The organism is Rhizobium sp. J15 (assembly GCF_002531825.1).
Taxonomy (GTDB): domain Bacteria; phylum Pseudomonadota; class Alphaproteobacteria; order Rhizobiales; family Rhizobiaceae; genus Rhizobium.
In genome coordinates, this window is the sequence record NZ_NWSX01000040.1 from 1 (window position 1) to 53,573 (window position 53,573).

The window sequence follows — 53,573 nt, forward strand, 5'->3', positions numbered from 1 at the left end:
ATCGAGCAGGATTCAAAAATCGCGCCCGACGCTCTAGTTCTGGTTCCCGCTATTGTGATCGGCGATGCTGGCGCGCTGATCGCGCGGCGAATTGCCCGCTGACACGATACCGCAGGCCTGCGGCACCCTCACTTGAACCCAACCCATACCCCAACCATCTAATCCTCATAAGCAGCGCCATGGCGGACGGTTGCAATCGTGATTGCTTCGCCGGCGGCGGGGCGGCCGTTCTGCCGCCTGAGGATCAGATTATGGGTTATATGGATAAGGACATCGTGCCCCAGAGTGATGGGGCGCTGATCGATGCCTATTCGCAATCGATTGCGGCGGCGGTCGATAGGGTCGGGCCGGCGGTCAGCCGGATCGAGAGGGTGGGCGGCCGGCAGGGGCATGGGTCGGGTTTTGCCATCTCGCCGGACGGGCTCATCATCACCAACAGCCATGTGGTCGACGATGCCAAGGTGGTGCGCATCACCACGCCCGACGGTTTCGTGACCGAAGGACGGGTGCTCGGCCGGGACGTCGATACGGATATCGCGCTCATCCGCGCCAATTCCGGTACCGGCGCCTGGGCGAAGCTCGGGGATTCCCAGCGCCTGCGCCGGGGGCACATCGCGATTGCGATCGGCAATCCGCTCGGCTTCGAATGGACCGTTACCGCCGGCATCGTTTCGGCGCTCGGCCGGTCGATGCGGGCGGCGAGCGGGCGGCTGATGGAGGACGTGATCCAGACGGACGCGGCGCTCAATCCCGGCAATTCGGGTGGGCCGCTGGTCTCTTCCGGCGGGGAGGTGATCGGCGTCAACACCGCCGTCATCCAGGGCGCGCAGAGCATCGCTTTCGCGGTGGCGTCGAATACGGCCAATTTCGTGGTTTCGGAAATTCTCCGCCACGGCCAGGTCAGGCGCGCCCTCATCGGCATAGCAGGCGATACGATCGTGCTGCCGCGCCGGGTCGCGCTTGCGGCGGGCATGGCGCAGACGACCTCGGTTCGCGTCCGGCGTGTCGAGCCGGACGGGCCGGCGGCCAAGGGCGGGCTGCAGGAAGGGGATTATATCCTTGCGATCGACGGCAGCCCGGTCGGCGGCGTCGATGACATCGTCAGGTTGATGGACGGCAGCAGGATCGGCAGGGAGACCGAGATCCTGGTGTTCTCGGTCGCGGGGCTGATCGAGAAGAAGAGCCTAGTGCCGATGGCGCGGTCCTAAGCGGGGCGATTTCGGCGTTATGGAGTCGACGGGACGGGCGCAACGTCCAGGAAAGTCTCAGCTTGAGGGGCTTAAGCGGGGCGCGCGTTCCGATCGTAAGATCTGCAAGAAGTAGCGTTGGAACGCGTGCTTCGAGGCTCCGCCCTTTCGGGCTGCGCACCTCAGCATGAGGGAGGTTGGAGGATGCCGCGCCCATGATAGCGGCAATCGGGGATGCCCGTGCGAACGCTCAAAAGCGGTCAAGCTTTGGGCGCGCCTGCAGGTGTTCCGCGTTCGCGAGAGCCTTATCCTGAAGTGCCTCGAAGGACGAGGCGGATTGGTGGTATCCGGTGAGGCACCGACATCGTGTGTGCACGGCCTTATGGAATGACGGCAAGCACCGGGGTGGCGGTGTCGAGCAGGGTTTCCTCGGTGGCGCCGGATGCCGTCTGGATGCGGGCTTCGCCGGTCTTTCTCGCGCGCTCGACCTTGGCCATGATCTGATCGCCATCGCGGGTGCGGCAGATGGAGAGGACGCCGATCGCGGCCGTCTCGACCTCGTCGGTATGGCCGAAGAGGATCACTGCGTCGTCCCAGATCGACAGCGGCCCGGAGGCCGCGCGCACCTGGGCGGCGATGACCTGGCCGTCGACAAGATCGCGGACGGCCGCCTTGGCGCGGTCGATGACGGTCTGCGGCAGCGGGCGTGGCTCCTTCAGCCGCTCGACCGAGCCCGCCTCGTTGATGACAGCCGCCAGCAGGATGCGGGTGGGGGTGCCGTCAGGCTCGACCGAAACGCCGGCATGATTGAGAACGTCCGAGAGCGAAACGCCCAGGAACAACGCAATCTGATTTGCTTCTTCCATCTTCATTCTCCGCGTGCCAGACAGCATGCGCGACGCGGCGGAAGGATCTATGCTGAGATGCCGCGCAAGGCTCCTGACAGATTTCTGCCGTTCGTCCAGCTTCTGGAAAAACCATTTCTTATCGATTTCGGTCATCCCGGTTCCTCAAAGATCATTTGGCGGAACCGAGTTGTTGCAGATTTCGCAACAAACGGCAAGCGGATGCGGCATTGCCGCATCACGTTGCGTGAATTGCATGATCGCGGTGCTGCGCCGACGGGCACCACGGCCGTCCGGCGGATTTGGGTTTCCCGTTGTTTCTCCTTCGTTCTGCAACCTAGATAATTGACATTCACCTCCGGAGTCAATATCGAAGAGGAAAATATTCCTTTCTATGGCTGGGTTGAAATTATGGTGAGCTTTTATTCCGGAATAAAATCCCATCTTCTGTTCGGGAAGGCTTGACGGTGCTGATATCGCATTATATGTTGCTATTATCGCATCAATCGGGGAGCGGACGTGCAAAGGCTCGGTAAGGACGACAAGACGCCATGGCGGAAGGTTCACGAGAAAATTGGCCTTTCCGCCGCGGAACTGGCGCGAGCGATGGGCCGCCATCGCTCGAAGATCAGCCGGGCGCTCGGCGATGACGATGGGCTGATTAGCGGCCGTGACCAGCTGCTCCTAATGAAAGTGGCGCGCGAGCGCGGTATCGCGCTTTCGGCCGATGAAATGATGCCGGAGCGGCGATGAGCGGGCGGGCATCGCCCAGCATTCTCCGGCAGGCGCAACTGCTCGATGGTCTCGTCGGCCATTGCCTGATGCGCGGCGGGGCGACTGCTGGCGAGGCTCTCGTCACGATCACCCGCGCCGAGGTGGGCGAGCTCCAGGCGCTGGCGCGCCGGTTATGGCGCATGGCGCCTTATGAGGACGAGATCCGGCGGCTGGTCGCCGGCTCATGATCGCGCCGCCCGATGGCGCAGATGCAGGTTTTCGAAGAAGCGACAGGCCGGACGAACGGGACGGCGAACAGACGGAAAGGAATGGTGACTCCGATGACGGCAGTGGACAGGAAAGTCAGATTGGCGCCGGCCGCGCTGAAGCGGCCGATTTCAGGCGAGAGGGTCGAACCGGCCCGGAAAGAACGCGTCATGGAGGGAGCGGGAGCGGCGGCGATGGAGCCGATGAACTGCCCCTGCTGCAAGCAGCCGGTGGCGGCGCCCACGCTCGAGATCGTCGTCGACCGTTATGGCGTGACGCCGCTTCAGGCGCGCATTCTGGGTGCTGTCTGGCGTGGCAAGGGCATGCCCGTGCAGACCGAGCGGATCTTCGATGCGATGTATGTCGACGATGCCGATGGCGGGCCGTCGCCGACGCGCATGTATGCCGCCTTCAAGGTGGCGCTCTGCCATCTCCGCACCCGGCTGGAAGGTTCCGGCATCGGCATCGAGAATGTTGGCTATCGCCAGGGATACCGGCTGGTGATGGCCGGCGAGATCACGCCCGCTCGCCGCAGCTGACGGCGGGCACGAGAGCCCAATCCGCCGCCCGAGCTTGCTTCCGCCAAAAGTTGTGACGATCACAACGACCAGATCAGGGGTCGGATATGACCGAAGTCGAACGTATCAGGCGCGAGGCCTGCCTGTCCGAGGTGGCGGCCCGCCACGGCGTGGCGCTGAAGCGGGCAGGGCGCGAATTCGTCGCCTGCTGCCCCTTCCATGCCGAGGCGACGCCCTCCTTCACCATCTTTCCCGGAAAGGATCATGTCGAGCGCTTCCACTGCTTCGGCTGCGGCGCGCATGGCGACGTGATCGATTTCGTCAGAAAGATCAAAGGCGTCGATCTCACGGAAGCGCTCGGCATGCTCGGCGGCCGGGCCGCCGCGCCCGATCCTGCGCCTGCGCGGGCGCCGATGCTCGATCCCTATGCCGGCATCGTGCCGCTGGCGCCGCCTGCAGAACCGATCGAATGCGGCAGGCCGGTGCGTCTCTACAATCCGAAGCGCGGGGGCGAGCGGTCCGAATGGGGAAGCTTCGCGCCGTCCATGGTCTTTCCCCATCGCGGACAGGATGGCGGCCTGATCGGCTATGTTCTGCGCCACGAGCTTGGCGGGGGCGGCAAGGAGACGCCGATGGTCATGTGGGTGCGGCTGGCTGACGGCAGCGAGGCATGGTGTCGTTTTCCCTTTCCGAAGCCGCGCCCGCTCTATGGCCTCGACAGGCTCTGCGAGGCGAGGGCGGTGATCGTCGTCGAGGGGGAGAAGTGCCGCGATGCGCTCTCGATGGCGACCGGGCGCACCGTTATTTCCTGGCCGGGCGGCGTCCAGGGCGTCAAGCATGCCGATTGGTCGCCGCTTGCCGGCCGCAGTGTGGTGATGTGGCCGGATGCCGACCGGCCGCATCCGGAAACGAGCGTGATATCCGGGCTGAAGGCCGCCAACGATATCGGCGTGATCCTCACCGGCCTCGGCTGCAGCTACCGCGTCCTCGACGTCGTTCGGTAAGGCGGCGCGCAGCACTCATGCCATCCCCTCCCTATCTCCATGCCGACTGGCTCTCCGGACGCGCGCCGCCGAAGGGCTGGGATGCCGCCGATGCCGTCGCCGACGGCTGGACCGAGGACGAGCTGTCCGGCTTCCTGTGGGATGCAGCGCGGCCATGGACGCCGCCGGCAGTGGAGACGGTGCGCAAGGCGCGGCCTGCGGCTGCCGGCAAAGCCATGGCCTGTGATGACTGGCAGATGGAGCTGCTGCGCGGCGAGAAGGGCAGGATCAAGCCGGGCGCCACCCGCAACTGGGCGCTGTTCCTCGAACGTCACCCCGATCTTTCCGGCGTCTTCGCCTTCGATGCTTTCAGGATGCGCGTCGTCTTGGTGCGCCGGCCGCCCTGGGAGCCGGTCAAAGGCAGCTGGCGCGAGCGGGCGCTGCAGGATCGCGATTACAGCGAGGCGGTCATGTGGCTGGAAGCCAACGACATGACGCCGAAGGTCGCCAATATCGCCCCCGTGATCCAGACGGTGGCCGAACATGCGCGCTTCGACCGGCTGACCGACTATCTCGAAGGCCTGGTCTGGGATCGCAAGCCGCGGCTCTACAACTGGCTGACCTATTATATGGGCATCGAGGATACGCCCTATGCCCGTACGGTCGGCATGCGCTGGCTGATATCCAGCGTGGCGCGCGGGCTGCAGCCGGGCTGCAAGGTCGATACGATGCCGATCCTCGAAGGGCCGCAGGGCGCGCGGAAATCCACCGCCGTGCGCATGCTCTATGGCGATGATTTCTTCACCGACGAACTCTCCGATATCGGCTCGAAGGATGCGATGATGGAGATGCAGGGCGTTTGGGGCCTGGAGGTTGCGGAAATGCACCGCTTCAACGCCTCGGAAACCAGCGCGGTGAAGAAATTCCTGCGCAAGCAGACCGATCGTTTCCGTCCGCCCTACGGCCGGTCGGTCGTCGAGGCGCCGCGCCGCGTCTGCCTCTGCGGCACGATCAATCCCGATGGCAACCCCTATCTCAAGGATATGACCGGCGGGCGAAGCTTCTGGCCGCTGACCGTCGGACGCATCGACATCGAGGCGATCGCCGCCGATCGCGACCAGCTCTGGGCGGAGGCCGTGGCGCTCTACAGGGCAAAGACGCCCTGGTGGGTGCAGGAGGAGGAGCAGCCGGCTCTCGTCGCCGAGCAGGAGAAGCGCACGGATGTCGATGTCTGGGTCGAGGTGATCGCGCCGACGCTGAAAGGCCAGAGATCGGTCTCCCAGTTCGATATTCTGAAGAGCCTCGGCATCTCGCCCAAGGACGCCGACTGGCGCCACGCCGGCCGCATCGGCCGCATCATGAAGAAACTCGGCTGGACCGCCAGCCGCGACCGCAGGGGCGGGGAGGACCGCGTGGTGTTTCGCAATCCGTCGTTTGCTGCCGAGGGGGAGGAGGTGTTCTAGAGATGGGAGGTTCCACGCCGCCCTCGTGGTTCAAGACGGCCCTTCTTTCGTCACGGCAATCGACTTACTGGATCGATTGCTCCGCTGCGCGGACCGTTTCTCACCCTCACCGCGCAGGCCGCAGGCCGGAGCCTCGAAGGGCGAGGGGCGGCCACTAACCTCCCCACCGATGGCCAGAAGTGTTCGATCCCGACAACTCTTCATCGGCAATGGTTGTGGCGATTTCATCCGAAGGGAAATTGTCATGGCCAAGGGAAATATGTCCGCCTGCCTGCCGATCACGCTGGCTTATGAGGGCGGCTTCACCAGCGATAGGCGCGATCCGGGGAATTGGACCGGCGGCGCCGTCGGCAGGGGCACGCTGAAAGGCACGAAATACGGCATCGCCGCCGCGAGCTATCCCAATCTCGATATATCACGGCTGACGATCGCCGATGTGACGCCGATCTATCAACGGAATTATTGGCGGCCGCTCGGCGCTGAAGCCTTGCCGGCAGGTCTCGATCTGGTGACATTCGATTACGGCGTCAATTCCGGCACGGCGCGGGCGGCAAAGGCGCTGCAGGCGGTGGTTGGCGCGGCGACCGATGGCGTGGTCGGCGGCGAGACGCTGAAGAAGGCGGCGATGAGCGATGTCAAGCGGGTGATCCAGTCGCTCTGCGCCCGGCGGCTCGGTTTTCTCCAGGGGCTGAAGACCTGGGCGACCTTCCGCGGCGGATGGTCGAAGCGGGTCGCCGATGTCGAGGCGAGGGGCGTTGCCATGTGGCTTGCGGCGTCGGCGCATGCCGATCCGAAGGGGGCGCTGTCGCAGGAAGCGGAGAAGGCCGATGCGGTGTCGAAGAAGCAGCGGCGCACTGCCGGCGGAACCACAGCGCTTGCGACCGGCGGCGCCGGCTCGAACATGGCGGCCGGCGGCGAGATCAATTGGCTGCTGATTGCGGGGATTGTCGTGGTCGTTGTGGCGGTTGCGGGGCTGCTGGTGTTGAAGGCGCGGCGGAACAGGGAGCGGGCTGCGGCTTATCAGGCGTTGGCGAAGGTGGCGTGAGCGGGGGCTTTGCACATGGAGATGAAGAGCTCCGAAGATTGTTCTCACTAAACCTGTTCCCGCTTGTTGCGGCGAGGTCTCGCGTGAGACGTTGGCGGGGGACGGAGAGGCGGCAGCATATCTCCTTCTCTCCAGCGGAGAGAAGGTGCCTGCAGGCGGATGAGGGGGCGAGCGACGATAGGAGCGAGTGTACTGAGCGCAAGCGAAGGGCAATCATGAAAGGCGCGCCGTGCAGCCCCCTCATCCGCCCTTCGGGCACCTTCTCCCCGAGGGGAGAAGAGGGAACAAGCTGTGGGCTCAGCTTGTTCTTCCGACCTCTTGGGTGGGAGAAGAAGCCCCTTGCCTTCTACAGCTTGAACCTCTGTTCAGGTTGAGGACGTTACGCGCTTACCGCCTCCTGCTCCGTCTCCGAAAAATCCACCGCCGCAAAGGCTGCGGCGAGCACTTCCGGACCGGCGCCGGTTTTAGTGGCATCGGTCGAGAGGATCTGGCGGTAGCGGCGGGCGCCGGGCAGGCTGGTGAAGAGGCCGACCATGTGGCGGGCGACATGCTGCAGCCGGCCGCCGCTTGCGATGTGGCGTTCGGCATAGGCCATCATCCGGTCGCAGAGCGCCTGCCAGTCCGGCTCGGTCGCCGGCGCGCCGAAGAAGCGATGGTCGACGTCGGCGAGAATCGCCGCATTCTGATAGGCGGCGCGGCCGAGCATGACGCCATCGATATGGGCGAGGTGGGCCTCGGCCTCGTCGAGCGTGCGGATGCCGCCGTTGATGCCGATGAAGACGTCGGGCCAGCGCTGTTTCATCCGATAGACGATCTCGTAATCGAGCGGCGGGATCTCGCGGTTCTCCTTCGGGCTCAGGCCCTTCAGCCAGGCCTTGCGGGCGTGGATCCAGATCGCGTCGGCGCCGGCATCGAGCACGCGGGTTATCAGTGCGGGCAGCGCCTCTTCCGGCTCCTGCTCGTCGACGCCGATCCGGCACTTCACCGTTACCGGCACGGTCGCGACCGCCTTCATCGCCGCCACGCATTCGGCCACCGTCTGAGGCGTCAGCATCAGGCAGGCGCCGAAGGTGCCCGATTGAACGCGATCAGAGGGGCAGCCGACATTGAGGTTGATCTCGTCATAGCCATAGGGCTCGGCGAGCCGCACCGCCTCGGCAAGTTTCGCCGGGTCGGAGCCGCCGAGCTGCAGCGCCAGCGGATGTTCGGCCGCATCATGGCCGAGCAGCCGCTCGCGCGGCCCATGGATGATCGCATCGGCCACCACCATCTCGGTATAGAGCAGCGCCTCCCGGCTGATCTGACGGTGGAAATACCGGCAATGCCGATCCGTCCAATCGATCATCGGGGCAACCGCGAATATCGGCTTCTGCGTCATCGAGATTTCATTGGTCCTTGTCTGGTGGCGCCGAGATCAGGCGCCGCTCATCGCTGCCCGGGCGGTCTCATATCAAGCGCGCATATAACACCTGCCGCTGCAATCGACAAACTGGGCAAGCGCAAACGAAAACGGCGCCCCTTGCGGAGCGCCGTTCTTGCCGCCGAAGCGATATTCTGACTTAAGAAGCCGAGATGTTGACGGCCTTCGGGCCCTTGCCCATGCGGTCCGGCTCGGTGTCGAAAGTGACCTGCTGGCCTTCGCGCAGCGACTGGATGCCAGAAGCCTGCAGCGCAGAAATGTGAACGAAAACGTCCTTTGCGCCGCCGTCCGGCGTGATGAAACCAAAACCCTTGTCCTGGTTGAAGAATTTTACGGTGCCCTTGGTGGCCATTGGGATAGTCCTTTTCCCTTAGTCTGTGTTTATCCGCGCCCCCGAGAGGAAGCGGACGGCTTTAGCTTTCGTCCCATTTGGGGTTGGGGGACGAAGGGTCAGTCGGAGAAGTCACGTACGGGGAAAGAACGTCTACGTAGGCGGGTCGTCCCGCGCCCCCTTCCGCGAAGAAGGGATTGCCACATCAGTCCAGTCACCGGCATGCAAATGCCCGAGTGGATGAATTCGTGCCAGCATTTCGGGCAAAAAGCAAGCGGCATTATTGTGGCATGGCGGTTATTGTGACAGGAAATGCCGAAGATTCAGATACTTGACGAAAAGTTAGCGAATGCTTGCACGCCTGTGCCATATCGGGATTGCGTGCCGAAATGGTGCGAGCGGCGGATTTTGAGCGCCGGCGCGGATTCCCTCGGAAGTAGTTGATGCGGAAAGATAGTCGCATTGAAGGCGAGTTTGCTGAAGCCCTTCGCGATCTTTCAGATTCGTTCGCCGCGCTTTAGGTCTTTGTTTTTACGCGCATCGTTATCGCAAAACCGCGCACACTTTTGCGCGACACGCTTTCGTGCGGGCTGGTGTCGAGCAGGCCTGATTCGCCCGCCGGGATTGCGCAAGCTGTGGCCCCAGTTTCGTAACCGATGTGCTGATCCCACGTTGTCCTTCATGCCCTGATCTGTGATCGCCTTTCCATGGATGAGCAACGGGAGTTTCTCCATCGAGAATACATTGGAGTTTCTCACAACCAGGAAGTCTGGACGTGAGGTTCACCGGCGTTGGCCTAAGGAGGTCACGGCGCAGATGGTGTCGGAAAGCCTTCGACCCGGTGCGAAGGTGAATGAGGTGAGGAGGGCCTGAAGCGGATCGGCGAACTCTATCGCATCGAAGCCGAGCTGCGTGGTCTCTCCCCTGAAGCTCGCCTTGCTGGAAGGCAGGCACGATCAGCGCCAATGATTGCCGACATGCGGACTTGGCCGGCCCATCATTGCGCCCGCGTCGCTGGCAAGTCGCCGCTTGGTGAACCCGGCACGGCAATATGCGTTCAAAGGATTCTATCCGGCACGGAGCGGACTTCCCCCGACATTTGATCCGTCGTTTTAACCCGCCAAAAACGACCAGCGTTTATGGATGTCTCAAGTACCGTGTGAGGTTGCCGTTGAGCGCTTTAACTCGTCAAGGTTTTTGACCTCGTGCGCACGGCGAAGAGCCGTCGTTGTCGCGGCTCCAGTCCTCGGCCTCAAACGAGAAACCTCGTCAGCATGGGAGCAGGGCAACGTTACCCCAAAAACTCGGTGCCAGCGAAGGTTCGAATTTCATTCCCAATAGGCGGAGAAAGCTTTGAAAAAATTCAACCCCATTCGAACGCGTGAGGTGATTGGAGAGACCATCGCCCGCGTACTTCGTACCGAATACGATCCCGCCAAGCCGATGGGGAATTTTGCGGCGCATGACATTAACGATGTTATCTCTGCCTGGCTGGTGCGTCATGACAAGCAAGTAACATCCGTTCTTCCGCGTGCGCTCCAATGGTTGGACAGGGCCATCGAGGGAAAAGAAGAGGAAAGGTTTGGTCCTTTTCCCTGTTCCCACCGCAGGACTTTGCACTGGGCTAAGGCCCTCGGCCAATGGATGCACGGAAAAGGAAACGACGAAGCATCGTGGAAAACCGCACAAGATGCGGAGATTGAATACATGCGAACCGGCTTTACCAAGGTAGTCGGTGTCGACAAGTTTGATTACAAGCTCCAACGTTTCGTTCCTCAGGAAATCAAGGGCCTGCCGTATAGTTCACGGAGGCTGCTCGTCGACGGAACTCTTGACGATTTCATGGCATTCAGCCTCCAGGCTGGTCAGTACGACACCGCAGTCGAGGAATATGAGCGACACTTGAAGCCGAAAAACCCATCGCTCAAAACAACGTTAAAACCGCGGGCGTTTGGCTATGCGCTTTGTCTAAAAAAGTTAGGGCGGGCGCGATTTGGCGAAAATGACCTGTTGGAGGCCGGGCAGCGAATGCTGCGGTCCAATCTCGAGGAAACATGGTTGGGAGGCGGCCAATATCAGCGTGCGGCCACATGGTTGAAGATCGTCTATTGGGACCGCGACCAGACCCTGACGCCACTGGAGACCATCCTTAAAGCCTACGACAACATGCCAAACGTACCGTTGCCTGATTTCATGCTGGCAACCCGGTCTGAACTTGAGCCAAATTCGCTGCGAATGAGGTGGGCACAGGTCGTCAAAAGACTTCGGTTCAAATGAGGTTTGCATTGGTGACGTGAGCACTGATTTCCAGCTGAGGCTGAACATCGATGATCAAGCGATGACGCGGAAGGTGGGATCAGGACAGCGGTTACGCAGTTTCGAGGTGCCGGCAAACGGCGTGCTCGCAAAGTCAGAGCGCCGCTATCCCAGGGGACGCGGCGCTCGATATCGAAGCTCTTCTGACGCGAGTCTGCGTCATCAGGAGACGCGGCTAGATCAAAGCGTCGTGCAGCAGGCTCGACGGCTCGAAGACGTCCTTCACGGCGATGGTGAAGTCGTGGCTGGTGGCGTTGCCGGCCGCATCATAGGCTTCGGCGGTGAAGGTCAGGCTGTGGGTGCTTTCATAGTCGATCGCAGCCTTCGTCTGGATCTTGTTGCCGACCAGCTTGAAGATGCCGTCGGCATCATCCGACAGCCGCCACTTCACCGTGCCGCCTTCCGGATCGCGGGCCGTCAGCAGGCCGACCGAAGTGCCGATCGCGACATTCTCGGAGATCGAGCTGCGCGAGAAGGCGAGATTGACAGGCGCCTTGTTGACCGGCGCCTCGTTGACGTCGAGAACGCTGATCGTGATGTCCTTCTCGACCGTGACCTTGCCGTCGGAGACCGCGACCTTGATCGTGTGGGACTTCGCCGTCTCATAATCCAGAGCCTTGGAGGTGACGATGCGGTTGCCGTTGATCCGGAAGTGATCGTCGGCGCCGTCGATGAGTTTGTAGGTGAGTTTGTCACCTTCTGCATCGCGTGCACTCAGCAGGCCGACCGTGGTCCAGATCGGAGTGTCCTCGGAGAGGGCGGTTTTCGAGAGCTGGATATTGGTCGGTGCGGTGTTGTTGAGTTTGAAAGTCTGCGTGGCGAAATCGTAGATGCCATCGGCAAACTTGGCGAATTCCATGTCGCGCAGCGTGTCCACACCTTCCTCGGCGCTGGTCAGGACGTGATCGCCATTGTTCAACGCCAGGGAATAATTCGCGAAATTGCCTGAGAAGACCGCGGTGTCAATGCCCGCGCCGCCATCGATGGTGTCGTTGCCTGCGCTGCCGGTCAATTTGTCGTCGCCGGCATTGCCATTCAGGATGTCGTTGCCGCCGCTGCCGTCGAAAATGTCGTTGCCGTCGGTCCCGGTAAATTCGTCGTCACCGCCGCCGGTCTTGACGTCAATGCCGAAGGCATAGCCGGCGATGAACGATCCGAGATTTCCGAGTTCGTCGGAGAGATCGAGGTGGGCGCTGTCCGTGAGTGCCATTGAGGCGCGAAAATCGCCAAACGGATCGGTCGACCAGACGATCTTATCGAAGCTTTCGAACTGCGCGCTCGATCCGGCGACAGACCATCCAGCGGTTTCAAGAACTTCGATGTTCTTGATCGTCAAGCCCCGGAGGGAGGCCGCGCGGAGCGTATCCAGCCCAGCGCCGCCGTCCATCGTTCCGGAATTCTCTGGAGCGAATGTCTCCATGGCTATGGAATCGTCGCCGTCTCCGGCATCGATGTCGATAAACTCCGCGGTCGTGCCGAAAAGTTCACCATCGTCGATCGTGTCGTTGCCCGCGCCGCCTTTGATGACATCGTTTCCGACGCCGCCGGATATATTGTCATTGCCATCGCCGCCATTCAGCGTGTCATTGCCAATACCGCCCTGGATTGCATCGTTTCCTGCGCCGCCGTTCAGCGTATCCGCGCCGTCGCCGCCATTGATGGTGTCGTTGCCGGCGCCTGTCGTGATGACATTGTTGCCGGTTGAGCCCGTCACGTTCGCGGAGCCGGAGCCCAGTTCGTCGGCAAGGTCCACCGTGCCGGAATCCGAGATGACCAGGTTGACCGGGACGAGAGCATTGATTTCGGAATCACGGATGACATCGTAAGCCTCGAACTCAGCGCCGGTCTTGGTGATCGTGGCGCCGTTCGTGTTCAGGATATTCAGCGGCGTACCCGGCTCGGTGCTGTTGACCGTGAAGGTTTCCGTCGCGAAGTCGTAGACGCCATCGGCAAAGCGCGCGAATTCGACGTCTGTCAGTCTATCCGTGCCTTCCAGCGCGCTTGTCACGACGCGGCTGCCATTGTCGACCGCGAAGGAATAATCGACGAAATTGCCGGCGAAAACAGCCGTGTCAATGCCCGCGCCGCCATTGATGGTGTCGTTGCCGGCACCGCCGGTCAATCTATCGTCGCCGCCGTTGCCATTAATGAGGTCGCTGCCGCCGCTGCCGTCGAAGATGTCGTTGACGTCGCTGCCCGCGAACTCATCGTTGCCGTCGCCGGTTTTGACGTCAACGCCGGAGAAGCCGCGGACAAGAGTCCCGAGATCTTGCAGTTCGTCGGAAAGATCGAGATGGGCGCTGTCCGTTACCACTAGCGAGGGATCGAAACTGAAGAACGGATCGGTCGATCTGACGATCCTTTCAAAGCTCTCGAACTCTGCACTCGAGCCGCTAATCTGAAATTCCGCCGTTTCAAGATTTTCCACGTTCTCGAGCGTCAGGCCGTGGAGCGACCGGGCTCGCAACGCATCGACGCCATCGCCGCCGTCGATCGTTCCTGATGTAAATGCGGCGATGCTGTCGATGGTTATGATGTCGTCGCCTTTGCCGGCGTCGATGTCCAGGATCTCCGGCAGCAAGCCGTCAGGGCCGAAGTTGAACCCGCCATCGGTGATCTGATCATCGCCGTCGCCGCCAATCAGTTTGTCATTGCCGGCATTGCCATAGATGGTGTCATTTCCATCGCCACCATTCAGCGTGTCGTTGCCGTCACCGCCATTGATGATGTCATTGCCGGCGCCCGTGGTGATCGTGTTGTCGCCGCTCGAGCCGGCGACGTTCGCCGAAACCGAACCGAGTTCATCGGCCAGATCCACCACGCCGGCATCGGAAACAACGAGGGTGACAGGCGCGGAAGGATTGGCTGCGGAGTTGCGGATGACGTCGTAGGCTTCGAACTCGGCGCCGGTCTTGGTTATTGTTGCGCCGTTGGTGTCCAGAATATTCACGGCCATATAAACTTGCCCCCAATAGATGCGTTGTACTCTGAAAAATGAGAAATCCCCGAAAGAACTGTTTATTGGCCCGACGGTCGACAACCCCTCGGGGATCTATGCCAATCTGTAAACAAGTTTTCAATGAAAAATTGTGATTTTTTCTTGATTTTTTAACGAAAAAGTAAGGCAGAAATACTGCGGAACGACTTTGAATTTGCAAACCAAAAGTCGTATTTTAGTCTTTTAATTTATGTCCCGAAATGACACATATAATTCGCGGTATAGATGTGGAAGTATTTCGGCCGGCGTGCGGCCGCGTTGCCGCATAGAGCGGCCATCCTCGCCGGGCTGAAGAAGGAGTGTGGGCGCCCGCTGCGCTCGGGCGCAGGGGAGAGCCGGCGGCGGTTGCCTACCTGTCGTCGCCGAGCAATGCGCCGAGGCTCCAGGGCGCCTCGCCCTGCTGGTTGGCGATGTCGTCGACTTTCCAGCCGCCATGTTCCCTGACCAGCGTGTAATAGAGCGTCACTTTTTCGCCGTTGCGGAACTCGACCTCGACTTCGGCGCGGTCGTCCATGAGGATCGGCTGGCCGATCTCGACGTCGCTCGCCTCGCCATCCTGGCCTGAGATGACGGGATCGAAATCGAGCGCGCCGACTTCGCCCTCCGGCGTGTTGTCGAGATCCTGCTGCAGCAGCCCGTTCAGGTGGTCGGAGAAGAAAGCGGAATAGGGCGAGGGGCCGTCGTCATCGGCGCTTGCGGCATCGAAGCTGTAGAGCGCCCGCAGCAGCGCCTTCGGGCTCTTGTAGGTCTCGGCCAGAGCGGGCAAGGCGATGAGCGCCGAGAGGGCGAGGCCGAGGATGAATCTGGACAGGCGCATGCGGGCTCCTCCTTGCGAGAGATTATTCATACCGGAGTCGCGCGGGCGGGTGGAGCGGCATTTTTCGGGCTCAAGCTAGGACGAGTTGTTGCCGATCAATGACGGGCAGGCCTCAGGCCAGCTTGATGAGGCCGGCCTCGGTCGGCCGGAAGCCGCAGGCGCGATAGAAGGACGCTAGGTGCGGCTCGAAATCGACATGCAGCCATTCGGCGCCGCGTTCGCGGGTGATCCGTGTGGCCTCCCTGACCAGCCGCGTCGCGATGCCCTGGCGGCGCATGTCCGGGTGAACGCAGGTGTCGAGAATGAAGGCATGGATGCCGCCATCCCAGGCGACGTTGACGAAGCCGACGAGCCTGCCCTCGTGATAGGCGCCGATATGGGCGAGGCTGCGGGGCAGGATGCGGGAGAAGTCGGGTGCCTGGGGTGTGTTCCAGGCGGCGGACCAGAGGGCGTTGAGGTCGGCTGGCGAGGGGAAGGGGTCGATGCGGAGTTCGGGCATGGTGGTCTTCCAGTTGGTGTCGCACGTCAGCGGACGCTTGCTACACGAGAAAACATGCCCAGGCGCATTCCCGCAAGGGCACAACTGAGGCGCTGTTGACTCGGTTCCGCCATAGAACATAATCAGAACATCTAATATTCGGCTGCGGAGAGAGCCCATGTGCGGACGCATCTTCGTCAAGACATCGCTTGACGAGCTGATCAGCAATTTTCCCTTCGCGGTGAAGGGCGGAGACATTGACGGGCTTGGTAACCGCTTTCCGCGCTGGAATGGCGCGCCGTCGCAAGATTATCCCATCATCATCAGGGATATCGTGCGCGAGCCGGATACGACGGGCCCGATCTTCGTGGCTGCGCGCTGGGGGCTGATGCCGTCCTGGGCCAAGCCAGGCGGCAGGCCTCCGCCGGTTAATGTCCGTTGCGAGACCATCAGCGGCAACGGCATGTTTCGCGCGGCCTATCGCTCGCGCCGCTGCCTGGTGCCGATCAACGGCTTCTTCGAATGGAAGGATATTCATGGCACCGGCCGGAACAAGCAGCCCTATGCCATCGCCATGCAGGACGGCTCGGCCTTCGCACTCGCCGGCATCTGGGAGACGTGGAAGGACGCGAACGGCGTGTCGATCCGCAACTTCGCTATCGTCACCTGCGAGCCCAACGAAATGATGGCCGACATCCACGACCGGATGCCCGTCATCCTGCATCGCGAGGATTACGAGCGCTGGCTGTCTCCCGAGCCGGATCCGCACGATCTGATGAAGCCTTTCCCGGCCGAACTGATGACGATGTGGAAGATCGGCCGGGATGTCGGCTCGCCGAAGAACGACAGGCCCGACATCATCGAAGAAGTCGAGGACGATCCGGAACCGACGCTGATCTAGAGCAATTCCGGCCGTGGCGGCGGCGGCCTTGCGTCCGGAATCTTCTGCCATTCACCGGCTCGGGCGGGAGCCATTCACGAAACCATGCGGCAAACACATCCTCACGAGGAGAGGACAACGCATGCAAGACGATATTGGAACGCTCCTGAGGTCGTTCCTCAAGAATGCCCTGCGCAAACAGTCACAGCGCCGCATCCGGGATTTCGGCGGCTATGATATCGGCAAGCGCCGCAATCTTCACATCATCGAACCGATGGCGCGGGATACGGCGGAATTTCTCTGCACCTATCTCTGCATCAGCCTGCGCGGCGAACCGGCGAGCAAGGAAGGCGTCGCTTCCGCCGTCGCGGCAGCCCTCAGGAATGTTTCCGACGAGCTTGCCTACAGACTGACCCGGCGCAGTGACGAGGGGTGGCGGACCCTCTGCGATCTTGTGGCGGAGTTTCTGGAAGCCTGCCTGACGATCGACCGGAAGCCCTATGATGGCTCCCTGACGGCCAAGTCCGACTATAATGGCTGGAAGAGCTGGGAGATGATCCTCAGCGATGAGGCACCTAGGGGCAAATGGCGCCACGCCTGGAAGGAAAAACCCGGCGACGATTTCATCGGTTTCCACGGCGATGCCTGCATGGGGCGGATCTTCAAGATCGAGCTAACGGGATATGAGGAGCGCTGGTACTGGCTGATATCAGCCGACGGTAGCCCCCGGCGCGGCTGGCCGGCGGCGGGGTACGAGGCGAGCGCGCGGAGTGCGGCGTGTCGGGTGGAGCGGATTTATTTTGCGCTGGTGAGGGGTGTGGAGAGGATTGGTGGTGGGTGAGTGGAATTTGGCAACTGCGTGGGTGAGGCGGCCAGGTTGGCCTGCTTTCGCCTCGCTTCGTTTGGGCGAGTATCTCAATATTTTTCAAATCTAATCTATCGGCTCACCGCCCGAGAAATCCATTGGTTTATACGAACTGAAATCCAAAAGCTTGGGCTGCGTCCGCCTAAGCGACCATTAAGTGCTGCATTTCTTATCTGATCGGTGCCCCAGCATTCCACTAAGCTTGTGCCGCTGGCAGAATAAATTTCACGCGCCGCCCTAGCATAGCCTCCATCTGCTTCACGATATCGTCTGAAGCTATAGCGATCTGTAATGGCATCTACTCTTGGCACCCATCCCCGCGCATTAGTGGCATATCTAATAGGATGCACTGATGCGTAATCAGAGTGAGCGATATTCAAATTAGGAAATCTTCGGACAAGGTTATCGGTAAGGGCAAATTCAGTTGCGTCAAATGCTCCGGCGGAATCTGTACCATACCCAGTGTCCACGACGTACTTAGGGTACGCTGATGAAGAAACAAAAAGCGTATGTGGCGCGTAATTTCCGACAGTGTCTTGGATAAACTGTGAAGCTATCGCCTCGTAGTTTGGCAACATGCCCCGAGGAATAAAATATATCGATCCGCCAACAATTATATTGTCTGGGGATGTTGCTTCTAGCGCCCAAATCATTAGTTGTCTTATCAATATCGCATCTGTTGCGCCGCCACGTATGCAGATCTTTCCAAAGCTTGATACAAGGCTACTAACTTGAGCGCAAAAATCAGCCTTTGTCCCGTCTTCTTCATATAGCGCGCAGGGTATTATCGGATATTCTGCATAGCCGGAAAGGAAGTTTATCCAGTTTCTGTAACCATCATCTTGATCAAAAAAAGAAATAATTTCTTCGTTGATCAAATCGCTCTCTGTTGAAAGATCCAATATAAAATTGTTTCTTCCATAAACCTCTATAACCTGCTCCATTCTCCTAGTCGCGGAACCGTCTGGGAGACCCTTTGTTTTTCGCGAACGCGTCAACTCAAATGCTGGTAAAATATGAGACTTAATCTCGCTCGTAAGAAATTTAAGAGCGCGCAACTCGGAATCGGTAGTTTTTAGGACTGGAACGTATTTCCGACTCATCAATCAATCTCAAGGTGACGAGTTACGTTATCAATCCTAAATTGGGTTGCCAATTCGGAAACACCAAATTCGCGTGCAATAGCGCTGACGTTGTCGCCATATTCTTGCTTCACCATGAGAAACCGATCTTCTGGCATCAATAAGCGGGCGGCAAATTCATTGGCCTCATACTCTCGCGGATTTGCCTGCTGATCGCGCCTAAATATCGCCTTGTCTTCAAAATTCCCTAGATGACGATGTAAGAAGTAGTGTCCAAGCTCATGGGCTATAGTAAATCGACGTCTATTCGGGTGATGCAGCGCATTGACGCCAAGCATCCAGTATCCGTCCTTCTTTTTGAGATAGCCAGATATTTCATTAGGCAGGCTTTCTAGAGATATCTTAAGGCCAATAGAAGTGGCGAGTCCCTCAACATCCAAGGGCTGCATCCGTAAATTCCGACCCTCTGCTAGACGAAGTGCATCGCGTGCGGCCGTTGATGTATTGTATGTTTCGGGGGGGCGCGGAGCCGTAACGGACTTTTTCAAAATTGCCATTATTGTTCTTCCTGGTCACTTGCGGCTGCCAATCGAGACTCTACCTCTTCAAGTCGTGCTGCGATATCGCCAATACTCTCCAGCCTTTCCTGGATCGCTTCGGCTTCAATTTCGCTGGCGAGAGAAACCTCTTTCCGTACTAATTCATGGAAAAGTATCGACTTCAAATAGATGTCAAAACGCTTCGCAGTAAGCTCATCCACGGCTGATTCGACTTGATTTGTGGAATGCTGTTTTATTAAAAAAAATGAAATTACGCCGAAAACGAAAAATGTTGAGACAAGTATTTGAACAGTAGTTGAGTAAAATCCATTTATGGATGACAAAAATGAGTTCGCATCTATTAAGCCTCCATTTCGGAGTAATTTGTAAACTGTCGCCGTCTCTTCGGTGCTGAGTTCGCTAAGTCGATCCTTTACTAGAATTCCATGTATGGATGCTAACGATTTGGAAATGGGATTGCCAACCAGCAGGGCGGCGCTGCTCAAGAACACCAGCGTACCAACGGCTGTTCCCAAAAAAATAGAAATCACCGTAACCCATGAGGTATTGTTCTTTTGCATACCAAAATCTCGCGTCGGGACCAGAGAAAACACGTCATCGTAATGAAGCGTAAGTTTCTAACAAAATAATGCGGCTGTATTAAATAAAGTATCTATCGCCCCGGCCGCCCAGTCTTACCCTTTGTCCTGCCCTTGCGCTTCTGCTCGCTCGGCTCCTCATAGCTCCCGGCGCCAACCCGCCCGCGCACAACCGGCCGCACGTCGTCGTCGCGGTCCGGTTGGCCCTCCAGCAGCGGCGAGAAGCGCTTCGTGCCCTTTGAGGCGTCCGGCTTTTCCGGCACCTGGCCGATCACCGGTTTTTCGGTGCGGCCGACCGTCATCTCGTCGAGGTCGTTCTTGCGGAAGAGGCTCTTGCCGGCGGGGGTGGTGGGGTCGTGGCCCATTTCGTCGAGGGTCGGCTTGGCGAAGTAGGAGGGGGCGGCATCCGCGGCTTTCCCCTCCCCAACCCTCCCCACAGGGGGGAGGGAGCCTGTCGAGGTTGCGGCACCCGTCTTCTTTCGGCCGCCTTCCATCGCCTTCGATTCTTCGCGCGCCATCGGATCGTCCATGACGGCCAGTTCGGCGGCCTTGAGGCGTTTGATTTCGTCGCGCAGGCGGGCGGCTTTTTCGAAGTCGAGGTCGGCGGCGGCGTCGCGCATGTTTTTTTCGAGCGCGTTGAGATGGGCCTGCAGGTTGTTGCCGACGAGGTTGCCGCCATCGGCGAAGCCCTTGCCCGAGACGCCCGAGATATCGGCGCGGACGTGGTCGCGTTCGTAGACGCTGTCGAGGATGTCGGAGATCTTGGCCTTGACCGATTCCGGGGTGATGCCGTTTTCGAGGTTGTAGGCCATCTGCTTTTCGCGGCGGCGCGCGGTCTCGTCCATGGCGCGCTGCATGGAGCCGGTCACCTGGTCGGCATAGAGGATGACCTTGCCGTCGACGTTACGCGCGGCGCGGCCGATCGTCTGGATCAGCGAGGTCTCGGAGCGCAGGAAGCCTTCCTTGTCGGCGTCGAGGATGGCGACGAAGCCGCATTCGGGAATGTCGAGGCCTTCGCGCAGGAGGTTGATGCCGACGAGCACGTCGAAGGCGCCGAGGCGCAGGTCGCGGATGATTTCGATACGCTCCAGCGTGTCGATGTCGGAGTGCATGTAGCGCACGCGCACGCCCTGCTCATGCAGATATTCCGTGAGGTCTTCGGCCATGCGCTTGGTCAGCACGGTGCAGAGGGTGCGGTAGCCCTTGGCGGCGGTCTCGCGGATCTCGCCGAGCACGTCGTCGACCTGGGTGCGGGCGGAGCGGACCTCGACCGGCGGGTCGATCAGGCCCGTGGGGCGGATGACCTGTTCGGCGAAAACGCCGCCGGACTGGTCCATCTCCCAGCCGCCGGGGGTGGCCGAAACGGCGATGGTGTCCGGGCGCATGGCGTCCCATTCCTCGAAGCGCAGCGGCCGGTTGTCCATGCAGGAGGGCAGGCGGAAGCCGTATTCGGCCAGCGTCGCCTTGCGGCGGAAGTCGCCGCGATACATGCCGCCGATCTGCGGCACGGTGACATGGCTTTCGTCGATGAAGACGATGGCGTTGTCGGGGATGTATTCGAACAGCGTCGGCGGCGGATCGCCGGGGTTGCGGCCGGTGAGATAGCGCGAATAGTTCTCGATGCCCTGGCAGGAGCCGGTCGCTTCCAGCATCTCGATATCGTAGCGGGTGCGCTGCTCCAGGCGCTGGGCCTCCAGCAGGCGGCCGGCCTTTTCGAGCTCGGCGAGGCGCAGCCGCAGCTCTTCCTTGATCGCCTTGATGGCGCCGTTCAGCGTCGGGCGCGGGGTGACATAGTGCGAATTGGCGTAGATCTTCACCGATTTCAGGTCGCCGGTCTTCTGGCCGGTCAGCGGGTCGAACTCGGTGATGGCGTCGATCTCGTCGCCGAACATGCTTATGCGCCAGGCCGCGTCTTCCAAGTGGGCGGGGAAGATTTCGATGGTGTCACCGCGCACGCGGAAGGAACCGCGCGTGAAATCCATGTCGCGGCGCTTATATTGCTGGGCGACGAGATCGGCCAGCAGCTGGCGCTGGTCCAGCCGGTCGCCGACCGACATCTGGAAGGTCATGGCCGTATAGGTTTCGACCGAGCCGATACCATAAATGCAGGAGACCGAGGCGACGATGATGCAGTCGTCGCGTTCGAGCAGCGAGCGCGTCGCCGAGTGGCGCATGCGGTCGATCTGCTCGTTGATCGAGCTTTCCTTCTCGATATAGGTGTCGGAGCGCGGCACATAGGCTTCCGGCTGGTAATAATCGTAGTAGGAAACGAAGTATTCCACCGCATTGTCGGGGAAGAAGTTCTTGAATTCGGAATAGAGCTGGGCGGCCAGCGTCTTGTTCGGCGCCAGGATGACGGCCGGGCGCTGCGTTTCCTCGATCACCTTGGCCATGGTGAAGGTCTTGCCCGAGCCGGTGACGCCGAGCAGCACCTGGCTGCGGTCGCCATTCTCCAGCCCCTCGACGAGATCGCGGATGGCTGTCGGCTGGTCGCCGGCGGGCTTGTATTCGGAGTCCATGCGGATGGTGATGCCGCCTTCGGATTTGTCCGGACGGGCAGGGCGGTGCGGCGTCCAGATCTTGCCGTTCTTGTGCAGCGGATTGCCGCTCTCGATCAGCTTCGACAGCGCCTCGACAGTGGCGGTGACGCCGCCGGGCGCGAGCTTGTCGGCATCCTCGAGCGAGATGTCGAGGCCGGCGACCGGGTTGAGACCGGCGGCGGCTCGGGTCTTGGGGTCGCTGGAGCCGCCGATGGACACGCCGCGCGCGGTCTTGCCGACGGTGGCCTTCTTGTTGACGCTGACGGCTTCGGAATGCTTGCGCGCCGCATTCTCCACCGCCTTGCGGTGCTTGCCGGCCTTGGAGGCGATGTCGCGCTGGCTCTCGACGCCGGATGCTTCCGCATCGGCCTCCAGCTGCTTCACCCAGTCGGCAACGGAGCCGGAAAGCGGCGCGCCTTCAAAGGACGATTGCGGGGCTTCCTCGAAACCATTCGAGGTCGGAGATTTTTTCGGAGATCTGGCCATGGCGCGAATATGGAGAGAGTCATCGGGAAAGGGAAGAGGCAAAGAGTACAAAAGGGAAACGAATGAATCGTTCGGGGTGGTGAATAGTTGATGCCGTTAGAGGCTGAGCTTGTCGTGCGGCAGGGATGTGGTCGTGTGAGGCGCAGGTGGCAGCCGGTTATGGTTGCCCTTCGCTTGCGCTCTGTGCATTCGCGGCTTTGCCGCTCACCCCCTCATCTGCCCTGACGGGCATCTTCTCCCCGGCGGGGAGAAGAGAGACCAAGACGCGCTGTCGCCATTCCCGCCGTAAGGGTCTCAAGGACGCGAGGCGTTGCCACGATTCCGCTTCTCCCCAGCGGGGAGAAGATGCCGGCAGGCAGATGAGGGGGCGAGTGGCAAGCCGCGAGTGCACGGAGCGCAAGCGAAGGGCAAGCGACGCTTGTCGACAAGGACAGAAGGCGACCCGGCACCCCCACCTCGTCCTTCGAGGCTCCAGCCTTCGGCTTCCGTGCCTGAGAATGAGGCTCTCTTGGGTGCTGCCACCGGAGCCGCAGTGGAACCGTGATCGGCTTTCCGCAGTTACTTTTGCAGTCCATTCAGCTGCAGGTGCGACTGCCATTAGCGACCATTCCGCCTTCTGGAAGAAACCGATCTCCATCAACCTCGATACCGGCGAACGGCTGGTTCTCCGCTCACCGCAGGATGCGCTGTATGCACTGGTGTCCGACTGGCCGATCAATGGCGGGGTTCATCAGCAGCGGGCGATCGATTTCTGCCGTGCCTGGCTTGCCGGGCGGATGCCGGCGGAGACGGTGCGGCAGGCCTTCATCCTCGCGGCGCTGGAGGCCGGCGTGCCGATCGCCGATGATGAGAATGGGACCGCGAGTTCGGTTTCAAACCCCCAGGTATAGAGGGACGGACATAGTCCGTATCGAGGTGTCACGCGGTGACACGCGCGGCATCGACAATGTTTATTTTCGTGTATTGCAAATATTGTTCGCGCTATGTTTGTAGGAATGCGCAGCGTTATCACGCTGCGATTCTTGGAGATCCATCTGAATGAGAATAAAACTCCTTGCTTGCGCTGCCATGCTGATGCTGGCCGGCTGTAATGCTCCCGTGTCTCAATCCGTAGCGGATTCGCAGCGGCCTCCCTCGAATGACGTCCGGCAGAACTTCATCAACATCGTCTTCAAGAGAAGTTACCGGCACGAAGCGGGAGAAGTCGTCTGGGCCCGCATTTCGAGCGTGGTGCTGATCGAGCCCGAGAAGAAGATCTATGCTTATTGCGTGCGGGTAGTGCCCAAGCGCAGCTGGGGAGACTGGGCTTATCTCGGCGTCTCCTTCACGGATGGCAAAATACTCGGTGCGACGGCGAATGACCAGCGCTGCAAAGACAAGCGGCTGCGTTACTACCCGTTTAATGAGCTGACCGGCATGAAGACCTGACGCGGGAGCGCGGGCTGAGGCCGCGTCGCCGTTCCTGCTTTGGCGAGCGGCGCGACATGCCTCCGGCCTCGTGGGAGTGGCGCCATCCGGAAGCTCGGTCCATCGATTTTCAAAGCGAAAGATCCAACCGAATGAAAAGCAAATTCCTTGCCTGCGCTGCCCTGTTGGCACTCGCTGGCTGCCAGACACCTGTGCCGCAATCCGTCGCGGATTCCCAGCGGCCGCCTTCCAACGCCGTTCGACGCGAGTATGTCGATGCTCTCAGGGGAACCATTAAAGCGGGGAACTTCCAGAAGGCCGAGATTTCGAGCGTGGTTCTGCTGAATCCGGAAAAGCAGATATATGCTTATTGCACGCGCACGACGGAACGCGCCTATCCGAACTGGTCCTATATCGGCCTCGGCTTGCAGCATAACATGATACTATACTTGAGAAAGAACGACTATCGCTGCCACGATAAGCGGCTGCGTTATTATGATTTTCCGGAACTGCGGAACATGGCGTACTGAGCAATCTGCCGGTCACCGGCGACCTGTCAGACGTTGTTAGAACCACATATCCCTCACACACCGCCCGTCGGCAGGCAGGTCGTCGAAGCTCTCCAGCCCGTCGAAATGGTCGATCGGCAGGTCGGCGACAAGGTCCGGCGGTGCGAGGCGGATGTTGACGGCCATGCGGCGGCGGCCGTCCTTTTGCAGGCGCAGACCGCGCCAGCTGAGCACGCAGGCGCAGGTCGGGCAGAACAGGATTTCGAGCGAGGACGTGTCACGGCCGGAGCGGGTGTAGGAGGCGGTTTCGCCGCTCAGCGCGATGCGCTCTCCTTCATAATCATAGGCCCAGAGCGTGCCGTAGCGCCGGCAGAGCGTGCAGTTGCATGCGGTGATCGAGCCGGGATCGCCCTTCAGCGTCCAGCCCGTCTTGCCGCAGTGACATGCGCCTATCAGCATGAGGGTTTCTCCGGCTTGCTGTTCGATGCCGGCATCCTGCCTCAATCGCGCCATGCGTGCAAATGGAGGGCCTGGCCTGGCGGCGCGGCCGCCCGGTGCTTCAGCGGCACCGGTGCCTGCTCAAACCGCCAGAACTATCCCCATGCTCATTCCTCAGAAAACGGACGCCCTGGACTGATCCGCTGTGGGCGCTTTGCAATACCATACGAGGACGGCAATCGTTCCGATGGGAAAGAGCATTCCGAGAAGCTGGTGCCATCCGCTTCGGTTGATGTCGTGAAAGCGCCGGGCCGCCATGGCGATCGACGGGAGAAACGTCGCCAGCGACCAGATCGTCCTGAAGATCTCGGTGCTATCGACGAAGTACAACGCAATGCCGATGAGCGCTACGAAGAGCGTTGAAAACCAGAATTCCGACCGGCTCGCTCTGTCGCGGAAATTCACATAGTTCTTGAAATAGCTGCCGATCGCCTGGCCGAAACCCATCGGCTCAGCCGGGCCGCCGAAGCGGTTCGGCCCCTCCGGCGGTTTCCTGAAGATGAAGATCAACGGCACGGCGAGGACGATCAAGACGATCAGCCAGTGCCACAGAGAAAAACTGCCCATGAAATACCCCCAGCCTTAAATGGTTCAATGAACGCTTTTTTGAGATTAGTCGATTGCAAGGCGATTCGTCAGCAATCGGAGCGCGATAAATTCCGCCGCGCCTTTGAGGGCGGCATGATGGCGCACAGGCGCAATCGCTCAGTGCTTGACGAGCACGCGCGCCTGCACCGGCTGCTCGATGCCCTTGAGCGTCAGCGTGCGCTCTTGCGCTCCGGCAACGAGTGCGGCGGCCTCGGCCGCCGTTTCGGCGGAGACGAGGATCTCGCCGGCGGCGGCCTGGGATTCCAGCCTCGCGGCCTGGTTGACGACGCCGCCGATGGCGGTGAAATCGCTGCGGAAGCTGGAGAATTCGCCGATCTGGACCTCGCCGGTATGGATGCCGACGCCGACGCCCAAGGGACGGCCGGTCAGGGCATCCGGCGCCATGCCACTCAGCGCCGCGGCGCAATTGCGCTGGATCTCCCGGGCGGCCATGATGGCGGCGGCGGCATGATCTTTCCTGACGATCGGGAAATTGAAGATTGCCATCAGCCCATCGCCCATCTGCTTGTTGACGATGCCGTCATGCGCCCAGATCGCCTGGGCGCAGCGATCCTGAAACTGGCTGACGATCTCGCTCAAGCGCACCGCCTCGATGCGCTCGGAAAGATCGGTGAAGCCCCTGATGTCGGCAAAGAGAATGGTGGCGCCGACGGTGATCTGGCGCTGCTTCTTCACATATTGGAAGGAGCGCTCGCAGATCGTGCAGATATCCGGGTTCATTTTGCTGCGGGTGATGCCGAAGGCGCGGAAGGGCAGCGCCAGCGGCCCGCCGATCGGGATCGGCATATGCATCTGGTCCCAGCAGCCGCGGCAGATCCTGGCGCTGCCGTGGCTGGGCATGGTGGAAGTGGTGGCTGTCGTCATGTCGAACAATCCGTTGCCTGCGCCGGAGAGAAGCTTCCGCCAGTCCCGGGTTTTTGGCAACCGTGCTGATTGTTGAAGTTGACAATGGCCGAAGTCCTCTGACGGTCACACTTGTTACTCCCACTGTACGATATCAGATGCGAAACTATCTTCGACCCATGCGCGATGAACCGACTTTCGACGATGGAGGCGGGGATTCGCCCCAAAGAGGAGATCGAAGCGATGACTGCAGCAACGGAGAATGGAGCAAGCGGGCAGGCGATGAAGACGCCGCCCGTCGTTTCGCAGGAGGCCTGGGAAGCGGCCCATAAGCAGCTTCTGGTCAACGAAAAGGCGCATAGCCACGCCCGCGACGCGCTTGCCGCCGAGCGGCGGCGCATGCCGTGGATGGCGGTGCAGAAGAACTATGTCTTCGAAGGGCCGCAGGGCAGGATGAGCCTGCTCGACCTGTTCGAGGGCCGTCACCAGCTGATCGTCTACCGCGCCTTCTACGAGCCCGGCGTCTACGGCTGGCCCGAGCATGCCTGCCGCGGCTACTCGATGGTGGCCGATCAGGTGGCCCATGTCGCCCATCTCAACGCCCGCGACACGACCCTAGTCTTCGCCTCGCGCGCGCCGCAGGCCGATATCGCCAGCCTGAAGCAACGCATGGGCTGGACGATGCCGTGGGTGACCGTCACCGACGACTTCGACTGGGACTTCGGGGTCGGCGAATGGCACGGCACCAATGTCTTCTACCGCGACGGCGAGCGCATCTTCCGCACCTATTTCGTCAACAATCGCGGCGACGAACAGATGGGCGGCACCTGGAACTATCTCGACATCACGCCGCTCGGCCGCCAGGAAGTGTGGGAGGATTCGCCCGAGGGCTATCCGCAGACGCCGACCTACAAATGGTGGAACTGGCACGATGCCTACACCGCCGACGCCGAGCCCGACAAGAAATGGGTCGAAGTCTCCGATGCCGGCGAGGCGGCGTTCCGGGAGGAAAGCGCAAAGGCGAAATCGTAGGCCTACGTTGTTGGCCGCGTAGCCGGACTGGACGCCGGTTGGAGCTTATTCCAGATGGAAGCATCTGGAATAAGCTCTGTTGCCTTGCCGGCCGCTGACCATGCATAGTGGCCGGCGACGCGGAGGGGCCGATGACCAGATTGCATGCGCTTGTTTTGATGATGCTTCTCGCGCCCGCCGCGGCGCATGCCGAACGGCGCTGCGGCTGGCTGGACAATCCCTCGACGGCCAACTGGTCGCTCATGGATGCCGGCGGCGGCTGGACCATCATGGAGAATGGCAGCGGCTACAAGGCCGAGGGAATGGACAAGATCCCGGATCTGACGACCGGCGAATATGTCTACACCCATGCCACGCATGGTTATGGCTGCGCCTGCATGGACGTCGACACGGACGGCGAGGGTGGGATCACCCGTATTCATTCCGTGCGGCAATTGCCGCTCTCGCGGTGCCGGAACGACGCCGCCATCCGCTGGTTCCTCGACAGGGATCCGTGATCGGCAGGCCGATCGGCTATTCCAAAAATGAAGACCACCGTTCGCTATCGTACCGGGCCGGATGCGGCAGGAATTTTGGCGCGTCCGCTTCGTTTGAGGTCGGCTTACAGGAGAAGCCGATGCCGCCCTTCACGCAGCCGCACCCGTCGCCGAGCCATTTGATTTCCATGGGCGCGGGCGGCCGCTGCCATTCTTCCTATTCGGTTCCGAGCAAGGTTCGGCGCAACGGCGACCGGCGGCGCAAGGAATTCAGTTAGCATTTTCGACACGTATTCCTTTCGGAGCGGAAACATTCGAGAGGAAGTTGCGTTTACCGATTGCCGCCGGTGCGCCCGCCGGCCCGCTTGCTCATGGGAGGAGGATTATCCATGAAAGTCATGATCGTTGAGGACGAGAACTTCATCGCCATGGAGCTCGAGCGCATCGCGCAGGATGCCGGACACCAGACCGTCGGGCCGGTTTCGACGATCGAGCAGGCGCTGGCCTATGCTCCGAAGAGCGAGGTCGCGCTCGTCGATCTCAGCCTTTCCGACGGGCTGAGCGGCGCCCAGCTCGCCCGCCGGCTGATCGACCGCTACGGCGTCGACGTCATCTTCGTGACCGGCAGTCCGGAGAGCGTCGGAAACGGCATCGAAGGCGCGCTCGACGTGATCCCCAAGCCTTTCACCGACGAGAGGATCGCCGGCGCGCTGTCGCGGGCGCAGGCCCTTCGCCGGGATTTCGAAGGCCGCAACGCCGTTTTCTGATGTTGCCGCGATTTTATGATAAAAGGGGATTGGCGGCAGCGGGCCGCTGGCGCCTTCCGGAGGACGCTCGTCCAGATGAAGCACGCGCTCATCGCCATTCTCTTCATCCTCGCCGGCTGCGCCAGCGCCGGTGAGCCCGAGCCCCTTCCGGGCAGCCTCACCTATGGCGGCAAGGTCGTCCATTCGCCCTATCGGCCGGGAACGGTGGTGAAGAACACCTTCCTCGGCGATTTCGGCTACCGCGTGTTCGAGACCTACGTCGTCCAGCCGGACGGGACGCTGAAGTTGACGATGCAGACTACGGGGCCGGATTTTCTGTGGCAGTGAGCGTGTGCGTCTCCTGTACTGCAATCGCCGCACTCGATAAGTTCGTACAGCGTGTCAAGGCATATACCGCTATATGATGGCGAAGTCGTCGCTGCCATCGGCTCCCGCGTTCAACCGTCTGGCCGCGAGGTCGATAAAGATCTTGACCAGAGGCGGCAGGTGCCGGCTGCTCGGATAGACGACGTGCAGGCCGCCCACCGGGGTCGTGTAACCGTCGAGAACGCGGCATAGCCGCCCATCCCTGATGAAGGCATTGGCGACGCCATGGGGCAGTCGGGCGATGCCATAACCGGCGATCGCTGCGGCCATGACCGCCTGCATTTCATTGGCGGCGAAGCGCCCCGAGACCGAGACCGTTTCCTGTCCGTGCGGGCCTTCAAGCAGCCATTGCGCATGGGTGGATTGGCCGGCGACAACGCAGTCGTGGCGGACGAGATCTGCTGGGCGATCGGGCGCGCCGCAGCGGGCGAGATAGTCGGGGCTCGCACAGAGCAAGCGATGGGTAGAGCCGAGCTTGCGGGCGATCAGCGTCGAATCCTCCAGAATGCCGGTGCGGAAGGCGAGGTCTATGCCGTTTTCGACGAGATTCAGCCTGTCGTCGGTCAGCCGCAACTCGACCCTCGACTTCGGGTAGGTCGCCAGAAGATCGAAGATCGCATCCTGCAGGAAGTGGCCACCGAAGCCGACCGGCGCCGATATGCGGATCGTGCCGGCGGGCTCCGTCCTTGCTTCGGCAAGACGCAGGTTGGCGCCTTCGATCGTGCGGAGCGCCTGGCTGCTTTCCTCGTAATAGAGGCGGCCGGCATCCGTCGGGCTGAGGCTGCGGGTCGTGCGCTGCAGCAGTCGCACCCCGAGTTCGCGCTCGAGAGCGGCAATGCGCCGGCTGACCGTTGTCTTCGGCATGCCGAGCAGGCGCGCCGCGGCGGTGAAGCTGCCGGCTTCAATGACGCGGGCGAAGATCACGATATCGTTGAGGTCGAGCATTGTATCCTAAAATGGCACGATGTTTCTCAACTATAGGCTATTATGGTTCAATGCGACAGGCCCTAACTTTGCTCCATCGGTCACAAACAAGGAGCAGACAGATGAGCGACATGAGAAGAGTTCTGGTCACGGGCGCCACCGGTCAGCAGGGCGGCGCGGTCGTTCGCGCCCTGATCGCGCGGGGACACCAGGTCAAGGCGATCTCGCGCAAGCCGGATAGCGAGGGCGCAAAACGGCTGGCCTCGGCTGGGGTCGAGGTCGTTGCTGGCGATCTCAACGATGGCGCATCCGTGGAGAGGGCGGCTGAAGGCGTCGATACGATGTTCCTGATGGGCGACAGCTACGAGTCCGGAACGGAGGCCGAAACACGCCAGGGTATCACCGTTGCCGATGCGGTGAAGGCCGCGGGCATCGGCCACCTGATCTATTCCTCGGTCGCCGATGCCGACAAGAAGACCGGCATTCCGCATTTCGACAGCAAGTACCTCGTCGAAAAGCATATTGCAGGCCTCGGCATTCCCTATACGATCAGCGCGCCCGTCGCCTTCATGGAAAACACGGTGGCCCCCTGGGCGATCGACGGGCTGCGCCAAGGCGTCTATGCCGCGGCCCTGCCGCCAACCCGCCTGCTGCAACAGATTACCATCAAGGACATCGGCGCTTTCGTCGCAGCACTGGCCGAGCGGCGCGAACAGGTGTTCGGCAAGCGTTTCGATATTGCCGGCGACGAATTGTCCGGCGAGCAGCAGGCGAAGCTCCTGTCCGAGGCGCTCGATCGGCCGATACGCTACCAGGAACTGCCGATCGCCGCGATGCGGCAGCAGAGCGAGGACGCGGCGCTGATGTTCGAATGGTTCGACCACACCGGTTACGACGTCGACATCGCTGCCCTGCGCCGGGATTTCCCCGATGTCGGCTGGCACAGCTATGCCGATTGGGCGCGCGGCTTCGACTGGAGCGTTCTCGGCAAGGCATCCGCCTGATACACTCTCCGCCGTCCCCGGCCGGAACCGAGGACGACGGAGAGCCCGAACCCTTGCGCACGGCGACGGATCGCTCGGCTCTGTGGCGATGACCATCGTTCCTGAAGAGGGAGGTTTCCATGCCGTCGAGTTTCCATGTCGAAAGTGCCGATGGTTATGAGCGGCTGATGGGGCGCTGGAGCAAGCGGCTGGCGCCGATGCTGATCGATTTCGCCGGGCTTGCGGATGGGGATCGGGTGCTCGATGTCGGCTGCGGCACCGGCAGCCTGACGTTCACGCTCGCGCAAAGGCGGGATCTCAGGGAGATAGCGGCCATCGATTATTCGCCTGTTTTCGTCGAGGCGGCGAAGCGGGCGAACACCGATCCGCGGATCACGATCCAGCAGGGCGACGCCTGCGCGCTGCCCTTCGAGGATAATCGTTTCGATAGGGCGATGTCGCTGCTGGTGCTGCATTTCGTGCCGGAGGCCGCCAAGGCGGTGGCCGAAATGGCGCGTGTCGTGCGCCCGGGCGGGGTGGTGGCCGCCGCCGTCTGGGATCATTACGGCGGCATGTCCAACATGAGGATGATGTGGGACACGGCCGTCATGCTCGACGAAGACGCGCTGCCGCTGCGCCGCAAATACTGTTTCCAGCCGATGATGCGGCCGGGAGAGATGAAGGCTTGCTTCATCGCGCAGGGATTGGCCGAGGTCGAGGAGACGTCGCTGCTGATCCGGATGGATTACCTTTCCTTCGACGATTATTGGCAGCCGATCGCTGCAGGCGAGGGGCCGCTCGGCAGGTATGTCGTCGGGCTGGAGCCTGGCAAGCGGGAGGCGTTGGATGCGGCAATGAGGGCGGCTTACGAGGCAGGAGAGCCGGATGGGCCACGGTCGTTTGCGTCCGTGGCTTGGGCGTGCCGGGGTAGGGTGGCTTGAGATATTTAGGCCTGGTGGCCGGTGATTGAGGAGCGTGGGCACAGTTGTGCTTCATCTTGCTCGACGGCAAATCTTTGGCGGCAATACACGCTACGCTCCCTCATTCCTGTGCTCGTCACAGGAATCCAGCCACCGCGCGTCCGCGCGGTGAATGACTCAATCCGACAGTTGAAAAGTCTTCTGCGCCCAAGGACTTGGGCGCGTTGAGGGAAGGGAAGTTGGGCGGACCCGCGGGCGTTGCTGCCAAAGGACAGGCACTGCGAGGCGCTGCCTCCAATTAGCCAGCCGATCACGACAAACGTGATGGAACTCTGCCAGCATCGCTGCCGTTGTTTCCGCTGTCTCCGGTTGCGAATGCGCTTTTCCGCAACCGCAGCCCCTGACAGCCGCAACCCGCCTGGTTCGGGCACCCCTTCCGACGGCATCCGGAATTGACCGCCTCGCCGCCGCTTTCGGACGGAGGAATTCATATGTCCGCTTTGGAAAGCCTGCGCCGGCTGACGCCGCAGCAGCGCAACACCGTCATCGCCAGCTATCTCGGCTGGACGCTCGATGCTTTCGATTTCTTCATTCTCGTCTTCGTTCTCAAATACATCGCCGAGGAATTCCATACCGATGTTCCCGCCGTCTCGGTGGCGATCTTCCTGACGCTCGCCATGCGGGCGCTCGGCGCGCTGATCTTCGGGCTGGCGGCCGACCGCTACGGGCGGCGCATCACGCTGATGGCCGATGTGCTGCTCTATTCGCTGTTCGAATTCCTGACCGGCTTCTCCACCGGGCTCACCATGTTCCTGGTGCTCCGGGCGCTCTACGGCATCGCCATGGGCGGCGAATGGGGCGTCGGCGCTTCGCTCGTCATGGAGACGGTGCCGGAGGAGAGCCGCGGCATCGTCTCGGGCATCCTGCAGGCCGGCTATCCCTCGGGCTATCTCCTCGCCTCGATCGTGTTCTTCCTGCTCTTTCCCGTCATCGGCTGGCGCGGCATGTTCTTCGTCGGCGCGGTGCCGGCGCTGCTGGTGCTCTACATCAGGCGCAATGTCGAGGAGAGCCCGGCCTTCCTCAAACGGCAGGCGGCGGGGCGCCGGCCGTTCCTGGCGGTGCTGCGGGAGAATATTCCGCTGTTCATCTGGGCGGTGCTCCTGATGACGGCGTTCAACTTCTTCAGCCACGGCACGCAGGATATCTACCCGACCTTCCTCGAGACCCAGCGGAACTATTCGACCCATACGGTCGGCGCCATCGCCATCGTCTACAATATCGGCGCGATCTGCGGCGGCCTGTTCTTCGGGGCGCTGTCGCAGCGGATCGGCCGCAAGCGGGCGATCGTCACCGCCGCGCTGATCGCCGTGCCGGTCGCGCCGCTCTGGGCCTATGCGCCGGGGCCGGTGCTGCTCGCCATCGGCGCCTTCCTGATGCAGTTCTTCGTGCAGGGCGCCTGGGGCATCGTGCCGGTGCATCTGAACGAGCTGTCGCCGGACGAGGTGCGCGGCACCTTCCCGGGCTTCGCCTACCAGCTAGGCAACCTGCTCGCCTCCGGCAACGCGACGCTGCAGGCGGGCCTCGCCGCCCGTTGGGATGGCGATTACGCCTATGCGCTGCTGATCGTCGCGGCTGTCGTGGCGCTCGTCGTCGCCCTGCTCGCCGGCTTTGGTTACGAGAAGAAGGATGTGCGCTTCGGCTCGGAGGAGGGCGAAGCGCCGCAGGGCGCGATGCACAGCGCCTGACTTCTTTTCGATGGAGGCTGCGCCAAGGGCGCGGCCTCCTATTCGCTGCTCAATACGGTACTCTCAGGTATGCCCTTCGCCTCCGGCGGCGGCTACCGCGAATAGGCGCCAGCCTGCCACACCTGAGACGATCGGTCCGCGCTCTGGGGCTTGCCGTCGAGCGGCGGCGTGTTAGGAAGGCGCGCCGGCATCTCGCCGGATCGACCGTTTCCTCCACAGCCGAGTTGCTCCATGTCATTTTCTCCCGCCGCCATCTGGCCCGTCGTCATGCTGTTTGCCTCCAACATCTTCATGACCTTTGCCTGGTATGGGCACCTCAAGCACAAGGGCACGGCCATTTTCCTGGCCATCATCGTCAGCTGGGGCATTGCCTTCTTCGAATATTGCCTGGCGGTGCCGGCCAATCGTATCGGCTCGGCGGTCTACACGACGGCGCAACTGAAGACGATGCAGGAGGTGATCACGCTGCTCGTCTTCGCCGGCTTCTCGATCTTCTGGCTCGGCGAGGACCTGACGTGGAACCATGCCATTGGCTTCGCTCTGATCGCAATCGGCGCATCCTTCATTTTCCGGGCGTAAATCTCAGCTTTTTCAACAGATTACAAATCGTCCATGTCTTGATAACGCCACATTTCCTACAGATTGGCGTCGCATTCGGCTGTCAGCCTGTCACTACCACGTGATCAGGAGTTGACCGGCCATGAGCCTCTCTTTCCCGACGATGGCGGCGATCCGGTTCGGATATGGGTTCCGGCCGGGCGAGGCGCCGCCACAGAACAAGGATGAGCTGATCGGGCAGGTCGGCAAGGGCGTGGCGGCGACGCCGGACTTTCCGCTCGGCGGCCCCGACATGCGCCACCGGGCGATCCTCAGCCTGCAGGAGCAGCTGAAGCAGATCCGCGAGGACGCCAAGACCGTGACCGACGATCCGGCGCGGCGCGAGATGCGCAAGGGTGTGCAGCGGCAGGCGCAGCAGCAGTTCCAGCACGATGTGAACCTGAGGCTGATGCAGGCGGTGCTGTCGCCCTACGGCTTTTACGAGCGGCTTTCGACCTTTTGGACCGATCATTTTTCCACCAGCGCCAACAAGAGCCTGCCGATGCGCCTCATCGTGCCGCTCTACGAGGCCGAGGCGATCCGGCCGTTTATTGCAGGCAGGTTCGGCGACCTGCTGCGCAATGCCACGGCCCATCCCGCCATGCTGATCTATCTCGACCAGGCGGATTCGCTCGGGCCGGATTCGGCCGGCGGCATGAAGCGCAACAAGGGGCTGAACGAAAATCTCGGCCGCGAACTCTTGGAACTGCACACGCTTGGCGCCGGCAGCGGCTATACCCAGGCGGATGTGACGGCCGCCGCCATGGTGCTGACGGGGCTCACCATCGACCGCAAGGAGATGGACATCGCCTTCCGGCCGAATATATCGGAGCCCGGAACGCATGAGGTGCTCGGCGTCAGCTATGGCGGGCGCAGGCGCTCGCGCGAGGATTATCTCGACATGCTCGACGATCTCGCCGTCCATCCGAAGACGGCGGCGCATATCAGCCGCAAGCTCGCGGTGCATTTCGTCTCCGACCAGCCCGACGAGGGCATGGTCTCCGACATGGCCGCGGCCTGGAAGAAGACGGATGGCGATCTCACTGCCGTCTACACCGCCATGCTCGACCATCCCGCCGCCTGGCAGAACGAAGGCGCCAAGGCCCGCCAGCCCTTCGACTATGTCGTCGCCGGTCTCAGGGCGCTGAATGCCGGGCCGGTCAACGGCGTCGTCGGTAGCTTCCTGGCGGCCAACCAGCAGGGCACCGATGAGGGCGACATGGCGGCGAATACGCCCGGCATGGCGGGAGCGCCGGTGACGACGGATCCGGCCGGCGAAGCGAGGGACAAGCGGCTCAAGGCCTTCCGGACGGCGCGGGCGCTGGGGCAGGGGGCGCTGAAGCGCATGGGCCAGCCGACCTGGCTGCCGCCGAGCCCGGCCGGTTTCGAAGAGGGCTTTTCCGCCTGGATCACCGGCAGCCAGCTCGCCGAGCGGCTGGCCTGGGCAAGACGGGCCGCGGCACAGTTCGGCCGCGACGAAGACCCGCGCGAATTCCTGAAATCGACGCTTGCCGATGCGGCCCGCGACGAGACGATCCGCGTGGTGTCGCAGGCGCCGAACAAGATCAGCGGCCTGACGCTGGTGCTGGCATCGCCCGAATTCAACCGCCGCTAAGCAGACGTTCGTTGGCAAGTCAACGCTTCGTCTGCCTAGCTCATTTGTTTTGTCGCAGGTTCTGACCGGAAAACCGCTGGACACTTTTCCGGAACCTGCTCAGGAGGCCTCGCCCATGACGCTGTCGATGAACAGGATCTCGCTTTCCCGCCGCGGCTTTCTGACCTCGGCCTGCTGTCTTGCCGCCGCGCCGATCTTCACGCCGGTCACCTTCGCGGCCATGCCTGGCGACAAGCGCTTCGTCACCATCGTGCTGCGCGGCGCGATGGACGGGCTGGATCTGGTGCAGCCCTATGGCGATGCCGGCTTTGCCGCGCTCCGGCCGACGCTGGCGCTGACGCCCGAGACCGGGCTGCTCGATCTCGACGGGCATTTCGGGCTCAATCCCGCCGCCGCCGATCTGATGCCGCTGTGGAAGAACAAGGAACTCGCCTTCGTACATGCGGTGTCGACGCCCTATCGCGACCAGCGCAGCCATTTCGACGGGCAGGACATGCTGGAATCCGGCGGCGAGCATGTCGCCGAGGAAAAGACCGGCTGGCTGAACCGGGCCCTTGCCGTCATCCCGCGCTCGGATGCGCGCAAGGCGATCGACGTCAATACTTCGACGGAGCTGATCCTTTCCGGGCCGAACGAAGTCGACGTCTGGGCGTCGGATTCCAATCTGGCGCCGGCGCGCGACGAGATGCAGTTCCTGGCGCGGCTCTATGCCGGTGATCCGCCCTTTGCCGCGGCACTTGCCGAGGCGACGCGGGCCGACACCGCTTCGATGATGATCGAGCCGGACGGCCAGCGCGGCGCTAGGGTTGCCGATGTGGCGGCGCTCGCGGCCAACATGCTGAAGGGCGACTACCGCATCGCCAGCTTCTCGATATCGGGCTGGGACACGCATATCGGTCAGGCCGGCCAGTTCAAGCGGCCGGCGCAGGATCTGGCGCAGGCGATCAACACGCTGAAGACGACGCTCGGGCCGGAGATATGGGCAAAGACCGTTGTGCTCGCCATGACCGAATTCGGCCGCACCGTCCGCCAGAACGGCTCCGCCGGCACCGACCACGGCACCGGCGGCTGCGCGCTGCTTTCAGGCGGCGCGATCAACGGCGGCCGCATCCTCGGCAAGTGGCCGGGCCTCGGCGACGGCCAACTGCTTGACGACCGCGATTTGATGCCGACGGCCGATGTGCGGGAGCTGGCTGCGGCGATGCTCTACCGGCAGTTCGATGTCGGGGTGGATGATCTGACGGGGAAGATCTTTCCGGGGCTGGGGTTTGACAAGGGGTCGCAGTTTTTGAAGGTTTGAGTGATTGGTTTCGCAAAGCCGGGTCGGTTGGGTCGGTGAGGGCTGGGCGACCGCTACTGCACATAGCCCAACTCGGCCATGCACGCCTTGAAGACGTTATCCGACGCAACCGCCCCAGCGATCCATAAACGGCCGGCCGACACCTGTGTCTGAGAAGCTCGACCATTGCAAATTGCCTTCGCGCGCTCGAGCTGTGATTGCTCGGTTGATGAGGCGCGGTGCCATTCACCATTGGTCGAAGGCGTGCAGGCCGCAAGACATGCGCAACAACAGACAACCTTCGATACCCGCATTAGACCATCTCCCACTTTGCGGCGAGATTACCGAGTACCGCGAAAATGTCGATAGCTTGGTACCCCGTATGCAGGCGTTATGAGTATCTGAGGACTTGATCAGCCCCCACTCGAACCCCACGTCTTTTCAGTGCAGATATCTTGGAGGTCGACATGGTCGTACGGGTAAGTTTTAGAGTTGCCAACCACCACCATCTTTCAACGCATTGGCACCTCAACTTCATCAACGCCAAGACGCCAGAAGAGGCTATGTCTGCCGCTAAATCTTTTCTTTCTCCGCAGGACCCAAACGGAATATACAATTACGATCTTCAGATGGTCGCTGCCTGAGGGCAGGAGAGTGATGTTGAAACGGTTTAGTGGGGGATGGAGTTTGCCGCTGCCCGGCCCTTCGCTCGGGCTCAGGGCGTTCGTTGCTGCAATCGATTCACTGGATCGATTGCTCGGGCTGCGCCCGACCACTCTGGCCCTTCGCTAGGGCTCAGGGCGTTCGGCCCTGCGATCGATTCACAGGATCGATCGCTCCCGCTTCGCGGGATCGGGCCTCACTCCAATACATCGTAAAGCCGGAAGATGAAGCTTATCTGGTAGGCCAGGTTGGCGAGGATGAAGATCGTGTGGAAGCGGCGGTTCGGGGTCCAGGCGGCGATGGCGCAGAGCAGGATGTAGATGATGTTGCGGGCGGGATATTCCCAGCCGAGCGAGAGGATGCGCTCCGGTCCCTTGATCGCGGTGTCGAGGATATCGACAGCATAGATCAGGGCGAGGATGCCGAAGAACCATTTGCGCCGGGAAATGAAATACTCCTCGTAGCCGCCATATTCGTCGAGACTGACGGGAAAGAGCAGGGCGCAGAGCAGGAAGAACAGGCTGCAGAAGCAGATGAGGAAGAGATAGATGCCGAAGCCGATGACCGGCACGGCCTGCAGGCGGTATTCCCACCACCAGATATGGATGATGAAGAGGAACAGGGAGAGCGCCCAGCCGAGATGGACGGGATAGACCTTTGCCTTGGCGGGATGCTGGACGATGCCGGCGACGCCGGTCAGGAGCCTCGCAAGCGAGAGGCTGATGACCATGCCCATCACCACCTTGATGTGAAGGAAGACCTCCGGTGAGCTGACCGTTTCCATGCCTTATCCCTCGGGTTTCGAGCGTCTCACTCGGCGGGGACGGCCTTGGGTTTGCCCTCCTCGTCGAGCGCCACCATGATGAAGGTGCCGGCGGTGACTTTTTCCATCTTGGCGTAGCGCGAGCGATGCGCCCAGGCTTCGACGATCAGCGTGATCGAGGTGCGGCCGACGCGCTCGACATCGGTATAGACCGACAGCGTATCGCCGATCTTGACCGGCAGTTCGAAGGCCATTTCCTTGACGGCGGCGGTGACGACGCGGCCCTTGGCGCGCTCGGCGGCGCGGATGCCGGATGCAAGGTCCATCTGCGCCATGACCCAGCCGCCGAAGATATCGCCGGCAGGATTGGCATCTCCCGGCATGGCGAGCGTGCGCAGCGTCAGTTCGCCTCTCGGCTTGGCGGCATCGGTCATCAAGGATTCTCCATCTGGTGTTGATCATGGGGCCGGCGATTCACCGAGATCACCCTAGTGCATGAAGGCGAGACGTGTCAGCGATTTTCCCGGCGCCGGTAGAAAAGCCGGTAGGCACATCCTGCGATCAACGGTGAATAACAGGTGACGCCAATCTAAATTCCTCGCCATTTCAATTGGTTGAATTTTACAACCGATACCTCACCTTACGTTATTTGATCGATTTCTAATTAAGCTTTACGCTCCAGTAATTCCGGTCGTGCAGTATGGCGCCGATCTCTCATAAGAATCGCCGGGAACCTCATGCGCAACGTCAAGATTTCCACCCGCCTTTACTGCCTCGTCGGCTTCACGCTTGCCGTGCTCACGGCGACGATGGTCTTCTTTCTGAATTATTCCTACTCCGAGCTGGAAGCGGAGCGGAAGGCGGGGCTGGCGCAGCTCGATGCGACGGCGCTCGGCATCTTCGACAAATATTACAAGATGGAGCAGGCGGGCACGATGACCCGCGAGCAGGCGCAGACGGCCGCCAAGGACGTGATCGGCGCGATGCGCTACGGCGCCGATGGCTATTTCTGGATCAACGACATGCATCCCAAGATGGTGATGCACCCGATCAAGCCGGCGCTGAACGGCACGGACATCTCCCAGATGAAGGATCCGAACGGCAAGTTCCTGTTCGTCGAGTTCGTCAACAAGGTGAAAAAGGACGGCAAGGGCTTCGTCGATTACTACTGGCCGAAGCCGGGCGCCGATGAGCCGGTGCTGAAATATTCCTACGTCGCCGGTTTCGAGCCCTGGGGCTGGATCGTCGGCACCGGCGTCTATGGCGATGACCTTGCCGCGCTCTATCGCCAGAATGCGATGTGGGCCGCCGTGGTTTGCCTGATCGGCGCGCTGGCGACGATCGCGATCGCCTTCGCCATCGTGCGCAGCGTGACGGCGCCGATCGCGCGGCTGAAGACGGCGATGAATGCGATCGCCGCCGAAGAAGCATCGGTGGAGATTGCCGGCAGCGAGTGCCGCGACGAAGTCGGCCAGATGGCCAAGGTGCTGCTGGTGCTGCGCGACTCCGTCGACGAGCGCAGCGCGCTGCGCGGCCGGGAAGACGAGCGGCAGCGGCAGATCGAGGAAGAGCGCCGCGGCAACGAGGCGAGCCTGCGTTCGGCTTCCGAACGCCAGACCCAGGCGATGCAGGCGCTCGGCGTCGGCCTGGAGAAGCTCGCAGGCGGCGACCTGACGGTGTCGATCGGCGATATCGGCGAGGATTACGCGAAGCTGCGGGGCGATTTCAACGCCGCGGTCGATGCGCTGAACGGCGTCATCCATGCGATCGCCGAATCGAGCCGCGTCGTCAACGACAGCGCATCCGATATCAGCGAGGCGACGGGCAACCTGTCGAAGCGCACGGAACAGCAGGCGGCGGCTCTCGAAGAGACGGCGGCCGCGCTCGACGAGATCACAGCGACGGTCAAGACCGCATCCGAGCGGGCGAACGAGGCGCGCGAGATGGTGGCCGAGACCAAGGCGAGCGCCGGGCGCTCCGGCGATATCGTCCGCAACGCCGTGACCGCGATGGGCCGGATCGAGGAATCCTCGAGCCGCATCAACCAGATCATCTCGGTCATCGACGAGATCGCCTTCCAGACCAATCTTCTGGCGCTGAACGCCGGCGTCGAGGCGGCGCGGGCAGGCGAGGCGGGCCGTGGCTTTGCCGTGGTCGCCCAGGAAGTACGCGAACTCGCGCAGCGTTCCGCCAATGCGGCCAAGGAGATCAAGACACTGATCAGCAGTTCGGCGACGGAAGTCGAGGGCGGGGTCGCGCTGGTGCGCTCGACGGGTGACGCGCTGCTGGAGATCGAGGCGCTGGTCAACCAGGTCAACGATCACGTCGCCTCGATCGCGACGGCGGCGCGCGAACAGGCGACCGGCCTGAACGAGATCAACAGCTCCGTCAATCACATGGACCAGATGACGCAGCAGAATGCGGCGATGGTCGAGGAGACGACGGCGGCAAGCCGCACGCTCGCCGACGAAAGCACGCAGTTGAAGTCGCTGCTCGCAAATTTCCGCCTGCGCGAGGCCGGGCGGCAGGCCGAGGCCAGATACACACGGGCCGCGTGACGATCTGCTTCCAAATCGTAATGCCTGGAAAAGAGCCGTCCCGACGGCTCTTTTTCGTTTCTTGCGGATGACGGGCTGATTTTGCTCGTCTCGACTGTTTCACGGCTCTCCGCGGGCGACATAATTTGTTGACTTTGACATTCAAGGATTATAGGCGCCTCGCTATCTCCGATCTCTCTCAAGCTTTACCTTATGACCGCAGTCGACCTCATGTCCGTGATCGCTCGCGCAGAAGAGCGGCCGGCACTTCTGTTTGCCGATGGACATGCGCTTTCCTATGCGGAGCTCGACAGCCGGATGCAGCGTTTTGCCGATCGGCTGGGCGGTGGGAAGCGGCTCGTGGCAATTGCCGCCGACCTCTCGGAGCATGTGATCGTCGCCTATCTCGGCGCGCTGCGGGCCGGGCATGCGGTCGCAATGCTGCCGCCCTGCGACGAGCGGCTGTGGGATGATTTTCGAGCCGCCTTCCAGCCGGATTTCACCTTTCGGCAAGTGGATCAGCGGTGGCGTCTGGTTGCGGAAACTAAGCCGGATACCGTCGGGCCGCCGCTGCATCCCGACCTTGCATTGCTGCTGATGACATCAGGCACTTCGGGCGCGGCAAAGGCGGTGCGCCTGTCTTATGCCAATCTCGATTCCAATGCGGGGGCGATTGCAGCCTATCTGAAGCTCTCGCCAAGCGACCGTACCGCGCTTGTGCTGCCGCTGCACTATTCCTACGGCCTGTCTGTCCTTCACTCGCATCTGGTCGCCGGAGGCAGCATTTTCCTTCCCGGCATGTCGGTGATGGACAGCGCATTCGCGAGGTCCATCGGTGAGAACGGCTGCACCAATTTTTCCGGCGTCCCTTATTCCTACGAACTCATGGAAAAATCGGGCTTCCGCTCGGCAATGCCCGATGGCCTGCGCTTCATGACGGTTGCGGGCGGGCGGCTTGGTCCCGATCTCATCCGCCTCTACCGCGATCGCATGCATGCAAGCGGAGGCCAGTTCTTCGTTATGTACGGGCAGACCGAGGCGACGGCTCGCATCGCCTTCATTCCGCCGGAATGCCTGTCCGACAATGAGGAGCGCATCGGCATCGCGATTCCAGGCGGCTCCCTCGATCTCGTCGACGACGAGGGAAGGCGCGTTGTCGACGCCGGTGTTACCGGGGAGCTCGTCTATAGCGGCCCGAATGTGATGATGGGCTATGGCGAGCGGCGCGCCGATCTTGCGCGCGGCGCCGAGGTCCATGAACTGAGAACCGGCGATATCGGCATGCGCTGTGAAGGCGGTCTTTTCCGCATTGTCGGGCGCAAGGCCCGCTTCGCCAAGATCGCCGGTCTCAGGATCGGCTTCGACATCATGGAGCAGGCGCTGGCGCGCCACGACATTGCCGCGGCGGTGCTGGGCGACGATGCGAGGCTCCAGATCTACGTCGAGGATGCGGCGCTGGCTGAAAAGGCGAGGCACGTCCTTGTCGAAGCCAGCCGGCTTCCGGCCAATCTCATCTCCGTGTCCGTCCGGCAAAACCTTCCCCGGCTTGGCTCGGGCAAGATCGATTACGCCAGGCTTGCCGAAGAGATGCTGGAAACCCGCTCCCGGCGCCAGTCCGAGGCGCATAGCCTCATCGAAGCCTTCGCTGCGGTTTTCTACCCGGTTCCCGTCGGGCGCAATGACAGTTTCGTCTCGCTCGGCGGCGATTCCCTTCGCTTCCTGCAACTAACCTTGGAGCTCGACCGGCTCGGCCTCGTCCTGCCCGAAGGCTGGGAGCGTATGCGGCTTGCGGAGCTCGGCGCTCGCCCGGAAATATCGCGGCCTCCGGCGAGAGGCGAGGCGGTGTCCGTGCCGTCCGATCTGATGCTGCGGGCAATCGCCATAATGATGGTGGTCGTCCATCACCAGATGCTGTGGCCCATTCCAGGCGGATCGGGCGTCATGATGCTGCTCGTCGGTTTCAGCCTGGCGCGCTTCCAGTCCGACCATCTTCTCGCTGGCCGGTTCCATCACACGCTGCGGTCGGCGGGAAACGTCCTCATCCCTTATTTTCTGATCGTCGCGGCTTACGCATTCGTCTGGCGGACGATGCCCTGGGCTTCGCTGACGCTCACCGGCAATTTCGGCTATGCCGAGCCGGAACGCCACGAAATGATCCCCTATCTCTACTGGTTCATCGAGGCCTATGCGCAGACGCTGTTCGTCTTTTCGCTGATCTTCGCAATACCTTTCGCGCGCAGCCTCGCGGCGAAGCGGCTTTTTGCTTTCTCGCTTGCACTCTTGGGGCTCGCGATCGCTGCGCGCTTTTCGATGCCGCTCCTCGTCGGTCAGGGCAAGCGGCAGATATTCACGCTCTATTGGGTATTCCATATTTGCGTTTTCGGCTGGTGCGCCGGCCTTGCCGACACTCGTGAGAAGAAGCTTGCCGTTACCGGCATGGCGATCGCGATGCTGGGTTATCTGGGCTTCGGCGAGTCCCTTTGGATCGGCACGACGATGAAATATATGAGCATCCTGGCCGCGCTCCTCGTCCTGCTCTACAAGCCGCATCTTCGCCTGCCTGCTGCTTTGAGCCGATTTGTCACGGTGATTGCCGCATCCGCTTTTCCGATCTATCTACTGCATCGTTTCGTACCGGAGCTGTTGATGACGCCGGCATTCGATGGGCTTGCCTCACCGGCCTTCGATATCGTGGCGATCGCAGGCGGTGTCGCTGTCGGGGTCTCGGCCAATTGGGCAATATCCCGGCTCGGAAGCCTGTCCTGGATTCTGACGGCGCGGCGTTGGCTGGCGGCCTGATCGGGCGGCCTCGTCTGTTGCTGAGCCACCGATAATTCAAAGAATACGGCGTCTTCGCCGCAGCGGTATCATTCATTCCTCATCCCGTGCTTGCGCCGAGTCAAAGTTGCATCCGGCGCCGATCCCGGATCCGCGAGAGCGGCTTTTTTCGTTTCCGTCGCCTTCAGATTGTGCCGGTAAGTTTTCATTCACCGTTTTTAATTAAAATTGGACCGAGTTTTTTCGGTCACTGCACTGCCGGCCTGCGGAAGCGATAAGAGTATGGCGTTTGTTTCCTTTCCTCGGCGTTCCCTTTTGCCCGTGCTGCTTTCGGTGGCGCTGACGACCTGTTCGATCAGCGACGGGCTGGTGCCGCCTGCCAATGTCGACAGCGGCACAAGGGTCAGTTCGATCTCGCCGGCGCGGGGCGCGGCGCGTATGGCGCCGGCGGTGCGCATGGCGCCCGTGGAGAGCCAAGCCTCCTATCCCGTTTCCAGCGCGCCTGTCGGCAATAGCCAGAGTTCCGTCGATTATCTCGATACGCCGAACCTTGCCGGCACTGGTCACGCCGCCTCCGCGCAGCCGGCAGCGCGTGGGCGCCGGCTGCCGATGATCGACAGCGACGAGGCGATGGCGGCAGGCCAGCAGACCGGGAACTGGGGCGGTACGCAGAACCTTGCGATCCCTTCCGGCGGCGTCAACATGGATGACGAGCTCGGGGCCGAGCCGGTCGTCGGCCTGGCGCAGGAGCAACAGCAGCAGATCGCCGAGGGCAATGCCACCCAGCCGGTCGTCGACGGCATCGGCACCGATAGTCCGACCCAGCTGAACCAGCCAGAGCGGCAGATCGTGCCGCAGCCGGCAGCGCAAGCTGAGATGAGCCGGGCGCCGACCTGGAGCGACGGCAGCCCCATTGTGGCGCCGACCCGCGTTCCCGAAGAGGACGAGGCCGAGGAAGTCGCGATGCTGCGGCCGAACAACCCGATGATGAGCGAGCCGGCCGCACCGGTCGACCCGAGCGTCATGCCGGCCTCCGAGCTTGCCTGCCGGCGCGAGCTGAAGCGCATGGGCGTGCTCTTCGACGAGAAGCCGCCGATCTCGCAGGGGCCGGCCTGCCAGGTGCCTTATCCGGTGTCGCTGAAGGGGCTTTCCGGCAATATCGGCGTGAAGCCGGCGGTGACGCTGAACTGCCAGGTGACGCTCGCCTTCGCCAAATGGGTGAAGAACGAGCTGGCGCCATCGGCCCGCTACCGCTACTGGAGCGGCATCCGGACCATCCAGCCGCTCGGCGGCTATTCCTGCCGCCGCATGAACAACAGCCGGCAGCGGTATAATCCGATGTCGGAACATGCCCGCGGCAACGCCATCGATGTCGGCAAGTTCGTGCTGAAGAACGGCCATGCGATCGACGTGCGCAAGAAGGGCCTGTTCTCCTTCCGCGAAGGCCGGCTGCTGAAGGCCGTGCGCAGCGACAGCTGCCGCTATTTCAACACCGTGCTCGGGCCGGGCAGCAACCCGGAGCACTGGAACCACTTCCACTTCGACCTGCGCTCCCGCAAGAGCGGCAGGGTCTATTGCAACTGACCGGGGTTGCCGGAGCGATCCGGCAAGGCCGTTGAAAAAGGGTTCATCCCGGCGGCCGGGCGCGCTATAGAAGGGCGAGGCGGATTGCCGTTAAAGGGTTTTTACGCGTGTCGTTATCGCAAAACCGCACACACTTTTGCGCGACACGCTTTGGCGAGTTTGATCCATGAGCTATGAATTCCACGTCGGCCAGAAGGTCGTCTGCATCAACGATACGTTCAAGCATGTCAGCATCGATCAGCTCATCCGCAAGGGCGAGATCTACACGATCCGCTGGGTGGGCGAATATACGCACTATGTCGACGGCACCTTTATCGGCGTGAAGCTTGCGGAAATCCATCGCGGCAATGATGACGGGCCGGAAGGCTATGGTGCGGCCGACATGCCCTATCGCGCGACGCGCTTCCGGCCGCTGGTCAAGGACAAGATCGCCTCCCTGCGCAAGCTTCTGGCGCCGACGCCGGATGCGCCTGTCGAACCCAAGGAAAAGACCAGGAAGAAAGAAAAGGTCTGAGGATCGCTCCGCGGCTGCGGCCGGCAAGGCGCGCCGGCGCAGGTAAAACCGGCTGCGAATGCATCCGGAAATTCATTGGATCGGTGTAAAAACATAAGCAAAGTTTGCGCGGCACAAGCGTGTTGAATTTCCCCGGAGGTTCAGACAGAGTGCCGGCCGGTTAGACTTGGCGCCTCCTCTTGTTGCGTATCGCACATTCCTGTTTGACGCGAACTACATCCCCGTGTGGTGACTTAGACGCAAAATGACTTTCGTTCTGAAGACTTTCGGCAGCTTGCAGCTCGTTGACCGGAGCGGAAATCCGGTTGCCTTTCCCGAGAAGGGGCTTCTGCTTCTCGCCTATCTGTTCACCGCCGATCAAGGCTCGGCGGACCGCTCGACCTTGGCCCGTTTCCTCTGGGGCGAGGCCGACAAGGGTGTCGCGCTTTCGACGTTGCGAAAGGTGATTTCGCGGATCAATGCCCGCCAGACCGAGCTCGGCGTGAACCTGCTCTCGCTGCAGGCCAATCTGGTTTCCTTGAACCGGGACTCCCTGTCTTCGGATCTGTTGCAGCCTGGCCAGGCGGAGGATGGCGAGCCGCTCGTCCGGCTGGAGCATGTCGTGAAGCTGATGAACCAGCCCTTTCTCGGGCCGGTCAACTGCCATAGCCGCGAGTTTCAGCGGTGGCTGGCGGAACGCGAAAGCTGCCATGTCGAGATTCTTGGAAACACGCTGAGGGCTGCTTCCGGGCTGGCGCGGTCGCGAAAGGAAACCGAACTCCTGAGGAGGGCTGCGGTCATCCTGTTTCGCACCGAACCGAAGGATCCGGATACGTTGCAGATGCTCATACCGATCTTCCAGGCGGAGGATGAGGTCGAGCACCTTCGCGATCATTTCGAGAAGCGGCAGAATTCCATTCTGCGGGGGATCGCCGTGCTCGACGGCGCAAATGGCGGTGACGATAGCTCTTCCCGTCCCGCGCCGGCGACTGCCAAAGGACAGGAAGCCGCTCTTTCCCTGGAGGCCGAGAGGATCCGGCTCGAAATTCCGCGCCTGGTGCTGCTTCCTCCGAAAAGCCAGTCGATCCGGCCCGAGGCCGGGTTTCTCGCGGCGTCGCTGGTGGAGGACATCACCATCGGTTTCTGCGCCTTCAACAGCCTGCAGGTCATAGCGCCCTATTCGGCAGTCCAGATCGGCCACCAGACCGAGACGCAGAAGGCTTTCTTCGAGCGCCAGCGGGTGAATTACATCCTTGATACCAGGATCAGCAATGCGGGCGACGAGGTGACTTTGTTCGCCCAGCTGATCTTTTTCGACCAGAACCAGATCGTCTGGGCCGAGAGGTTCAGTCTCGATCACATGGAGCTGCTGAAGGACAGGCGAGCGGTCGCCCGGCAGATCGCGCTTTCGGTATCGAGTGAAATCGAACGCCATGAAGCGCTGCGCGAGGATTTGAATCCGGTCGCCTATCATCGCTATCTCGTCGGCAGGCGGCATCTGGCGCGGCTGACCCTTCCGAATCTGAGGCGGGCGCGCAAGGAAATGAAGGCCGCGCTCAGCGTCAGCCCCGATTTCGCGCCGGCGCTGAGTTCGATGGCGCGGACCTATTCGAAGGAATGGCTGCTGACCGCGCGCGGCGATATCGAATTGCTGAAGACGGCGGAAACCTCGTCGCGGCAGGCGATCGAGAAGCGGTCCGACTTCGCCGACGGCTATCGCGAATTCGGCGTGGCCAAGCTGCTGCAAGGTGCGTTCGACGACAGCGCCGAGGCGATGGAGGTGGCGGAAAACCTTGCTCCGCATTATGCCGACGTGATCGCCGACTATGCGGATACTTTGGTTCATTGCTCGCTTCCGGCCATGGCGCTCAGGAAAATCGAGCGGGCGATCGAGCTGAATCCGCTTGCCCCGGACACCTATTTCTGGACTGCGGCGGGCGCGAACTACGCCCTTGGCGAATTCGAATCTTCACTGGATTACATCGGGCAGATGGCGGATCCCAGCCTGGCGGACAGGCTGTCGGCCGCAAGCTGCGCGATGCTGGGCCGCCACGACAAGGCGCGGGTGTTCGTGCGCAGGTTTCGCGAAGCCAATCCGGACTTCGATGTGGATAAGTGGCTGTCGGCAGTTCCGAGTAAAGAGCAATGGCATAAGGATCTTTATCGCGAAGGTCTGAAGAAAGCTGGATTTTAAGTATCAATCACTGGAAGGGCAAAGCATGGCAAGAGTTGTAGTCATCAGTATTGAAGGCGAAGACGATCTTTGGGTGGCGGATCTCGACGCCAAGACCGTGCAGCCTCTCGCGGCGCCGAAATCCGGCGGCCTGCAGGCGGTCGCCGATCTTCGCGCCACCGGCGCAGTCGTGACCAAGGGCGTCAATGTCGCCGTGGTCGTGAAGTCGGCGGAGGCAGCGCTTTCGGGTCATTACGACGGTTAAGGCGTAGGCCCGGAGGTTTGCGTCGACGGCACCGGCAAAGGGCCCTCTGTCGGCTCGCATCTTGGCTGATGCCGATGCGGCAATTGTGCCGCTATCCCGCCTGTGCGACAGTCGTCGGCGTGACATGCCGAGGAGGGGCCGGTGCGGAGGATTTCGACAATTCTGGCGTTTTGCGCCGCTCTGGTCATGCCTATCGCGGCAGCGGCCGATCCGCTCGTTTTCACCTATCATGGATGGCAGGTCGATCTCAGCAATGCCAGGGGCGCCGAGCCCGACAAGGAGATGGTCGCGGCCGTCAAACGGCAGCTCGACATCGTCGAGAACGTCAATCTGAAGCCTGACGTTCTCGTCTTCATGCGGACGATCCCGATCTGGGCGAACCCTGCGGCTGCCGCTTTCGGCCCCGGCCATTACAGCAGCAAGACCGGCATCGACCTGCGCGTCAGGAGCCTCGACCCGGACAAGCCGATCATCCTGCACGAGCTTCTGCATGCCTATCACGACAGGATGCTTCCCGGCGGATTCGGCAATGGCGATGTCAGGCAATTCTTCAGCAATGGCCGGGGGCTCTGGCCGGGCGATTCCTACATGATGAGCAACGACCGGGAATTCTTCGCGGTCACGGCGAGCGTCTACCTCTATGGCGATATCGATCGGCCGCCTTACTCGCGCAGCCAACTGCGGGAGAAGCAGCCGAAATATTACCAGTGGCTCGCCGCCTTGTTCGACGACGGCCGGCCGCGGTCCTGAGACGCATGTTCAGGCGTAGGGCGTGCCCGCCATCGCCGCTTTGATGCCGATGGTGCCCTGATCGACGAGGGCGAGGAAGGCGGCTTTCGCCTCCTCAGGATTGTGGTTGCGCCGGAAGGTCTTGTGCGCCTCGATGAAGGCCACGCTCCATATCGAAAGCAGCATGCCGGCGGCGAGATGGGCGGCGGGATCGTCCGTTCCTCGGCCCGCGCATTCCGCCAGCCCGGCCGCGACGACGCCGGCCAGTTCGTCGCGGATCGCTCTCGCCCGTGCCTTGAGGGTGTCGCTGCGCTCGACCGTCTCGATGAAACCCTGGCTTCCAGCAGAGAATTGAACGAAAGGCGCCTGCTCCTCGACGAGGCGGTGGGCAAGCCGGCGCAGCGTTTCGATCGGCGAGACGGCGGGATCGCGCTGCCGCAAGGCCTCACGAAGGATCTCGCGGCCTTCCTCGTCGCGATCGAAGAACATGTCTTCCTTGCGGGGGAAGTGGTTGAACACCGTCATCCGCCCGACATCGGCGGCAGCGGCGATCTCATCGACCGTCACATGTTCGAAGCCGCGCTCGCGGAACAGGCGGTCGGCGGCCAAGGTGATGGCGCGTCGCGTGGCGAGGCGTTTGCGGGTTCGCAGGTCTGGCGGTGTGGACATGCCGCCATCGATAGCAGGGATCTTATACTCAGTACACATTTATCTTGACTGGTGGCCGCCTTGGCGTATTTATATACTTAGTACATATTTAATATCAGTCTACATTTTCCGCGACGCGCGGCACGAGCCGAAGGACGCCATCATGAATAAACCCCTCATCGTCATCTTCACCGCCATCGGCCTCGATGCCGCGGGCATAGGCCTGATCTTCCCCATCCTGCCGCGGCTGCTCCAGGAGGTAACCCATGCCGGCAATGTCGCTGCCTATATCGGGATCATGACCGCGCTTTATGCGCTGATGCAGTTCGTCTTCGCGCCGGTGCTCGGCGCCTTGAGCGACAATCTCGGCAGGCGTCCCGTGCTGCTGCTTTCGCTTGGCGGGGCGGCGATCAATTATCTCGTCATGGCCATTGCGCCGCAGCTCTGGATGCTGCTGCTCGGCCGCGCCATTGCCGGCCTGACCAGCGCCAACGTCTCCGTCGCCATGGCTTACATCACCGACATCTCGGCGGAGGACATGCGAGCCCGCCGCTTCGGCCTGTTCAACGCGACCTTCGGCATCGGCTTCATCGTCGGGCCGGTGCTCGGCGGGCTGCTCGGCGACCAGTGGCTGCGGCTGCCATTCATCGCCGCTGCCGTGCTGAATGCCTGCAATCTCCTGCTGGCCTTCTTCGTTCTGCCGGAGTCCCGCGCGCCGGCGCGGGGGAAGATCGAGTTCGCCGCCCTCAATCCGCTGCGGCCGCTCCGCTGGGTTCTGTCGATGAAGGGGCTCCTGCCGGTCATCCTGGTGTTTTTCATCCTGAGCGCCACCGGCGAGGCCTATGGCACCTGCTGGGCACTGTGGGGTTTCGACACCTTTCATTGGAACGGTCTCTGGATCGGCCTGTCGCTCGGCGCATTCGGCATCTGCCAGACGCTGGTGCAGGCGCTTTTGCCCGGCCCGGCCAGCAAACGGCTGGGCGAACGCGGCGCCGTCGTCGTCGGCATCGCCTGCGCCTGCATCGCTCTCATCGCCATGGCCTTCGCCAGGGAGGGCTGGATCGTCTTCGCCATCATGCCGGTCTTTGCGCTCGCCGGCATCGGCACGCCGGCATTCCAGGCGCTCGCCACCCGGCAGGTCGATCCCGCCCGCCAGGGCGAGCTGCAGGGCGTGCTGACATCGGCCGTCAGCCTGGCGTCGATCATCGGTCCGCTGGCCTTCTCGACACTCTACTTCGCCGTCCGGCAGGCGTGGCCGGGGGCGATCTGGCTCTCCGTCGTCGCCATATACATCGTCGCGGTTCCGCCGGTGCTGTTGGGAACCCGGACTGGCCGTGCCGTGGCGCCCGTAAGCGCGTAGAGGCCAAGCCTCGGATCCGGTCGATCTAAATCGCATCCGATTAAATCGGAATGGTGTTGACATCAAATTCGGTTTGGCGTATTAACGCGCATCCGATTAAATCGGACACGCTATAAATAACCGAACCGAAAGGAAATGACCATGACCGAGAAGCTTCTTTTCACTGGCAAGACCCACATCGCCGGCGGCCGCGAAGGCTATGCGCGCAGCAGCGACGGCACGCTCAAAATCAAGCTGCCGCAGCCGCACCCGGCTGCCGAAAACCTGTTCGGCGCCGCCTGGTCGGCCTGCTATATCGGCGCCATCGAGCTCGCCGCCTCGCAGCGGAAGATCAAGCTGCCGGCCGGTCCCGAGGTCGATGCCGAGATCACCCTCAACGCCGATGGCGGCTCCTTCTTCCTGCGCGCACGCTTCGACGTCAGCCTTCCCGGCATCGAGCGCGGCGTCGCCGAGGAACTGATCGAGGCAGCGCACGGGATCTGCCCTTACTCCAAGGCGACGCACGGCAATATCGGCGTCGAGACCCGGCTCGTCTAACGGACGCGCCTGAAAGCGGGGGTCTGCCGATCGGCGGCAGACCCGTTTTTGAGCCAGCATCCATCGAAACGCCACCGATCCGGAGAATATGCCATGACCAGCAGCCATGCAGAGCCGCACCGGGCCTATGACGAGTTTTCGCTTTTGCTCGATCCCGATGTCTACGAGCCGTTGCCTGACGATTGGCTGATCGGGCTCACCGATGTCGTCAGCTCGACAGCGGCGATCGGGCAGGGGCGTTACGCAGACGTCAATTATGCCGGCGCCGCGATCATCGCGGCCCTCGGCAATGCCTGGGGCTCGTTCGATTTTCCCTTCGTGTTTCGCGGAGACGGGGCGGCTTTCACGCTGCCGCCGCATGGCCTCATGGCCGCGACCTCGGCATTGCGGCAGGTCGCGAGTTTTGCCAGGACCGACCTCGACCTGACCCTGCGTGTCGGGCTGGTCACCGTCCGCGAAATCCGCGCTGCCGGGCGTGACGTGAAGATCGCCCGCTACGCCGCCTCCGAAAAGGCAACTTATGCGATGTTTGCAGGCGGCGGGCTCAAATGGGCGGAGCAGCAGATCAGGAACGGCCGCTATCTCGTCAAGCCCGGGCGCTACCCGTCGCGGCCCGACCTGACCGGCCTCAGCTGCGACTGGGCGCCGTTTCCGAGCCGGCAGGGCGAGATCCTGTCGCTGCTGGTCGAACCGCGCGATCATACGAGCCCGGAGGAGTTTGCGGCGCTCGCGAAGTGCGTGCTTGCGGTTTTCGATGCCGCGCCGCGCCGGTCCTCTCCGATTTCGGCGGAGAATGCGGTCCCCAGGGACGGCGCACGGGAGGTCAGCGCGACAGCCTGGCCGGAGGTCGCCTCCAATTCGGATTTCCGCAAGTTCGATGACGGTCTGCGCCTGACGCTGGACTGCACGCCCGAACAGATCGACAGCGTCGAAGCCATTTTGGCTGCGGCAAGGATGCGCGGCGAAATCGACTTCGGCCTGCACCGCCAGTCGCACGCGCTGATGACCTGCCTCGTCCCCGCCGGCCGCCCGGATTCGCACCTGCATTTCCTCGACGGCTTGGGCGGCGGCTATGCGAAAGCGGCGGAGATGATGGAGGAGGGGGCGCTTGCGCAGGTGGTGCGGTCGCGTGCGCTGTAGGGCTGGGGTTGACACTACCTGTCCTCCCTCGCCAAGTCAGCTTATCGGGAAACAGGCACCACCTTTCCTCCGTCATTCCTGTGCCCGTCACAGGAATCCAGCCACCGCGCGTCGGCGCGGTGAGTGACTCTGCTGAAAGCAAGAGAGTCTCCCGCGCCCAAGGACTTGGGCGCGCTGGATCCCTGTGACGGGCACAGGGATGACGGAGGTGAGGTAGTGCCCGCCCAATCGCGCCTTCCGAGAAGAACGGTGCCATTCTCGACCAATGCGCCCATCGCTTTGGGCATGTCACCGGTCCGTGATAAGTGATGTGATCATCATTTTCCCGGTTCGGCCTGCGCCCGCAGCAGGTTGTCGCGCAGCCGCGCCACGGATTGTTGCACGACCGGGAATTCATCGCCGAGGCCGATGGCGTCGGTCAGGGCGGAGCCGGGATCGGTTTCGAGAAGATTGCGGCCCGCCGGCGTCAGGCTGACACGCACCTGCCGTTCGTCGGCGGGATCGCGATGGCGGGTGATAAAGCCCGATGATTCCAGCTTCTTGAGGATCGGCGTCAGCGTGTTGGATTCGAGGAACAGTTTCTCGCCCAGCATGCTGACCGTCTGGCCGTCCTCCTCGGAGAGGGCAACCATGGCGATATATTGGGTGTAGGTCAGGCCCAGCGCATCCAGGATCGGCTTATAGGCGCGGCCGAAGGCGAGGTTGGCCGAATAGATCGCGAAGCACAGGAAATTCGACAGCTTCCTGGGTGCGGGCGCATCAGGCTGTTTTGCGGTTTTAGACATGGGCATCGGCCTATCCTGTCCGGATATTGAAGGATGGTCTCTATATATATCGCATCCGATTAAATCGCAATGGTGCATCGGATGTTCGTCCGGCCGTCGCCCGGCATTCCGGGCGGCGGCCAGTATCTGACCCGTGGCCTAGGACCAATCGACATTCAGGATTCCCAAATCAGCT

The 53,573-nt window shown here is 61.9% G+C and carries 54 protein-coding genes and 1 pseudogene; 36 read left to right on the forward strand and 19 right to left on the reverse strand.

What is annotated here, in order from left to right; all coding sequences use genetic code 11:
- Window positions 1-251: 251 nt before the first annotated feature.
- On the forward strand, window positions 252-1,208 hold the full coding sequence (locus tag CO670_RS25305; RefSeq protein ID WP_097592819.1) for a trypsin-like peptidase domain-containing protein: 957 nt from the start codon (window positions 252-254) through the stop codon (window positions 1,206-1,208).
- Window positions 1,209-1,567: 359 nt separating this feature from the next.
- Here CO670_RS25305 and CO670_RS25310 read toward each other — a convergent pair whose 3' ends face one another.
- Both CO670_RS25310 and CO670_RS32670 read right to left on the reverse strand, forming a co-directional pair.
- The gene (locus CO670_RS25310) at window positions 1,568-2,188 is read right to left on the reverse strand and encodes a helix-turn-helix transcriptional regulator (protein WP_097592778.1); all 621 of its coding nucleotides are present in this window, start codon (window positions 2,186-2,188) and stop codon (window positions 1,568-1,570) included.
- 9 nt (window positions 2,189-2,197) lie between these two features.
- Complete coding sequence (locus CO670_RS32670; protein WP_141502384.1) at window positions 2,198-2,476, reverse strand: hypothetical protein; 279 nt, start codon at window positions 2,474-2,476, stop codon at window positions 2,198-2,200.
- Between the two features lie 75 nt (window positions 2,477-2,551).
- On the opposite strand from CO670_RS32670, the gene CO670_RS25315 reads away from it, so the two are divergent.
- From CO670_RS25315 to CO670_RS25340, 6 genes are all read left to right on the forward strand, one after another.
- A complete protein-coding gene (locus CO670_RS25315) occupies window positions 2,552-2,785 on the forward strand; it encodes a hypothetical protein (RefSeq protein ID WP_097592779.1) in 234 nt (77 codons plus the stop codon).
- Entirely contained in the window at window positions 2,782-2,994 is a 213-nt protein-coding gene (locus CO670_RS25320) for a hypothetical protein (protein WP_097592780.1), read from the forward strand. The genes CO670_RS25315 and CO670_RS25320 overlap by 4 nt, the downstream gene beginning before the upstream one ends.
- Window positions 2,995-3,087: 93 nt before the next feature.
- Window positions 3,088-3,552 (forward strand): hypothetical protein, encoded by a 465-nt coding sequence (locus CO670_RS25325; protein WP_245425984.1) that lies wholly within the window; start codon window positions 3,088-3,090, stop codon window positions 3,550-3,552.
- Between the two features lie 86 nt (window positions 3,553-3,638).
- A complete protein-coding gene (locus tag CO670_RS25330) occupies window positions 3,639-4,535 on the forward strand; it encodes a CHC2 zinc finger domain-containing protein (RefSeq protein WP_097592820.1) in 897 nt (298 codons plus the stop codon).
- Between the two features lie 17 nt (window positions 4,536-4,552).
- Window positions 4,553-5,977, forward strand: coding sequence for a virulence-associated E family protein (locus tag CO670_RS25335; RefSeq protein WP_176539019.1), 1,425 nt, complete (start codon window positions 4,553-4,555; stop codon window positions 5,975-5,977).
- 244 nt (window positions 5,978-6,221) lie between these two features.
- Window positions 6,222-7,022: a glycosyl hydrolase 108 family protein gene (locus tag CO670_RS25340; RefSeq protein ID WP_176539020.1), complete on the forward strand. Its 801-nt coding sequence runs from the start codon at window positions 6,222-6,224 to the stop codon at window positions 7,020-7,022.
- Between the two features lie 379 nt (window positions 7,023-7,401).
- Here CO670_RS25340 and dusA read toward each other — a convergent pair whose 3' ends face one another.
- Window positions 7,402-8,400 carry a tRNA dihydrouridine(20/20a) synthase DusA gene (gene dusA / locus CO670_RS25345; protein WP_097592783.1) on the reverse strand — a complete coding sequence of 333 codons (999 nt, stop codon included), beginning with the start codon at window positions 8,398-8,400 and terminating at the stop codon, window positions 7,402-7,404.
- A gap of 181 nt (window positions 8,401-8,581) precedes the next feature.
- Entirely contained in the window at window positions 8,582-8,794 is a 213-nt protein-coding gene (locus tag CO670_RS25350) for a cold-shock protein (RefSeq protein ID WP_003540801.1), read from the reverse strand.
- An 839-nt stretch (window positions 8,795-9,633) separates the two neighbouring features.
- Here CO670_RS25350 and CO670_RS25355 point away from each other — a divergent pair.
- A pseudogene (locus CO670_RS25355) lies at window positions 9,634-9,810 on the forward strand (transposase); the annotation flags it as partial.
- 316 nt (window positions 9,811-10,126) lie between these two features.
- On the forward strand, window positions 10,127-11,050 hold the full coding sequence (locus tag CO670_RS25360; protein WP_245425987.1) for a hypothetical protein: 924 nt from the start codon (window positions 10,127-10,129) through the stop codon (window positions 11,048-11,050).
- A 214-nt stretch (window positions 11,051-11,264) separates the two neighbouring features.
- Here CO670_RS25360 and CO670_RS25365 read toward each other — a convergent pair whose 3' ends face one another.
- The 3 genes from CO670_RS25365 to CO670_RS25375 form a co-directional block, all read right to left on the reverse strand.
- Window positions 11,265-14,045, reverse strand: coding sequence for a metal-binding protein (locus tag CO670_RS25365; RefSeq protein ID WP_097592784.1), 2,781 nt, complete (start codon window positions 14,043-14,045; stop codon window positions 11,265-11,267).
- A gap of 391 nt (window positions 14,046-14,436) precedes the next feature.
- Window positions 14,437-14,904, reverse strand: coding sequence for a DUF3828 domain-containing protein (locus CO670_RS25370; protein ID WP_097592785.1), 468 nt, complete (start codon window positions 14,902-14,904; stop codon window positions 14,437-14,439).
- A gap of 112 nt (window positions 14,905-15,016) precedes the next feature.
- A complete protein-coding gene (locus tag CO670_RS25375; RefSeq protein WP_097592786.1) occupies window positions 15,017-15,403 on the reverse strand; it encodes a GNAT family N-acetyltransferase in 387 nt (128 codons plus the stop codon).
- Window positions 15,404-15,560: 157 nt separating this feature from the next.
- Here CO670_RS25375 and CO670_RS25380 point away from each other — a divergent pair, with 157 nt between their 5' ends.
- Together CO670_RS25380 and CO670_RS25385 are read left to right on the forward strand one after the other, a co-directional pair.
- A complete protein-coding gene (locus CO670_RS25380) occupies window positions 15,561-16,283 on the forward strand; it encodes an SOS response-associated peptidase (RefSeq protein WP_097592787.1) in 723 nt (240 codons plus the stop codon).
- Window positions 16,284-16,404: 121 nt separating this feature from the next.
- Window positions 16,405-17,103 (forward strand): hypothetical protein, encoded by a 699-nt coding sequence (locus CO670_RS25385; protein WP_097592788.1) that lies wholly within the window; start codon window positions 16,405-16,407, stop codon window positions 17,101-17,103.
- A gap of 95 nt (window positions 17,104-17,198) precedes the next feature.
- Here the strand turns inward: CO670_RS25385 and CO670_RS25390 are convergent, their stop codons facing one another.
- The 4 genes from CO670_RS25390 to uvrB form a co-directional block, all read right to left on the reverse strand.
- Window positions 17,199-18,230: a hypothetical protein gene (locus CO670_RS25390; protein ID WP_097592789.1), complete on the reverse strand. Its 1,032-nt coding sequence runs from the start codon at window positions 18,228-18,230 to the stop codon at window positions 17,199-17,201.
- Entirely contained in the window at window positions 18,230-18,766 is a 537-nt protein-coding gene (locus CO670_RS25395; protein ID WP_097592790.1) for an ImmA/IrrE family metallo-endopeptidase, read from the reverse strand. The genes CO670_RS25390 and CO670_RS25395 overlap by 1 nt, the downstream gene beginning before the upstream one ends.
- Window positions 18,766-19,329: a hypothetical protein gene (locus CO670_RS25400; RefSeq protein WP_097592791.1), complete on the reverse strand. Its 564-nt coding sequence runs from the start codon at window positions 19,327-19,329 to the stop codon at window positions 18,766-18,768. Before CO670_RS25400 ends, CO670_RS25395 begins: the two co-directional genes overlap by 1 nt.
- Before the next feature lie 92 nt (window positions 19,330-19,421).
- A complete protein-coding gene (gene uvrB, locus CO670_RS25405) occupies window positions 19,422-22,373 on the reverse strand; it encodes an excinuclease ABC subunit UvrB (RefSeq protein WP_097592792.1) in 2,952 nt (983 codons plus the stop codon).
- 512 nt (window positions 22,374-22,885) lie between these two features.
- On the opposite strand from uvrB, the gene CO670_RS25410 reads away from it, so the two are divergent.
- The 3 genes from CO670_RS25410 (at window position 22,886) to CO670_RS25420 (ending at window position 24,310) form a co-directional block, all read left to right on the forward strand.
- Window positions 22,886-23,263: a DUF982 domain-containing protein gene (locus tag CO670_RS25410; RefSeq protein WP_245425989.1), complete on the forward strand. Its 378-nt coding sequence runs from the start codon at window positions 22,886-22,888 to the stop codon at window positions 23,261-23,263.
- A gap of 148 nt (window positions 23,264-23,411) precedes the next feature.
- The gene (locus CO670_RS25415; RefSeq protein WP_088673590.1) at window positions 23,412-23,801 is read left to right on the forward strand and encodes a hypothetical protein; all 390 of its coding nucleotides are present in this window, start codon (window positions 23,412-23,414) and stop codon (window positions 23,799-23,801) included.
- Window positions 23,802-23,932: 131 nt separating this feature from the next.
- Entirely contained in the window at window positions 23,933-24,310 is a 378-nt protein-coding gene (locus tag CO670_RS25420) for a hypothetical protein (protein ID WP_097592794.1), read from the forward strand.
- A 36-nt stretch (window positions 24,311-24,346) separates the two neighbouring features.
- Here CO670_RS25420 and CO670_RS25425 read toward each other — a convergent pair whose 3' ends face one another.
- The 3 genes from CO670_RS25425 to CO670_RS25435 all read right to left on the reverse strand — a co-directional run bounded on the left by CO670_RS25425 (window position 24,347) and on the right by CO670_RS25435 (window position 26,260).
- Entirely contained in the window at window positions 24,347-24,748 is a 402-nt protein-coding gene (locus CO670_RS25425) for a GFA family protein (RefSeq protein ID WP_097592795.1), read from the reverse strand.
- Window positions 24,749-24,901: 153 nt separating this feature from the next.
- Entirely contained in the window at window positions 24,902-25,354 is a 453-nt protein-coding gene (locus CO670_RS25430) for a DUF805 domain-containing protein (protein ID WP_097592796.1), read from the reverse strand.
- Between the two features lie 138 nt (window positions 25,355-25,492).
- Entirely contained in the window at window positions 25,493-26,260 is a 768-nt protein-coding gene (locus tag CO670_RS25435; protein WP_097592822.1) for an adenylate/guanylate cyclase domain-containing protein, read from the reverse strand.
- Window positions 26,261-26,482: 222 nt separating this feature from the next.
- Between CO670_RS25435 and CO670_RS25440 the strand changes: the two genes are divergently transcribed.
- From CO670_RS25440 to CO670_RS25455, 5 genes are all read left to right on the forward strand, one after another.
- Window positions 26,483-27,271, forward strand: coding sequence for a DUF899 domain-containing protein (locus CO670_RS25440; protein WP_097592823.1), 789 nt, complete (start codon window positions 26,483-26,485; stop codon window positions 27,269-27,271).
- 131 nt (window positions 27,272-27,402) lie between these two features.
- Entirely contained in the window at window positions 27,403-27,768 is a 366-nt protein-coding gene (locus tag CO670_RS25445; protein WP_097592797.1) for a DUF4087 domain-containing protein, read from the forward strand.
- Between the two features lie 119 nt (window positions 27,769-27,887).
- Window positions 27,888-28,025, forward strand: a complete 138-nt coding sequence (locus tag CO670_RS33085) for a hypothetical protein (RefSeq protein ID WP_176539021.1) — start codon at window positions 27,888-27,890, stop codon at window positions 28,023-28,025.
- Between the two features lie 111 nt (window positions 28,026-28,136).
- Entirely contained in the window at window positions 28,137-28,514 is a 378-nt protein-coding gene (locus CO670_RS25450) for a response regulator (protein ID WP_097592798.1), read from the forward strand.
- Between the two features lie 75 nt (window positions 28,515-28,589).
- Window positions 28,590-28,841 carry a hypothetical protein gene (locus tag CO670_RS25455; protein ID WP_097592799.1) on the forward strand — a complete coding sequence of 84 codons (252 nt, stop codon included), beginning with the start codon at window positions 28,590-28,592 and terminating at the stop codon, window positions 28,839-28,841.
- Between the two features lie 69 nt (window positions 28,842-28,910).
- Here the strand turns inward: CO670_RS25455 and CO670_RS25460 are convergent, their stop codons facing one another.
- The gene (locus tag CO670_RS25460; protein ID WP_097592800.1) at window positions 28,911-29,825 is read right to left on the reverse strand and encodes a LysR family transcriptional regulator; all 915 of its coding nucleotides are present in this window, start codon (window positions 29,823-29,825) and stop codon (window positions 28,911-28,913) included.
- 101 nt (window positions 29,826-29,926) lie between these two features.
- On the opposite strand from CO670_RS25460, the gene CO670_RS25465 reads away from it, so the two are divergent.
- The 7 genes from CO670_RS25465 to CO670_RS33090 all read left to right on the forward strand — a co-directional run bounded on the left by CO670_RS25465 (window position 29,927) and on the right by CO670_RS33090 (window position 37,587).
- Complete coding sequence (locus CO670_RS25465; RefSeq protein WP_097592801.1) at window positions 29,927-30,808, forward strand: NmrA/HSCARG family protein; 882 nt, start codon at window positions 29,927-29,929, stop codon at window positions 30,806-30,808.
- A 119-nt stretch (window positions 30,809-30,927) separates the two neighbouring features.
- Window positions 30,928-31,728, forward strand: coding sequence for a class I SAM-dependent methyltransferase (locus tag CO670_RS25470; RefSeq protein ID WP_097592802.1), 801 nt, complete (start codon window positions 30,928-30,930; stop codon window positions 31,726-31,728).
- Window positions 31,729-32,198: 470 nt separating this feature from the next.
- Window positions 32,199-33,452, forward strand: a complete 1,254-nt coding sequence (locus CO670_RS25475) for an MFS transporter (protein ID WP_097592803.1) — start codon at window positions 32,199-32,201, stop codon at window positions 33,450-33,452.
- A 231-nt stretch (window positions 33,453-33,683) separates the two neighbouring features.
- Window positions 33,684-34,031: a DMT family protein gene (locus CO670_RS25480; protein WP_097592804.1), complete on the forward strand. Its 348-nt coding sequence runs from the start codon at window positions 33,684-33,686 to the stop codon at window positions 34,029-34,031.
- Between the two features lie 121 nt (window positions 34,032-34,152).
- Complete coding sequence (locus CO670_RS25485) at window positions 34,153-35,664, forward strand: DUF1800 domain-containing protein (protein ID WP_097592805.1); 1,512 nt, start codon at window positions 34,153-34,155, stop codon at window positions 35,662-35,664.
- A gap of 115 nt (window positions 35,665-35,779) precedes the next feature.
- Window positions 35,780-36,964 (forward strand): DUF1501 domain-containing protein, encoded by a 1,185-nt coding sequence (locus tag CO670_RS25490; protein WP_097592806.1) that lies wholly within the window; start codon window positions 35,780-35,782, stop codon window positions 36,962-36,964.
- Window positions 36,965-37,410: 446 nt separating this feature from the next.
- The gene (locus CO670_RS33090; protein ID WP_176539022.1) at window positions 37,411-37,587 is read left to right on the forward strand and encodes a hypothetical protein; all 177 of its coding nucleotides are present in this window, start codon (window positions 37,411-37,413) and stop codon (window positions 37,585-37,587) included.
- 215 nt (window positions 37,588-37,802) lie between these two features.
- On the opposite strand, the gene CO670_RS25500 is transcribed toward CO670_RS33090, so the two are convergent.
- Together CO670_RS25500 and CO670_RS25505 are read right to left on the reverse strand one after the other, a co-directional pair.
- On the reverse strand, window positions 37,803-38,390 hold the full coding sequence (locus CO670_RS25500; protein WP_097592808.1) for a hypothetical protein: 588 nt from the start codon (window positions 38,388-38,390) through the stop codon (window positions 37,803-37,805).
- 26 nt (window positions 38,391-38,416) lie between these two features.
- Entirely contained in the window at window positions 38,417-38,803 is a 387-nt protein-coding gene (locus CO670_RS25505) for an acyl-CoA thioesterase (RefSeq protein ID WP_097592809.1), read from the reverse strand.
- A gap of 303 nt (window positions 38,804-39,106) precedes the next feature.
- Between CO670_RS25505 and CO670_RS25510 the strand changes: the two genes are divergently transcribed.
- The 7 genes from CO670_RS25510 (at window position 39,107) to CO670_RS25540 (ending at window position 48,949) form a co-directional block, all read left to right on the forward strand.
- Window positions 39,107-40,927 carry a methyl-accepting chemotaxis protein gene (locus CO670_RS25510; RefSeq protein ID WP_097592810.1) on the forward strand — a complete coding sequence of 607 codons (1,821 nt, stop codon included), beginning with the start codon at window positions 39,107-39,109 and terminating at the stop codon, window positions 40,925-40,927.
- A 210-nt stretch (window positions 40,928-41,137) separates the two neighbouring features.
- Entirely contained in the window at window positions 41,138-43,705 is a 2,568-nt protein-coding gene (locus CO670_RS25515; protein ID WP_245425993.1) for an AMP-binding protein, read from the forward strand.
- A 261-nt stretch (window positions 43,706-43,966) separates the two neighbouring features.
- Window positions 43,967-45,268 (forward strand): extensin family protein, encoded by a 1,302-nt coding sequence (locus tag CO670_RS25520; protein ID WP_097592812.1) that lies wholly within the window; start codon window positions 43,967-43,969, stop codon window positions 45,266-45,268.
- A gap of 166 nt (window positions 45,269-45,434) precedes the next feature.
- Window positions 45,435-45,782, forward strand: coding sequence for a hypothetical protein (locus CO670_RS25525; protein ID WP_008535048.1), 348 nt, complete (start codon window positions 45,435-45,437; stop codon window positions 45,780-45,782).
- Between the two features lie 244 nt (window positions 45,783-46,026).
- Entirely contained in the window at window positions 46,027-47,955 is a 1,929-nt protein-coding gene (locus CO670_RS25530; RefSeq protein WP_097592813.1) for a hypothetical protein, read from the forward strand.
- Between the two features lie 25 nt (window positions 47,956-47,980).
- Window positions 47,981-48,199: a hypothetical protein gene (locus CO670_RS25535; protein WP_088687633.1), complete on the forward strand. Its 219-nt coding sequence runs from the start codon at window positions 47,981-47,983 to the stop codon at window positions 48,197-48,199.
- A gap of 141 nt (window positions 48,200-48,340) precedes the next feature.
- Window positions 48,341-48,949: a hypothetical protein gene (locus CO670_RS25540; protein WP_097592814.1), complete on the forward strand. Its 609-nt coding sequence runs from the start codon at window positions 48,341-48,343 to the stop codon at window positions 48,947-48,949.
- 9 nt (window positions 48,950-48,958) lie between these two features.
- Here CO670_RS25540 and CO670_RS25545 read toward each other — a convergent pair whose 3' ends face one another.
- Complete coding sequence (locus CO670_RS25545; protein ID WP_088687631.1) at window positions 48,959-49,597, reverse strand: TetR/AcrR family transcriptional regulator; 639 nt, start codon at window positions 49,595-49,597, stop codon at window positions 48,959-48,961.
- A gap of 142 nt (window positions 49,598-49,739) precedes the next feature.
- On the opposite strand from CO670_RS25545, the gene CO670_RS25550 reads away from it, so the two are divergent.
- From CO670_RS25550 to CO670_RS25560, 3 genes are all read left to right on the forward strand, one after another.
- Window positions 49,740-50,936, forward strand: coding sequence for a TCR/Tet family MFS transporter (locus CO670_RS25550; RefSeq protein ID WP_097592815.1), 1,197 nt, complete (start codon window positions 49,740-49,742; stop codon window positions 50,934-50,936).
- A 141-nt stretch (window positions 50,937-51,077) separates the two neighbouring features.
- Window positions 51,078-51,473: an Ohr family peroxiredoxin gene (locus CO670_RS25555; protein WP_097592816.1), complete on the forward strand. Its 396-nt coding sequence runs from the start codon at window positions 51,078-51,080 to the stop codon at window positions 51,471-51,473.
- A gap of 93 nt (window positions 51,474-51,566) precedes the next feature.
- Complete coding sequence (locus tag CO670_RS25560) at window positions 51,567-52,613, forward strand: DUF3095 family protein (protein WP_097592817.1); 1,047 nt, start codon at window positions 51,567-51,569, stop codon at window positions 52,611-52,613.
- A gap of 317 nt (window positions 52,614-52,930) precedes the next feature.
- Here the strand turns inward: CO670_RS25560 and CO670_RS25565 are convergent, their stop codons facing one another.
- Window positions 52,931-53,404, reverse strand: coding sequence for a MarR family transcriptional regulator (locus CO670_RS25565; protein ID WP_097592818.1), 474 nt, complete (start codon window positions 53,402-53,404; stop codon window positions 52,931-52,933).
- Window positions 53,405-53,573 lie beyond the last annotated feature (169 nt).

Excerpts from the sequence above, each read along its gene's own strand:
- CO670_RS25305 (WP_097592819.1), top strand. The coding sequence starts at position 252 with ATGGGTTATATGGATAAGGACATCGTGCCCCAGAGTGATGGGGCGCTG.
- CO670_RS25310 (WP_097592778.1), bottom strand. The coding sequence starts at position 2,188 with ATGACCGAAATCGATAAGAAATGGTTTTTCCAGAAGCTGGACGAACGG.
- CO670_RS32670 (WP_141502384.1), bottom strand. The coding sequence starts at position 2,476 with ATGGGATTTTATTCCGGAATAAAAGCTCACCATAATTTCAACCCAGCC.
- CO670_RS25320 (WP_097592780.1), top strand. The coding sequence starts at position 2,782 with ATGAGCGGGCGGGCATCGCCCAGCATTCTCCGGCAGGCGCAACTGCTC.
- CO670_RS25325 (WP_245425984.1), top strand. The coding sequence starts at position 3,088 with ATGACGGCAGTGGACAGGAAAGTCAGATTGGCGCCGGCCGCGCTGAAG.
- CO670_RS25330 (WP_097592820.1), top strand. The coding sequence starts at position 3,639 with ATGACCGAAGTCGAACGTATCAGGCGCGAGGCCTGCCTGTCCGAGGTG.
- CO670_RS25335 (WP_176539019.1), top strand. The coding sequence starts at position 4,553 with ATGCCATCCCCTCCCTATCTCCATGCCGACTGGCTCTCCGGACGCGCG.
- CO670_RS25340 (WP_176539020.1), top strand. The coding sequence starts at position 6,222 with ATGGCCAAGGGAAATATGTCCGCCTGCCTGCCGATCACGCTGGCTTAT.
- dusA (WP_097592783.1), bottom strand. The coding sequence starts at position 8,400 with ATGACGCAGAAGCCGATATTCGCGGTTGCCCCGATGATCGATTGGACG.
- CO670_RS25350 (WP_003540801.1), bottom strand. The coding sequence starts at position 8,794 with ATGGCCACCAAGGGCACCGTAAAATTCTTCAACCAGGACAAGGGTTTT.
- CO670_RS25365 (WP_097592784.1), bottom strand. The coding sequence starts at position 14,045 with ATGGCCGTGAATATTCTGGACACCAACGGCGCAACAATAACCAAGACC.
- CO670_RS25370 (WP_097592785.1), bottom strand. The coding sequence starts at position 14,904 with ATGCGCCTGTCCAGATTCATCCTCGGCCTCGCCCTCTCGGCGCTCATC.
- CO670_RS25375 (WP_097592786.1), bottom strand. The coding sequence starts at position 15,403 with ATGCCCGAACTCCGCATCGACCCCTTCCCCTCGCCAGCCGACCTCAAC.
- CO670_RS25380 (WP_097592787.1), top strand. The coding sequence starts at position 15,561 with ATGTGCGGACGCATCTTCGTCAAGACATCGCTTGACGAGCTGATCAGC.
- CO670_RS25385 (WP_097592788.1), top strand. The coding sequence starts at position 16,405 with ATGCAAGACGATATTGGAACGCTCCTGAGGTCGTTCCTCAAGAATGCC.
- CO670_RS25390 (WP_097592789.1), bottom strand. The coding sequence starts at position 18,230 with ATGAGTCGGAAATACGTTCCAGTCCTAAAAACTACCGATTCCGAGTTG.
- CO670_RS25395 (WP_097592790.1), bottom strand. The coding sequence starts at position 18,766 with ATGGCAATTTTGAAAAAGTCCGTTACGGCTCCGCGCCCCCCCGAAACA.
- CO670_RS25400 (WP_097592791.1), bottom strand. The coding sequence starts at position 19,329 with ATGCAAAAGAACAATACCTCATGGGTTACGGTGATTTCTATTTTTTTG.
- uvrB (WP_097592792.1), bottom strand. The coding sequence starts at position 22,373 with ATGGCCAGATCTCCGAAAAAATCTCCGACCTCGAATGGTTTCGAGGAA.
- CO670_RS25415 (WP_088673590.1), top strand. The coding sequence starts at position 23,412 with ATGAGAATAAAACTCCTTGCTTGCGCTGCCATGCTGATGCTGGCCGGC.
- CO670_RS25420 (WP_097592794.1), top strand. The coding sequence starts at position 23,933 with ATGAAAAGCAAATTCCTTGCCTGCGCTGCCCTGTTGGCACTCGCTGGC.
- CO670_RS25425 (WP_097592795.1), bottom strand. The coding sequence starts at position 24,748 with ATGCTGATAGGCGCATGTCACTGCGGCAAGACGGGCTGGACGCTGAAG.
- CO670_RS25430 (WP_097592796.1), bottom strand. The coding sequence starts at position 25,354 with ATGGGCAGTTTTTCTCTGTGGCACTGGCTGATCGTCTTGATCGTCCTC.
- CO670_RS25435 (WP_097592822.1), bottom strand. The coding sequence starts at position 26,260 with ATGACGACAGCCACCACTTCCACCATGCCCAGCCACGGCAGCGCCAGG.
- CO670_RS25440 (WP_097592823.1), top strand. The coding sequence starts at position 26,483 with ATGACTGCAGCAACGGAGAATGGAGCAAGCGGGCAGGCGATGAAGACG.
- CO670_RS25445 (WP_097592797.1), top strand. The coding sequence starts at position 27,403 with ATGACCAGATTGCATGCGCTTGTTTTGATGATGCTTCTCGCGCCCGCC.
- CO670_RS33085 (WP_176539021.1), top strand. The coding sequence starts at position 27,888 with ATGCCGCCCTTCACGCAGCCGCACCCGTCGCCGAGCCATTTGATTTCC.
- CO670_RS25450 (WP_097592798.1), top strand. The coding sequence starts at position 28,137 with ATGAAAGTCATGATCGTTGAGGACGAGAACTTCATCGCCATGGAGCTC.
- CO670_RS25455 (WP_097592799.1), top strand. The coding sequence starts at position 28,590 with ATGAAGCACGCGCTCATCGCCATTCTCTTCATCCTCGCCGGCTGCGCC.
- CO670_RS25460 (WP_097592800.1), bottom strand. The coding sequence starts at position 29,825 with ATGCTCGACCTCAACGATATCGTGATCTTCGCCCGCGTCATTGAAGCC.
- CO670_RS25465 (WP_097592801.1), top strand. The coding sequence starts at position 29,927 with ATGAGCGACATGAGAAGAGTTCTGGTCACGGGCGCCACCGGTCAGCAG.
- CO670_RS25470 (WP_097592802.1), top strand. The coding sequence starts at position 30,928 with ATGCCGTCGAGTTTCCATGTCGAAAGTGCCGATGGTTATGAGCGGCTG.
- CO670_RS25475 (WP_097592803.1), top strand. The coding sequence starts at position 32,199 with ATGTCCGCTTTGGAAAGCCTGCGCCGGCTGACGCCGCAGCAGCGCAAC.
- CO670_RS25480 (WP_097592804.1), top strand. The coding sequence starts at position 33,684 with ATGTCATTTTCTCCCGCCGCCATCTGGCCCGTCGTCATGCTGTTTGCC.
- CO670_RS25485 (WP_097592805.1), top strand. The coding sequence starts at position 34,153 with ATGAGCCTCTCTTTCCCGACGATGGCGGCGATCCGGTTCGGATATGGG.
- CO670_RS25490 (WP_097592806.1), top strand. The coding sequence starts at position 35,780 with ATGACGCTGTCGATGAACAGGATCTCGCTTTCCCGCCGCGGCTTTCTG.
- CO670_RS33090 (WP_176539022.1), top strand. The coding sequence starts at position 37,411 with ATGGTCGTACGGGTAAGTTTTAGAGTTGCCAACCACCACCATCTTTCA.
- CO670_RS25500 (WP_097592808.1), bottom strand. The coding sequence starts at position 38,390 with ATGGAAACGGTCAGCTCACCGGAGGTCTTCCTTCACATCAAGGTGGTG.
- CO670_RS25505 (WP_097592809.1), bottom strand. The coding sequence starts at position 38,803 with ATGACCGATGCCGCCAAGCCGAGAGGCGAACTGACGCTGCGCACGCTC.
- CO670_RS25510 (WP_097592810.1), top strand. The coding sequence starts at position 39,107 with ATGCGCAACGTCAAGATTTCCACCCGCCTTTACTGCCTCGTCGGCTTC.
- CO670_RS25515 (WP_245425993.1), top strand. The coding sequence starts at position 41,138 with ATGTCCGTGATCGCTCGCGCAGAAGAGCGGCCGGCACTTCTGTTTGCC.
- CO670_RS25520 (WP_097592812.1), top strand. The coding sequence starts at position 43,967 with ATGGCGTTTGTTTCCTTTCCTCGGCGTTCCCTTTTGCCCGTGCTGCTT.
- CO670_RS25525 (WP_008535048.1), top strand. The coding sequence starts at position 45,435 with ATGAGCTATGAATTCCACGTCGGCCAGAAGGTCGTCTGCATCAACGAT.
- CO670_RS25530 (WP_097592813.1), top strand. The coding sequence starts at position 46,027 with ATGACTTTCGTTCTGAAGACTTTCGGCAGCTTGCAGCTCGTTGACCGG.
- CO670_RS25535 (WP_088687633.1), top strand. The coding sequence starts at position 47,981 with ATGGCAAGAGTTGTAGTCATCAGTATTGAAGGCGAAGACGATCTTTGG.
- CO670_RS25545 (WP_088687631.1), bottom strand. The coding sequence starts at position 49,597 with ATGTCCACACCGCCAGACCTGCGAACCCGCAAACGCCTCGCCACGCGA.
- CO670_RS25550 (WP_097592815.1), top strand. The coding sequence starts at position 49,740 with ATGAATAAACCCCTCATCGTCATCTTCACCGCCATCGGCCTCGATGCC.
- CO670_RS25555 (WP_097592816.1), top strand. The coding sequence starts at position 51,078 with ATGACCGAGAAGCTTCTTTTCACTGGCAAGACCCACATCGCCGGCGGC.
- CO670_RS25560 (WP_097592817.1), top strand. The coding sequence starts at position 51,567 with ATGACCAGCAGCCATGCAGAGCCGCACCGGGCCTATGACGAGTTTTCG.
- CO670_RS25565 (WP_097592818.1), bottom strand. The coding sequence starts at position 53,404 with ATGCCCATGTCTAAAACCGCAAAACAGCCTGATGCGCCCGCACCCAGG.